The sequence below is a fragment of the Pseudomonas alkylphenolica genome (assembly GCF_016009175.1).
Lineage (GTDB): Bacteria > Pseudomonadota > Gammaproteobacteria > Pseudomonadales > Pseudomonadaceae > Aquipseudomonas > Aquipseudomonas alkylphenolica_B.
This window is the reverse complement of record NZ_JADUCM010000040.1, coordinates 1-42,211: the sequence shown is the minus strand read 5'-3', so window position 1 is coordinate 42,211 and position 42,211 is coordinate 1. Positions and strand designations below refer to the sequence as shown.

The following is a 42,211-nucleotide window of genomic DNA, read 5'->3' as shown; positions in this document are numbered from 1 at the left end:
AACTTGCCCTGGGCGGCCAGCTGCTCGGCCGGGATCATGTGGCTCATCATCAAAAAGCCGACGGTGTCCATGCCCAGCTCGCGGGCGTATTCGATGTGCTGCTTCGACACGTCGGCTTCGGTGCAATGCGTGGCCACGCGTACCACCCGCGCACCGGCGTTGTAGGCAGCCTTGAGGTCATGCACCGAGCCGATGCCGGGCAGCAGCAAGGTGGCGATCTGCGCATGCTCGATGACGTCGGCCACGGCCTCGATGTACTCAAGGTCGGTGTGTTTGCCAAAGCCGTAGTTGAAGCTCGAGCCCTGCAGGCCGTCGCCATGGGCGACTTCGATCGAATCGACCTTGGCCTTGTCCAGTGCGCGGGCAATGTCCTGCACGTTCTGGATCGAGTACTGGTGGCGAATGGCATGGCTGCCGTCGCGCAGGGTGACGTCGGAAATGTAGATTTTCTTACCGTTCATGGGCGAGCTCCTCAGCCGTTGAGCATCGACAGCGCCATGCGCTCGGCGGTGGCCAAGGCAGCGGAAGTCATGATGTCGAGGTTGCCGGCGTAGGCTGGCAGGTAATGGGCGGCGCCTTCGACTTCGAGGAACACCGAGGTCTTCAGACCGGAGAAGCGGCCGTGGCCGGGAATGTTCAACGGCGCATCCTCGGGGATCACGTCGAACTGCACCTTTTGCTTGAGGCGGTAGCCCGGCACATAGGCCTGCACGGCGGCGGCCATTTCCTCGATGGAGGCTTCGACCTTGGCCTGGTCGGCGGCTTCGGAGAGCACGAACACCGTGTCACGCATCATCAGCGGCGGCTCGGCCGGGTTCATGACGATGATCGCCTTGCCCTTGGCCGCGCCACCGATCACTTCGATGGCTTTGCTGGTGGTTTCGGTGAATTCGTCGATGTTGGCGCGGGTGCCGGGACCGGCGGATTTGCTCGCAATCGAGGCAATGATCTCGGCGTAATGCACCTTGGCCACGCGCGACACCGCCGCCACCATCGGGATGGTTGCCTGGCCGCCGCAGGTGACCATGTTGACGTTCAGCTGGCCGAGGTTCTGCTCCAGGTTGACCACCGGCACGCAGTACGGGCCGATGGCCGCCGGGGTCAGGTCGATCAGGCGGATACCCGGTTTGATCGAACGCAGGAACGCGTCGTTCTTGACGTGGGCGCCGGCGCTGGTGGCATCGAAGACGAAGTCGATGTCGGCAAACGCTGGCAGACGGGTCAGGCCTTCTACGCCTTCGTGGGTCGTGGCCACGCCCATCCGTGCAGCGCGCGCCAGGCCATCGGACGCCGGGTCGATACCCACCATCGCCGACATTTCCAGGTGCTGCGCGTTACGCAGGATCTTGATCATCAGGTCGGTGCCGATGTTGCCGGAGCCGATGATGGCGACTTTTAGTTTTTTCATGGTGTTTACCTTGTCTGCACGCACGTCGCCGATTACTCGACACTGAACTCGACTGCTACCTGGCCGATGCCTTCGATGTCGGCCTCGAAGCGATCACCCGCGGCCACAGCGGCCATCGGCCCCAACGCCCCGGTGAGAATCACATCGCCCGCCTTCAGCGGCTCGCGCAGGCGCGCCATGGTCCGCGCCAGCCATACGGCAGCATTGAGCGGGTGGCCCAGGCATTCGGCACCGCTGCCCGTGGAAACGACCTCGCCGTTACGGGTCATGCGCATGCTGGCGTTGCGCAGGTCCAGGCCGTCGATGCGACGGGCCGGGCCGCCGAGCACGTAGCAACCGCTGGAGGCGTTGTCGGCCACGGTGTCGACAAAACGGATGTTCCAGTTCTGTACGCGTGAGCCAACGATCTCCAGGGCCGGCATGACCCAGCCGGTTGCGCCCAGTACGTCGGCGAACGTGGTGTCGATGCCCGGCAGGTCGCGCGCCAGAACCAGGGCAATCTCCGCCTCGATCTTCGGTTGCAGCACGCGGTTGAACGGCACCACTTCGTTGTCGCCGTAGCACATGTCGGCAAACAGGGTGCCGAAATCCGGCTGGTCGACGCCGAGCTGGGCCTGCACCTTGGGGTTGGTCAGGCCGATCTTGCGCCCGACCACGCGACGGCCGCCCGCCACGGCATGGGCGACGTTGAGGCGCTGGATCGCATAGGCGGCCTCGTCGTTGTCTTCACCGATCAGCTCGCGCAGCGGTGCGATGGCCAATGCCGACACTTCAGCCTGGCGCAAGGCGGCTGCCAGCTGGTCGAGGGTCTGTTGAGAAATGCTCATTGTGTACCTCAAATAAAGTTCACACCGCTCAATGGGTGAGGAAGTCCAGCACCATGCGGTTGAAGGCGTCCGCGTGCTCCCACTGGGCCCAGTGGCCGCAACGGTTGAACACGTGCAGGTGGGCGTTGGGCAAGCCCGCCAACAGGCGCAGGCCGGCATCCATCGGCACAAAGCGGTCATCACGACCCCAGACGATCAGGGTCTGCGCGCTGATTTCGCCCAGGCGTGGGCTGAAGTCAGGGAACTGCTTGGGATTGGCCGCCAGGCTGGCAACGAAGTTGTCCAGGTGGTCGCGGCGCGCAAGCATGTTGTCCAGACGGGTCTGGTACAGGGCGTCGGTCAGGCTGCTGGCATCGAAGACGAAGACGGTCATCATCTTCTTCAGGTTGTCGATGGTCGGCTCGCGGTACAGGCCGTTGAGCAACTTGATGCCCTCGGGCGGCATCGGCGCAAACGGGCTCGCCCCGCCGGTACCGCCGCCCATCAACACCAGTTTGCCGACCCGCTGCGGGTTGGCCAGGGCAAAGGCTACAGCGCTGTGGCCGCCCATCGAGTTGCCGATCAGGTGCACACGGTCCAGGTCCAGCACATCCAGCAGGCCTTTGAGCGCGCGGGCGTTGAGGTCCGAACGCGAGCCGGTGCAGACGATCGGGTCGCTTTTGCTCCAGCCAGGGCAGTCCATCAGGATCACCCGGTAACCGGCATTGGTCAGCGGCTCGATGTTGCGGTTGAAGTTTGCCCAACCGCTGGCGCCAGGACCGGAGCCGTGCAGCATCACCACGGTTTCGGCGCCCTGGCCGATATCGTTGTAGTGCAGTTGCAGGTCGAGGTCGCCTTCGCTGATACGGGCGAAACGGCTGGTTGAAGCTTCGGTCGGTACGGCAGTGACAGTCGTCATGTCAGGCATCCTTCAACGGTGAGCATTCAGGGCGGGCCGCGAGCGCGCCAAACCCGGCGATCCACTCGGGGATCGGGCGGTAATAGCGGTCGCAGGCGTGATAGGGGCCGAACGCCGACAGCGCAGCGAACGCGGCGACCCAGGTTTTCACTTCATGGGTGGACTTGCCGGCCAGCCTCGACAGCTCGGCATTGCCCAGGCTGTCGAGGTCGCTGATACGGCCACTGGCCAAGGTGTCGAGGAACCCCTGGTCCCAGGCCGGGTTCAGCGGATGCAGAGAGCCCTGGTCTTCGACAAAACGCCGGGCCGCCTGAATGACGCGCTGCTGACGCGCCTCGCGCTCGTCGGCCGGCAGATCACGGCCACTGCCCATCAGGCGGTCGGCCATACGGGCATCGACATGGGCCAGTTCCGGCACCGGCGGCTGGTGCGACAGGCCACCAGAACCGATAAACAGCACGCGCTTGTTCAGGGTGCCGGCATAACGGCCGATGGCCTCGCCCAGCAAACGTGCGCGCCGGAAGCTCGGCAGCGGCACCGCCACCGAGTTGATGAACACCGGAATCACCGGGCACCGGTCAATTCCACCGAGCAGCAGTTCAAGTGGCTGGGCAAAACCATGGTCGACCTGCATGCAATACGACACAGCTGCGTCCACGCCGGCATCCAGCACCGCATCGGCGCAGCCTTCAGCCAGCGCCTTGGGCACATCAAACGGGCCTGCAGCGGTGTCGAAATCGCCAATGGCGTTCGCCGCCATACCGATGCAGAACGACGGCATCACGTCATAGAAAAAGCCGTTGTAGTGATCCGGTGCAAACAGGATCACCAGTTCCGGCGCAAACGCTTCGATCTGCGCCCGTGCACGGGCGACGACGCTATCGACCTCCTCCAGCACCGCGGGCGCCGGGTCGACGTAGCCCACTAACGGGGTATGGGACAGGCATTGCACCAAGGCACTCATCTCAAGCCACCTTGCTGGCAACGGGCTGGACGACCGGCATTGGCGTCGCGCGCAGTGCATGGGCCAGCGCATCACAGGCCTTGCCGAGCGTTTGCGGAATCGCCACTGCGGCGACAAAGCGATCCGGGCGCAACAGGGCGATGGAGAGCGGATACCGACCGAACCATTCCTTGAGCCGGCCGCTACGGTCGCCGACGCGTATCACGCCCTCGGCCACTTCCCGCTCGGCTTGCATTTGCACGTCTGGCAGCACTTGAATAAAGCGCGTACCCAGGCGACGCCAGAACGCCACTTGCTCGGCCGTCAGGCCCCAGGTCGGATCGCTGCCCCAGGCGATGATGGCGAAATTGCTGCCGATCACATCGTCGAGCAACACCTGTTGCCCTTCATCCGTCAGCACCTTGGGCTGGATGAACATGCGCCCGACCGGTGAGTTGGCGATTGTCGGTGCACTGGCCACCAATGCACCGCTGGTGTACTGCGGCATCGGCTTGAAACGCATTTCGAGGAAGTAGCGTTTGACCGGTGGCAGGTAGTTGAGCAGCCAGGAAATCCCGTCGCGCAAGATCCCCTGCCAACGCTTCGGCGGCGCCAGCACATGGCCGGCCATCACCGACAGGTTGATCATCGCCTTGGCGTGGTCGCGGCGTTCCTGCTCGTAGGTGTCGAGCAGGCCTTCACCGGCCAGGCCTTTGACCACCAGCGCGAGTTTCCAGGCCAGGTTGCTGGCATCGCGCATGCCGCTGTTGTACCCCTGCCCTTGCCACACCGGCATGATGTGCGCGGCGTCGCCGGCGAGCAGGATGCGTTGCTTGCGGAACTCGCCGGCCAGGCGGGCGTTGTGGGTGTAGACACGGCTGCGGATCAGCTCGACGTTGTCCGGGTCTGGCAACACTTTGGCCATCAGCTTGCGCATGTTCTCCGGTTTGCTCAGTTCAGCTTCGGTCTCGCCGGGCATCACCATGAACTCGAAGCGGCGTACGCCATGCGGCAGCGCGGCGGAGACATACGGACGTACAGGGTCGCAGCACATGTAGACATGCGGCGTGCCCAGCGGGTCATTGGCGATGTCGACGACTATCCACTGGTTGGGCGCAGTCTTGCCGTCGAAAGCGATGTCCAGGGTGCGGCGGATGTAGCTGTTGCCGCCGTCACAGGCCACCAGGTACCCGGCACGAATCGATTCGCGCACGCCGCCAGGGCCGTCCACGTAAAGGGTGACGCCCTCTGCATCCTGGCTGAATTCAGTCACGTCGCGGCTGAACAGCGTGCGCACATTGCCAAAACGCTGCAGGCCTTTGAACAGCACGGCATCGACCTGAGGCTGAATGAAGGCATTGCGCCGCGACCAGCCGAATTCATCGGTCATCGGCTGGATGTCGGCGAAGCAACGGCCCTTGGGGGTCAGAAAACGCATGGCGTGCCACGGCGTGGTATGCGGCAATACCTGATCAACCAGGCCCCGGGCCTGCACGGCCCGTAGCGACTCGTCGTCGATGCCGATGGCACGCGGGTAGTCGATCAACTGGTCGAGCTTCTCGACCACCAGGACGTCAATGCCGACCTGGCCGAGGTAGTTGGCAATCGACAGGCCGACCGGGCCGGCGCCGAGTACCACGACTTGAGCGGTGTAATCAGTGGTAGGAGATGGAGTCGTTTTCATTGTTTTCACCATTTGCAGCAGCGTCACGCCACCCGACCAGCCGAATTCAGGCAAGCCGGGGCCAACCCTCGGCGTTGAGTGCAACGCAGGGATGACAGCGATTCAAAAGTTGAGAGAGCGGTGTTCCTGCTCAGGCGTCGCAGGAATTACCAGGCATGCCGCTCAGGCGGAGCGTCGGGCATGCAGAGGGCGCAGGCATGGTTCATGGGAGGTCTCCCCGAAGGGTCGTCGTTATTGTTGGGCCTAGTATATGAACGGCGTTTCTTGCCCTACAATGAAAAACACTCCTGCTGTGCACTATGTGCACAGCATTGTTTTTAATGGTTTTTTTGGTGATTTATGAGCACTGGCAGCGAGTCTGAGTACAAAACCGTGCGGGGACTGACGCGCGGTTTGCAGCTGTTGAACACGCTGAATCGACTCAGTGGCGGCGCCACACCCACTCAGCTGGCCGAACTGACCGGCCTGCACCGCACCACCGTCCGGCGCCTGCTTGAAACGTTGCAGGACGAAGGCTATGTGCGCAGGAGTGAGTCCAATGACAGCTTTGGCTTGTGCCTAAAGGTGCGCGAGCTGAGCGAAGGCTTTCGTGACGACCTGTGGATCTCTGCCCTCGCCGCCCCGTTGCTGGCGGAGTTGCTGCAGGAGGTCGTGTGGCCCACCGACCTGTGCACCCTGGATGTCGACAGCATGGTGGTACGCGAATCGACCCACCGCTTCAGTCGCCTGTCGTTTCACCGTTCCATTGTCGGCCGGCGCCTGCCGATCCTGATGACCGCTACCGGCCTTGCCTATCTGGCCTTTTGCCCGGAGGCAGAGCGCGAACGGATCATCGAGTTGCTGGCCAGTCGCGACGATGAAGAAAGCCGCCTGGCACGCGACCCGGTGGCGCTGGACAACCTCCTGCGTAAAACCCGCCACCGTGGCTACGGCGAGAATTACGCGGCCTGGTTCCAGGAAGAAAAGATCGCCTCGATTGCCGTGCCGATCCGCGGCAGGCAGCAATTGCTCGGCTGCCTGAACCTGGTCTATGTGGCCAAGGCGATGACCATCGAGCAAGCCGTTGCCCGCTACCTGCCGGCGTTGCAACGCACCGCGCAACGTATCGAGCAGGAGGCCAATGAGCCTGCCGAAGTACTGCCTGAACTCCCGTAGATGGGGCTATTTCGCGGGTAAACCCGCTCCCACAGGGTCGGTGCAAGCCTCAACTGTGGGAGCGGGTTCACCCGCGAAAAACGATGACGCGGTACAACAGAAGACGCCTACCTCAATGGAACGGGAAGATATAGTTCATCCACGCCGCCATGCGCAGCAATATCTTGCGCATCACCCCGACGTGTTCGAAATGCTTGCTGTAGACCGCTGCCTGGCCATAAGCACCGCCTGGCATCTGGTCACGGTAGGGCTCAAAGGCCGGGTCGGTGATTTCGATAATCACCGGCACCCGCCCCGGTGGCGGCGATCCGGTGTAGCTGATCATGGTGCCGGACGGCTGCACCTGCCCTTCACCGATCGCCTCGATGACCGTTTTCACCTTGCCACTGAAGACCTTGCCGGGAATGCCGTCAAACGCCACTTCGGCGTCATCGCCGACGACCAGCCGCAGCAGGCTGTTCTGGCGCATCCACGCCGCAAAATACTGGCCTTCCTGGGGAATGAACACCATCGACGGCCGCAACGGCAGTCGCGTCGCCATCATCCCCGGACGCAGCGAAACGTGGGTCACGTAACCCTTGCTGGGTGCACGAACCACAGTGTTGTCCAGCTCGAACTGGGCATTGTCGATCTGCGCTTCCAGGTCATCAACGCGCGACATGGCTTGTTCCAGCTCGCGGCGTGTGCCGAAGTTGCGCTTGATCAGCTCGCTGATCCTCGACAGGTCGCCCCTGGCAGCCATCTGCTGGGCCTTGAGCGACTTCAGCTTGAACTCGAACGGTGCCGGGTCGATGCGAAACAGCACATCGCCCTTCTCCAGCATACGGTTGCCTTGAACCGGCACCTCGATGACTTTGCCGGTCACCACCGGGACCACCGGCACCGAGACAAAATAAGAACGCGCCACCTCTGAATAGGGATGGTTGTAGTTCATGGTGAAGATCAGCGCACCGATCAGGATCACGCCGCCCAATACGGCGGTCGGTACGGTCCATTTGTTCAGCGGGATGCGGAAAATCTTGAAGATGGCAACACAGATCGAGGCGTAGGTCAGGATCAGTAACAAGTCCATGGGTCAGATCCCTCCGCCCGCGTCGTGGTTGTTCCCGGGCCTGGACTGGCCGGCCTCCAGGTGCTCGATGCGGTGCTTGAGTTCCAGGATCTGGCGTTCCAGGTCCGCTACCGGGCTTTGCGGGCCACCGGTGCCGATGCCCCAGCCACGGTCCTCGCGGTAGAGCATCGCCCAGATCCACAGGAACGGCCACAAGGCGTGCAGGGTGAACAAGCTCACCCAGCCGGTGGCGTGGATCGCATCTTGATGGGGGTGGTTACGGTGTACCGCAATCTCATAGGGGATGTCGTGAAGTACGATGATGCCGTAGAACAAAACCAACCCGACAAAAATCAACACGCCTAACGCAAAGTAATCAAGCATGACCGCTCCGGCTTTCGAGGTGATGGCAATGGCTTGAGTTTAGACAAACCATGCGGACACACCGGGCGATTTCGCAGGCTTATGCGGCGCAACTTTTCTCGCTGCGGGTCTCAAGCAGTTGTACAAAACTCGACAGGCTCTGGGACACGGTTCCGCGCCGCCAGACCAGCCACGTATGCAGGTAGCGGAAGTCCTCGGACAACGGCCAGACGCTGACCGTGGCACACCCCGGCATGCTCTGCAGCATGCTGCGCGGCATCAGCGCAAGACCGGCGCCGGCGCTGACGCAGGCAAGCATGCCGTGGTAGGACTCCATCTCGTAGATCTTGCTCGGCACCGCTGCATCGGTACTGAACCAACGCTCGAAATGATGACGGTAGGAGCAGTTGGAACGGAACGCATAGATGTTCTCGCCATTCACGTCCCGGGCGCGGCTGACCGGCCTGTGGTTGAGGGGCGCAATCAGCACCATTTCCTCCTCGAACACCGGCACCCCGTCCAGGGTCGGGTGCAGCACCGGACCGTCGACAAACGCCGCCACCAGGCGTCCGGACAACACCCCTTCGATCATGGCGCCGGAGGGCCCGGTGGAGAGGTCCAGTTCGACCTTGCTGTACTGCTGGTTGTACGCCGCCAGCAGCGCCGGGATTCGCACGGCTGCCGTGCTTTCCAGCGAGCCCAGGGAAAACGGCCCCTGGGGCTCCTCGCCGGCCACTGTCATGCGCGCTTCCTCCACCAGTGCAAGGATGCGCCGGGTGTAATCCAGAAAGGTCCAACCGGCTGGCGACAGACGCAAACGGCTTTTCTCGCGGATGAACAACTCCACGCCCAGGTCGGTTTCCAGCTGCTTGATGCGCGTGGTCAGGTTCGACGGCACCCGGTGAATATGCTGGGCGGCCACACTGATGCTGCCGTGCTCGGCCACGGCTTTGAAGATTTCCAGCTGAACCAGATCCACACCATTCTCCAAACGTGAATGAAAGGCTCATTATTATTCAGTTTCCACAACATGCACAGCCCTCTACGCTGGCGTCATTCCACATGCCTTGCAGGACCGTGCCATGACTGCGTTTTCCAGCCACACCCATGCTGTATCGATCAACCCCGCCAACGGCGAAGCCATTGGTCACTACCCGTATGCCACCGAAGCGGAGCTGGATGCAGCCCTGGCACGGGCTGCAACCGGTTACGCCGCCTGGCGCCGTACGCCTGTCGACGCCCGCGCCAGCCTGATCCTTGGCCTGGCCAGCAAAATCCGCGACAACGCCGAAGCCATGGCGCACATGATCACCCTGGAAATGGGTAAACCCCTGCCCCAGGCCCGTGGTGAAGTCGAGAAATGCGCACAACTGTGCGAATGGTACGCAGCCCAGGGCCCAGGCATGCTCAGCGCCGAATCGACCCTGGTTGAAAACGGCAAGGCGCGTATCGAGTACCGCCCACTCGGCCCGATCCTTGCGGTGATGCCGTGGAACTTCCCGGTCTGGCAGGTACTGCGTGGCGCCGTACCGGCCTTGATCGCCGGCAACACTTACGTGCTCAAGCACGCCCCGAACGTCATGGGCAGCGCCTACCTGCTGCTCGACGTCATCAGGCAGGCCGGATTGCCTGAAGGTGTGTTCGAACTGATCAACGTCACCCCGGACGGTGTGTCCCAGGCGATCAAGGACCCGCGCATCGCCGCCGTGACCCTGACCGGTAGCGTGCGTGCCGGCATGGCCATCGGGGCTCAGGCCGGTGCGGCGCTGAAAAAATGCGTGCTGGAACTGGGCGGTTCCGACCCGTTCATCGTGCTCAACGACGCCAACCTCGACGAAGCGGTCAAGGCGGCAGTCGTTGGCCGTTTCGCCAACACCGGGCAAGTGTGCGCCGCCGCCAAGCGCCTGATCATCGAACAAGGTGTGGTCGAAGCTTTTACCGAGAAGTTCGTAGAAGCCACCCGCCAGCTGGTCATGGGTGACCCGCTGTCCGCCAAGACCTACCTGGGCCCAATGGCGCGCTTCGACCTGCGCGACGAGCTGGACGAGCAGGTCCAGGCGACCCTGGCCGAAGGCGCAACCCTGCTGTTGGGCGGGCGCAAGGCCGACGGTGCCGGTAACTTCTATGAGCCAACCGTGCTGGCCGATGTAACCGACCAGATGACCTCGTTCCGTCAGGAGCTGTTCGGCCCGGTCGCCTCGATCATCACCGCCCGTGATGCCCGCCACGCCCTGGAGCTGGCCAACGACAGCGAGTTCGGCCTGGCGTCGACTCTCTATACCCAGGACCTGGAACTGGCTGCGCAACTGACTGAAGAACTGGACACCGGCGGCGTGTTCATCAACGGCGTCTGCGCCTCCGACCCGCGCGTCACCTTTGGCGGCGTGAAGAAGAGTGGTTTTGGCCGCGAACTGTCGCACTTCGGCGTGCGCGAGTTCTGCAACGCCCAGACTGTGTGGCTGGATCGCCGCGGCTGAGTGACCGGCGGTAAGCTGGCGCCGGTGCAGGTTCCGGGAGCGTTGCAGGCAATGGGCTAAACTCAAGCTCGGGGGCTGGCAATGCAACGCGACCGGAGGTGCACCATGAGCCAGTACCAACGCCTGTTCCTGATGGTCGGCGCGCACACGCGCCACACCCCGGCACTGGAGCGCGCCGCTGCCCTGGCCCACGCTACCGGTGCCACCTTGCATATCTGCGCCATTGTCGAGGAGTTCGATACCCTCGGCCTGCTCAGCGGTGATGAACACCTGAACGAGAACCGCGTTGAGGACAATCGCCAATGGCTGGCCGACGAGGCCATGCTGCTGCATGAAAATGGCATCCGGGTCAGCACCGAGGTGATCCTCACCCGTGATGTGGTGCAGGCCGCCCTGGAACAAGTGGCCGATATCGAGCCGGACCTGCTGATCAAGGATGTACAGCACGAACCCACCTACAAACGCCTGCTGTTCACGCCGGTGGACTGGCAACTGCTGCGCGAGTGCCCCTGCCCGGTACACCTGGTCAGTGCCGTGCACTGCCCATTGCCACGCGTTGTGGTAGCGGCGGTTGACCCGACTCATCCCGACCATCCGCACAACGACCTCAACGAACGGGTCATCCAGGCGGCCAGTGAGCTGGCTCAACAGTGCAACGCCGAACTGCACCTGCTGCACGTCTGCGACAGCGCCCACACCCATATGGCTGATTTTGGCGCCGGCACGGTGACCATGCCGGGGTTTGGCGGTGACGTGCGCAAGTCGATCCACAAGGTCTTCGAACACCTTGCCGAACGCCATGCCGTGCCGCCAGAGCGCCAGCACTTTCTCTCGGCGCCGATCACCCGCAGCATTGCCGACTTTGTCGCCCACAGCCGCACGGACGTGCTGGTGATGGGCAACCACCCGCGCAAATTGCTCGAACGCCTGATGGGCAGCACCACGGAACACGTGCTCGACCACACCTTGTGCAATGTGTTGGCGGTCAAGGCGGTGGCCTGATGCTCAGTCGTATTCCGCTTCCGCATGCTCGCCGAGCAAACGCCGTTGCCGCGGCGTGGCGGCGGCGAGCACGGCCGGGTTGAACTGCCAGTACAGGTACGGCGAGAACTTCTGCGCGATCATGCGGCGGCCATAGTGCACCTGCAGCATTGAACGGGTGCGGTCTACGCTGCGATTGTCGCTGCCGCCATGCCAGAGTTCGCTGCGAAACATCAAGGCATCTCCGGCTCGACAGAGAATGCTCTGCGCAGCCTGCCCCTGCCACTGCTGCTCCCCCGCCGCCGGCCGACGCCCTGCCCGGTGGCTACCGGGCAGCACCTGGGTCGGACACAACTCACTGTCGATGTCGTCCAGGTAGAACTGCACCGTACAGATCTGCATCGGCAGCTCGAAGTCAGCGTCGGCCAACCAGGCCTGCGGCAGCTCCATCGCCAGGTAATCCAGGTGCAATGCCATGCCCTGGTAGCCAGGGTGGCTGCGCCAGGCCGTCTGGCCAATGATGTGACAGTCATCACCCAGCGCCGCTTCTGCCAGCTCGATAACCCCGGGCAGGTCCAGATAAGCCAGCCACAAGGGGTCGCGGTTGAACACACACTTGTAGTGTTCCAATAGTCCGTTGTAATCCCAATGCTGAGGCGTGAGCGTGCTGATCGCTGCCTTCAGTTGCTCAACCTGGCCGGGCTCGAGCACCCCGGGCAAGAGCAGAAAGCCGTCACGGTGCAAGGCGCTCAGGCCCAGGCTCAGCAGTGCATGCGCTTCCATGGCCGGCCTATTCGCGCCAATGTAGGTTGACCTCGACCGGCTGGGTGCCGTCGATCACCACCTTCTGTCGTTGTTGCTCACCATTGAGGTTGGCCAGTACCTGGTAATGGCCGTTGGGCAACTTGGCATAGAGCATCGGGCCGACGTCTTGCAGGGTCAGCACAGGCTGCCCGGTGGCGGATTCGACACGCACTTCGGCGCCGCTCTGGTACTTGTTGTCCGCACCTGATGACAGGGTGATGTGCAGGTTGTAGCCACGGGTCTGTTGCATCGCCCGCGACTCGTCGATGCCGATGCCGCCTTGCAGGTAACTGATGCCGTTCTGCTCACCGGATTGCAGTTTAACCGCGGACATGTCGACAGGTTCTTCTTCAGTCAGTGGCTGCGCCGCCCACGCCGGCGTCACACTGAACACGGCCAACACCAGGGCCAGACCACGCAGAACACGGTTCGGATAGCTGTTCATGGCTTGTCTCCAGCATGGATCCAGCCCCTATTATCCGCCCATCCTTCCAGCCAGGCGGCGGGGCTGACACGCGGCTCAGCCCTGACGCAGCCAGTCGATGAAGCGGGCAAACAGTTCGGACTGGGAGTTGATCTCAAGCTTGAGGTAAAGGTTTTTGCGGTGCATGCGTACGGTTTCGGGCGAAATCTTGAGCTCGGCGGCCGTGGACTTGACCGAGTGCCCGCGCAGGATCATGTGCGCCACCTCGCGCTCGCGGTCGGTCAATACCTGGCTGCCAAAGCTTTCGAACGCCGCCTGGATGCTGTTGAGCCCTGACTCGGCGCTGCCGGGCGCAAGCCCGTGGCGGGCGTATCGGGCCAACAGGTCGCGCACCATCGGCTCGACCGCACGCAGCAGATTGACCTGCTCGGTGCTCAGTCGCGTGCCGCTGCAGCCCTGGAACAGGCTCAGAGAGAGTTTGCGGGCATCGCCGATATCGGCGATGAAATAGCTGTCTTCGCTACAGCCGGTGCCCAGGTAATAGGTTTTGTAGTAGTCACTGTCGAAGAAATTGTCTGGCGCGATGTCTTCGAGGTGGTAAAAGCCTTGGGCCAAGCCGTTTTCCACCGCCAGGCAGAAAGGGTCAAGCAGATAACCCGCTGCAAAATAGCGGTTGAGCACCGCATCGCGGTGCTGCTCGGGAATACCTTGCTGATACAACAGCTGCGGCGCCTGCCCCCGGCACTCCAGGCTGATCATCATCGACTCGACCGCCACCAGTTCGCTGATGGCCGCAGCCAGGTGCACCAGGGCATCTGGCGCTTCGACATGCGCGCAGGCTGCCTGCAATGCCGCATGCCAGCGCTGCAGGGCGTTGAAAGACAAGGTGATCGGGGTGTCCAGGGAGGTTTGGGTCATGCCCGGCAGTCTAACGGTTGCTGCACATGACCGCACCTTCGCGTCTAGAAATTCGTGTGTATCTTGAGGTCCGCAGGTCGAGTATGGCCTTCCCCCTCAAACTTGAACCTCAATACAGTCCTTCCCGGCTTCTGCTTAAGCAAAACTTTGCCGGATCTGTGATCGCTGATCGATATTGGCCCACACCAACGGTGTATCGCGCAGGTTTTGCCGCGGGCGTTGCTTTAGAGAAAACCAAATGCGGTTGTAATGACTGGCAGAGGGCGTAATCGAAAACTTTCTGGAGGGGCAGCCCAGCGATATATCAACTGATAAGTCTACTAGTTGAGAGCCAGAGTGTGCAGGCGCAAAATCAAACCTCAATCCAATCGCTACAGGTTCCAAAAAATGTCTAACGACTTCCCTCTTGAATTCCGTGTAACCATACATCCAACTTCTACTTCGATACCCGTCAAAAACCCACATGCATTGTTCACCAAATACAAGGCAGGCGACATAATCAAAAAAAATGAAAGCGGAGCAACACACGATTTAGAAGTAATCAACAAGGAAGTCCTTTACCGCTGGGGCTCCACTCAAGAACGCTATCTGTTTGACATGGGCGTCAAACAATTAGATCAACCCTGCCATGTTGATGAAAAGTCTTTCAATGCACCCGCCGACAACCATCTTAATGCACATTTAAAATATTCAATTGTGGATGAGGAAGACCGTGCACTAGACTTCCCCATTCCTGATATTCAAGCCATTCAGCGCATGCTTGAAAAAGGCGATAAAATCTACACAACCACCGAGAAACTTCAAATCACATCAACAATCATCAAGCATGAAGAAGTTCACACTTCAGGACCAGGCGGTTCCCTGAACATTCTGCTAAAAACTTTCGTCGACGTAAATAAAACACCTAAGCCTTAACGCAATTAATAGCGTTTTGCCGCCGCACGACTGACTTTTCAAGCGTCAATCGCAGCAAGAACCAGGGTTTTGCCCTGGTTCTTGCGCGCCGCGACACCCCGTCTTTACATAACCGAACTGGCGTTCAAAGCGATTATAGGCGGCAGTACCTTCGACATGATGTTCGAACGTTGCCTAGTAATCGTAGCGATCCACGGCCCGGCGCCGCTCGTTGTCGTCGCGCATATCGTAGTTGGCGGTGGTCTGGATGTTGGTGTGGTGCGCCAGCTTCTGGGCAATCGACAGGTCGTGCTCTTCAATTACTCGGGTAATGAACGAGCGACGAAAATCGTGGGGCATGATTTTCACCCCGACCTGGGTGCCGCGCTGACGGGCGATGTAATAGATCGCATGCTTGGTGATGCGCTCCCGGGTGATGTGGCTGCCGCGCCGGATACGGTTGAACAGGAAGTCATCGTCGGCCTGGCCTTCGGGCAGGTGCTCACGGCGAAAGGCCAGCCAGGCATTGAGCTTTTCAAACGCCCAGGTCGGTGCGTACTTGATCAGTTGCTTGTTGCCCTTGCCCAGCACCTGCAGGCTGCGCTCGTTGAAGTCGACCTGGGCCAGGTCGAGGTTGACCGACTCGGACTTGCGCATGCCGGTGCCATACAGCAAGGCAATCACCGCAGCATCGCGCAGGCCCTGCGGCCGCGGGTCGGCGGCACAGGCGTCCATCAGTTCACGGATCAGGCTGCGCTTGAGGTTTCGCCCGCTGGGCAGGCGCGAACCTTGCGTGGGTTTCACGGTGCGGATGCGCAGCAACTGTTCCTGATCGATCAGACCCAGGCGCCAGGCTTCGTTCATCACCCCACGCACAGCGTTGACGTACAACGACGAGGTATTGGGTGCGTAACCATCGGCCCGCAACGCCGCCACCAGCGCAGTGACATGGCCCGGTTCAAGCTGGTGCCAGGGCACATCGCTGATGTCGCAATCCTCAAAGCCCAAGCGGTCGGCGGCGTCCTGGAGGATGTACTTCATGGTCAGCTGACTGGAAGGCGCCAGGCGGGCGAGGTATTGCAGCAAGGGGTTGTGCAGTGAATCGGGCAAAGCGGTAATCCTGTAAAGCTGGACAGAGGTCAAAATGACCCTATATGCGTCATTATGACTCGAATCGTTTCAGGTCAAAATGACCTGAATCATGACCATGGCCTTGATTGGCAAGCCATTTATACCTGGCATGGTTCGTGATGGTACCTCATCAGTCCCATTGGAATCGATTGAGGGCAATATCATGGCCACCTCGTTCAATCGCACACAACACAAGGAAAACGCCTATGTTCCGGATTGAGCAATTGCCTGTCTGGCGCCTTGGCTTTCGTCCCTTCTTTCTTGCCGGCGGGGCTTTTGCCCTGTTGGCGGTATTGCTCTGGGCCTTGTGGTTGGCTGGCGCCGTGCACCTGCAACCGACAGGCGGCATGCTGGCCTGGCACCGCCATGAAATGCTCTACGGCTTCGGCGCAGCGATCATTGCCGGGTTTCTGCTAACGGCGGTACAGAACTGGAGCGGCCTGTCCGGGATCAAGGGCTGGCCGCTGCTGGCACTGGCAGTGATCTGGCTGCTTGGCCGCCTGGCCTGGTTCAGCGCCCTGCCCTTGCCCGCACTGGTGCTGCTGCAGGCCGCCTTTATGCCGTTGGTGGCGATTACGCTGGCAAAACCTATCATTGCCCGCCGATTGAAAAACAACTACCCGATCATTGTCATGACCCTGCTGCTCGGTGCCTGCCAGTGGCTGACGCTCGCCGGTCTGCTACAAGGCGATGAACTGCTGCAGCGCCGCGGCGCGCTCGCCGGTTTGTGGCTGATGGGCGCGTTCCTGACGGTGATCGGCGGACGCGTCATTCCCTTTTTCACCCAACGTGGTTTGGGGCTCGCCGCCCAAGCGCCGGCCAGACCCTGGCTTGAACGCCTGACGCTGCTCAGTAGCCTGGCCGTCGCCCTGCTCACCGCCGCCGGACTGAGCGATTCATCCAGCCGTGCAATGGCCGGCGTTTTCGTGCTGTTAACCGCGCTGCACGGCCTGCGCCTGTGGCGATGGTTTACCCCCCGTGTCGCCAGCGTACCGTTGCTGTGGTCGCTGCACCTGGCCTACCTGTGGTTGTTGCTGGCAAGTCTGGGCATGGCTGCCTGGCACCTGGGCGTACCGCTCAACCCCAGCCTGCCCAGCCATGCCCTGAGCGTCGGCGCCATGAGTGCAATGATCGTAGCGATGATGGCGCGGGTCAGCCTCGGCCACACCGGGCGCCCCTTGCAGGTACCCGCCTGCATCGTCGCATCGTTCGTGCTGGTGCAACTGGCGGCGCTGCTGCGAATTGGCCTGGTGCCGTTCAGCCACTGGGGGTTGAGCCTTTCGGCGCTGTGCTGGGTGCTGGCATTTGCCTTGTTCCTCTGGCACTACGCCCCGATCCTCCTGCGCGCGCGAGTAGATGGGCAACCCGGTTGAGGCCCACCCCGGACCAATGGGCTACAGTTGCCGGAGTGCTTCTGCCCCTGAGGTTCCATGGCTTTCCATCGACTGACCCGCAGCCACCCGCGCCTGAGTATCGCCGCAGTCATCGGCCTGGTCTGCGGCGCGCTGATCCCCGCGCACGACTGGGTCGAGCATGTGCTGATTGGCTGGAACACCGGTGTCTGGCTGTATCTGTTGCTGATTCTGTGGCTGACCGTGAGTGCAGGCCCGGATAAAGTCCGCAGAGTAGCCAGTATCGAAGATGAGAATGCCGGCCTGGTGCTGTTCACGGTGAGCATCGCGGCCATCGCCAGCCTCGCGGCGGTCACCCTGCAACTGGCTGCAGGCGGTAAACTGGCGGGCGGGCCAACTGCCCTGCAATACGCGTTTACCGGGTTAACCGTTGCCGGTTCCTGGTTGTTGATCGGTGCGATTTTCAGCCTGCACTACGCCCACCTGTTTTATACCGCCCAGGCGCACACCCCCGTGCTGCGTTTTCCCGATGGCGAACGCCACCCCGATTACTGGGACTTTCACTACTTCTCCTACACCTTGAGCGTGGCCGTGCAAACCTCGGACGTCGGCGTCGCCGGGCGGTCAATGCGCCGGGTGGTACTTGCCCACTCACTGGTAGGGTTTGTCTTCAATACCGCGATCCTGGGTTTTACCATCAACATGGCGGCTGCGCTGATCAACTGAAGGGCGCTGCTCAAGCACTGTGCCAAGCGCGTTGTCCAGGGCGCCGTTGGTCCGATACCCCGACCGCAAGCTTCCTGGCCGACTGCCGGTAGAAATGGCAGAACGCCCAAGGGACTCGCGGGCTATCGTCCCGTGCAAACGTTTGCCGTTTCATCCCGTGCCTTCATACGCGCAACCGCTGATCGAGACCTGCGTCAAAGTATCGAAAAACTGTCATCAACACACCCGGACAATGGCGTTTGCGGTGCTATGGTTAGGACGTTCGCACAAGGGACAAGCCGCTGTACCGCACCCGATCCGTTCACCTTGCTGTTCACCCCTGTATGGAGGCCGGAATGAACAAACTGACGTTTCTCAACGCCTGCCAGGTGATGCGCTGGCATTTTCATCCGCTGGGCTTTGAAGCCAGCATGGATGCCCCGCGCAGTATGGTCGCGCGCCTGTTTGACCGGGCCACCGGTGAAACCCTGCTGGCCATTGCCGGCATCCCTTGCGCCGCGGTCATGCCCGCCGCCGATGTCGAGCGCATCATTGAGGCCGTCGAGGCCGAGCTCGACACCTTCGAGCCTTCCTGCAACCTGCGCGCGGCCGGCTGACCCTAGCTGACCGCCATGGACTGGCGCGCGCGTTCGATATCGACGATAAACCGCTCGGCCGGCAGCGGCTGGCCGAGCAGATAGCCCTGCAACGAATCGCAGCCCAGCCGGGTCAGGAAGTTCTGCTGGCGGTCGGTCTCCACCCCTTCGGCAACAATTCGCAAGCCCAATGCCTGGCCCAGCGCGACAATCGCCGAGACAATCGCGGCGTCGTCGCTGTCCTGCTCCAGGTCACGGACAAAGCCCCGGTCGATTTTCAGCTCGTTGGCCGGCAGGCGCTTGAGGTACATCAAGCTCGAATAGCCGGTGCCGAAGTCGTCGATGGACAGGTCCACGCCCATGTCCGACAGCCGTTGCAGCACCGCCAGACTGGCGTCGGCGTCGTGCATCGCGGTGGTTTCGGTGATTTCCAGGGTCAGGTTGTTGGCCGGCAGTTGATGACGCGCCAGCACCTTGGCGACGCTCTCCACCAGCCCGCTGTGACAGAACTGGATGGCCGAGAGGTTGACCGCAATCCGCCAGTCGCTGTAGCCCTCGTCGATCCACGCGCGCATCTGCCGGCAGGCTTCGTCCAGCACCCACTCGCCGATCGGGATGATCAAGCCGGTCTTCTCGGCCAGCGAGATAAAGCGGTCCGGCAGTAACAGGCCATGCTGCGGATGCTCCCAGCGCAGCAAGGCTTCGGCACCGATCGGGCGCACGTTCTGCGCATCGAACTTGGGTTGATAGAAAAGGCGGAACTGCTGCAGTTCGAGTGCCATGCGCAAGTCCTGCAGCAGCTGCAGCTGCAGGCGGGCGTTACTGTTCATCGACACGTCAAAGAAGCTGTAGCCATTTTTGCCCGCACTCTTGGCGTGGTACATCGCGGCATCGGCATTGCGCAGCAGCTCCAGCTGGTCCGTGCCGTTGCCGGGGTACAGCACGATACCGATGCTCGCGGAAATCTGCAGGTTCTGCTCTGCCACACGGAACGGGCGCGAAATCAGGTTGACCTGCTTGGCCGCGACGCCCAGGGCATCGTCCGGCTCCTGCAGCTCCACCAGCAATACGAACTCGTCGCCACCGATGCGCGCCAGGGTGTCCTGGCTGTGCAAGTGGCCGCGCAGCCGCTGGGCGACGTCCTTGAGCAGCATGTCGCCCATGTGGTGACCGAACGCGTCGTTGACCGGTTTAAAGCCGTCCAGGTCAATGAACATCAGGGCAAAGCAGCCGCCCTGCGAGTTGACCTTGCAGATGGCCTGATCGATACGGTCAGCCAGCAACGTACGGTTGGGCAGGCTGGTCAGGGTGTCGTGCAGCGCCAGCTGGGTGAGTTCCTGGTTGGCACGGGTCAGCGACTGCGCGAGTTCCGCAGTGCGCGCCTCCAGCCGGGCATCCAGTACCGAGGTCAGCAGGGCCACGGCCAGCACCGCCAAGGTGGTGATCAGCACCAGGTAGTCCAGGCCATTACCGCTCAGGCCGGTGCTCAGTGCGCCACAGAAACTGCCCTCGGGGAAGTTGGCTGCCGCCATCCCGGTGTAATGCATGCCGACAATCGCCACCCCCATCAGGACGGCGGCGCCACCACGGATCTGCCGCACATAGAGGGTTTGCTTGCGCAGCCGGAAGGCGATCCACAGTGCGGCGGCAGACGCCCCCACTGCGATCAGCAGCGACAGGATGAACAGCAGAGGGTCGTAGTCGATACCGGGCTGCATCAGCAACGCCGCCATGCCGGTGTAGTGCATGCTGCTGATACCGGCGCCCATGATCAGCGCGCCGAGCCCCAACTGGCTCCAGGGCAAGGTCGGCTGGCTGACCAGCCACAAGGCAAAGCCCGAAGACAGTGCTGCAATCAGCAACGACAACAAGGTCAATGTCAGGTCATAGCCCAGCTCGATCGGCAGGCTGAAGGCGAGCATGCCGATAAAGTGCATCGACCAGATGCCAAAGCCCATGGCCCCCGCGCCACCGGTGATCCACAGGTACACCGCCCGCCCCTTGGCGGTGGCAATACGCCCGGCCATGTCGAGCGCGGTATAGGAGGCAAGGATGGCCACACACAGGGAAATCAGCACCAGCGAGGAGGAGTAACTACCAGTCAACATAAGGCCTTCCACAACCTTTGAAACCGGGCACCCGCGAGGCCCGGGAAAAGCCGATGATTGTACTCAACCTTTGGCGAAACGCACGGGGTTTTCGATGGCATTTCAGTATCGCGATATTGATTGACGACAAACGGTATAAATATAAATAGCTTTTAACATCAGTAAGTTATGAACGTTTCTTAATGTGACTAGAAAAGAAAAATGGCGTAATGCAATTATTTCCTCACATTACGCCACTCAACTTTAGGTTTTCGTTATAACCACATGTTTTATAACATTTATTTTTTTGCAGCCTCTGCATAAGCCGACTGTGCATCCCAACCGCCACCCAGCGCCGCAATCAGCTGCACACTGGCCACCAAGCGTCCCTGCAACAACGTCAGCACACTGCGCTCGTTGCTCAGGGCGGTCGTCTGCACGTTGACCACGTCCAGGTAGCCGATCAACCCGGCCTTGTACTGGTTGGTGGTCAGGCGCAGTGACTCGCGTGCGGCTTCCAGTGCCTCACGGCGAATCTGGTCTTCGTCTTCGTACACGTCGAGCTGCACCAGGTAGTTTTCCACTTCCTTGAAGCCGTCGAGTACGGTCTGTCGGTACTGCGCCACGGTCTGGTCGTAGACCGCTTCGGTGCGGTCCACCTCGGCTGAGCGCTGCCCGCCATCGAACAGGGTCATGGCCAGTTGCGGGCCCACCGACCAGAAGCGGTTGGGCAGGCTGATCCAGTCGTTGAAGCTACTGCTGCTGTAGCCGCCACTCATGCTCAGGGTCAGGTCAGGAAAGTAAGCCGCCTTGGCCACGCCAATGCTGGCGTTGGCCGACATGACTTTGCGCTCGGCCGAGGCGATGTCCGGGCGGCGCTCCAGCAATTGCGCCGGCAGCGCCCCCGGGATCTGCGGCAAAGCCGGAATGCTCGTGCTGTCCGCCAGGGCGAAGTCCGCCGGGGCCTTGCCGAGCAACACCGCAATGGCGTTCTCCAGTTGTGCACGCTGCCAGATCAGGTCGACCAAGTCGGCCTGGGTACTTTTCAGCTGGGTTTGCGCCTGCGCCACTGCATCCTTGCCGGAGACCCCGGCACGGTACTGGTTTTCGGTCATGGTCAGTGAACGCTGGTAGGTCTGCACTGTGGCTTCCAGCAAGCGCTTGTTCTCGTCCATCACCCGTAACTGCAGGTAGTTCTGCACCAGCTCCGACTGCAGGCTCAGGCGAATCGCCGCCAGGTCCGCAAGGCTTGCCTGGGCACTCGCCTCGTTGGCGGTCAGGCCTTCACGCAACTTGCCCCAGAGATCAGCTTCCCAGCTGACGCCCAGGGTGGTGCTGTAGGTATCGCGAATACCGCTGCTGTTGTTGCTCAGGCTCGAACTGGAGCTGCCGGTGCCCTGGCTGGAGCGGGTCTTGCCCGCGCGCAGGTCGATGCTGGGGAACAGTGCACCACGGGCGCTGCGCACCAGAGCCTGGGCCTGGCGGTATTGGGCTTCGGACTGGGCGACGGTCTGGTTGCTGGCGTTGAGCTCCTCGACCAGGCCATTGAGCTGCGCATCGCCATACAGCTCCCACCAGGCACCCCGCGCGAGGGCGTCCGACGGGTTGGCCTGGGTCCAGCCTTCGGCGTGCTTGAACACCGCCGGCGTGGGCGCCTGTGGACGATGATAGTCCGGGCTCAGGGTGCAGGCGCTGAGCATTGCCAGGCACAGGCTCGAGGCCAGCAGGCGCGAGCCGCGGGCGCCGAGCATCTGCTGCAGGGTGCGGTCGGAGAAAAGCGGACGTCGAGTCATAGCGGGGTTTCCAAAGCAGCGTCGGTGCGCACGCCGCGCCAATGGTTGAAGCGATGGCGCAGGCGGTCCAGATAGAGGTAGACCACCGGGGTGGTGTAAAGCGTAAGGACCTGGCTGAAAACCAGGCCGCCAATAATGGTCAGGCCCAGCGGCTGACGCATTTCGGCGCCCTCGGCACTGCTGATGAGCAGCGGCAAGGCACCGAGAATGGCCGCCAGGGTAGTCATCAGGATCGGTCGCAGACGCAGCAGGCACGCCCGACGGATCGATTGCTCCGGGCTCAGTTGTTCATGGCGCTCCAGTTGCAGCGCCAGGTCGATCATCATAATGGCGTTCTTTTTCACCACGCCAATCAGCAAGAACAGGCCCAGCAGCGAAATCAGGCTGAACTCGCTGCCCACTAAGTACAAGGTGAGCAAGGCCCCTACCCCGGCCGATGGCAAGGTCGACAGGATGGTCAGCGGGTGGATGTAGCTCTCGTAGAGGATCCCCAGCACCAGGTACACCGCAAGCAGGGCACCGAGAATCATCCACGGCTGACCTTTCTGGCTTTCGGTAAAGGCGTTGCCGGTACCGCCAAGCTTGGCGATCACATCCTCGGGCAAACCGACCTTGGCCACCGCCCGCTCCACCGCGGCCATGGCCTGGTCCTGGCTGTAGCCTTCGGCGATGTCGAAGTTGATGTTCTCGGAGGCAAACTGGCCTTCGTGGCTGACCCGGTCGTCTGCCAGGCTGTTCTCGTAGTGGGCAATGGTCGACAGCGGAACCCGGGCGCCATCCGCGGTGATCACCTGCACCTGCTCCAGGCTGCGAGGGTCCTGGGCGTACTTGGGATTGATCTCCATGACCACCTGGTACTGGTTCAGGCTGTCATAGATGGTCGAGATCTGCCGCTGGCTGTAGGCGTTGTTGAGCACGGCGGTAACCATGCTCATGTCGATGCCCAGGCGCTTGGCCTGCTCGCGGTCGACCACCAGCGTCACTTGCTGGGTACCGCCGCCGTCGCGGGCGTCGATCGCGGTCAGCTCCGGCAAGGTCTTGAACGCCGCGACCACTTTCGGGTACCACTCGCGCAACGCCGACAGCTCACTGCTTTGCAGGCTGTAGAGGAACTGCGAGGTGCTCTGATCGCGGCCGCCACCGAACTGCAGGTCCTGGTCGGCCATCAGGAACAGCCGCCCACCGGGCACCTTGGGCATCTCTTTGCGCAGGCGCTCGATGATTTTCTGCGCCGACATCTTGCGTTCACTGATGGGTTTGAGGCGCACCAGCACCATGGCGTTGTTGGTGCCGCTGTTGCCGCCGATAAAGCCGGCAACGCTCTCGACAGCCGGGTCCTTGAGCAGGGCCTGGCGATAGATCTCCATTTTGGGCTGCATCACCTGGAACGACAGGCCATCGTCACCGCGGACAAAGCCCATCAGTTGCCCGGTGTCCTGTTGCGGCAGAAAGGTCTTGGGTACCACCACATACAGGGCAATATTGACGCCGATGGTCACCAGCAACGTGATCAGCGTCAGAAGGCGATGCCTCAGTACCCAGTCCAGGCTGCGCCCATAGGCATTCATCATGCGCAGGTTGAGCTGCTCGCTCCAGCGCTGCAGGCGGGTCTGGCCTTCGTGCGACTGGGGCTTGAGCCAGCGCGCGCAGAGCATCGGCGTGAGCGTCAGCGAGACCACCAGCGAGACGATGATCGCCACTGCCAGGGTGATGGAGAACTCGCGGAACAACGACCCGACAATGCCCCCCATGAACAGGATCGAGACAAACACCACCACCAGCGACAGGTTCATCGACAACAGGGTGAAGCCCACTTCCTTGGAACCCAGGTAGGCTGCACGCATCGGCGGCACACCTTCATCGATATGCCGGGAGATGTTCTCGAGCACGACGATGGCATCGTCCACCACCAGGCCGGTGGCGAGAATCAACGCCATCAACGACAGGTTGTTCAACGAAAAGCCGCACAGGTACATGGCAGCGAAAGTGCCCACCAGCGACACCGGCACCGCCAGGGTCGGAATCAGCGAGGCGCGCAGGTTGCCCAAAAACAGGAACACCACCAGTACCACCAGCACCACGGCGATGACCAGGGTGTGCTCGGCTTCCTTGAGTGTCGCCTTGATCACTGGCGAGCGGTCCATGGCTACGTCCAGCTTGACGCTGGCGGGCATCAGCGATTCAAGCGCAGGCAGCTGCTCCTTGATCTTGTCCACGGTCTCGATGATGTTGGCGCCGGTCTGGCGGTTGATCACCAGCAGTACCGCCTGGTCATTGTTGAAAAAGCCGCTGTTGTAGCGGTTCTCGACACCATCGGTGACCTTGGCCACATGGCTCAGGCGCAGCACCGCACCGTCCTGGTAGCGGATCACCAGCGGCTCGTAGTCCTTGGCCTTTTCCAGCTGGTCGTTGGCCTGCACCTGCCAGTTGCGCTGGCCATCCTCGATAAAGCCCTTGGGCCGGCGCTGGTTGGCGTTGGCGATCGTCGCACGCACATCGTCCAGGGCAACGCCGTACTGGTTGAGCAACTGCGGTTCGAGTTCGATGCGCACGGCGGGCAGCGAACTGCCGCCGATCTGCACTTCCCCTACCCCCGGCACCTGCGACAGGCTTTGCGACAGAATGGTCGATGCCAGGTCGTAGAGCTGGCCCTTTTCCAGCACACTGGAAGTCAGCGCCAGCACCATGATCGGCGCCTGCGAGGGGTTGAACTTCTTGTAGGTGGGCATGCTGCGCATGCCACTGGGCAACAGGTTGCGCGAGGCGTTGATGGCCGCCTGCACTTCACGGGCCGCAGCGTCGATGTCGCGGCCCTGGTCAAAGCCGAGAATCACCCGGGTCGAGCCCTGGCTGGAGCTGCTGGTCAAGGTGGTAACGCCGGCGATGGCGCCCATTGAGCGCTCAAGGGGCGTGGCCACCGTCGACGCCATGACTTCAGGGCTGGCCCCGGCCAGGTTGGCCTGGACCACGATCACCGGAAACTCGATCTGCGGCAGCGGTGCCACCGGCAACAGGCCGAAGCTGACGCCACCCAGCAGCATGATCGCCAGGCTCAGGAGCATGGTCGCTACCGGGCGGCGGATAAAAGGTGCGGAGAGGTTCATGGCTTTTCCAGCACCACAGCGTCAGCCTGTGGGCGCATGCGCCGCGCCAGCCGGTCAAAGTACAGGTAGATGACCGGCGTGGTGAACAGCGTCAGTACCTGGCTTACCAGCAACCCGCCGACCATCACCAGGCCCAGTGGCTGGCGCAACTCGGCACCGGAACCGCTGGCCAGCATCAGCGGGATGGCACCGAACAAGGCCGCCAGCGTGGTCATCAGGATCGGCCGGAAGCGCAGCAGCGCCGCCTGGTAGATCGCCGCCTCCGGGGCCATGCCCTGGTTGCGCTCCGCCTCGAGAGCGAAGTCGATCATCATGATCGCGTTCTTCTTGACGATACCGATCAGCAGGATGATGCCGATGATGGCGATCATGCCGAGGTCATTACCGGACAGGATCAGTGCCAGCAATGCCCCGACCGCCGCCGACGGCAGGGTCGAGAGGATGGTCACCGGGTGAATGTAGCTCTCGTAGAGCACACCGAGCACGATGTACATGGTCACCACGGCGGCCAGAATCAGCAACAAGGTGCTCGACAACGAAGCCTGGAAGGCTTCGGCCGCCCCCTGGAAGCGAGTCTGCACGCCGACCGGCATGCCGATTTCCGCCTGCACCTGTTCAATGGCCTTGACCGCATCACCGAGCGCCACGCCCTTGCCCAGGTTGAACGACATCATCACCGCCGGAAACTGGCCGATATGGGCAATCGCCAGTTGCGCCTGGCGCTGTTCGATACGGGCCAGGCTCGACAGCCGCACCTGCCCGCCATCCACAGCCTTGACGTGGATCTGCTCAAGCACCTGCGGCCCCAGGGTTGCCGCGGCTTCGGCCTGCAGCACCACCCGGTACTGGCTGGCCTGGGTGTAGATGGTCGAGATCTGCCGCTGGCCAAAGGCGTCATACAGCGCGTTGGTAATTTCGGAGACGTTGATGCCCAGACGGCTGGCAGCATCGCGGTCGATCACCAGAAACACCTGCAGGCCTTTGTCCTGCAGGTCGCTGGCGACATCGGTAAGCTCCGGACGTTGCTGCAGGGCATCCACCAGCTTGCCGCTCCACAGCGCCAACAGGTCGGCATCCGGCGATGACAGGCTGAACTGGTACTGGGTGCGGCTGACCCGGTCTTCGATGCTCAGGTCCTGCACCGGCTGCATGAACAGACGGATACCGACCAGTTTGTCGACTTGCGGCTGCAACCGCGCAATCACTTGCGCGGCGGTGTCGTCACGCTCGCCGTGGGGCTTGAGGTTGATCAGCAGGCGGCCGCTGTTGAGCGTGGCGTTGTCGCCGTCGACGCCGATGTACGACGACAGGCTCTCCACCGCCGGGTCTTCAAGAATCACCGCACTGAGCTGTTGCTGGCGCTCGCTCATGGCGGCAAACGACACCGACTGCGGCGCTTCGGAGATCCCCTGGATCACCCCGGTGTCTTGCGCCGGGAAGAAGCCCTTGGGCACTACCAGGTACAACAGCACGGTCAGCCCCAGGGTCGCCACAGCCACCAGCAGGGTCAACGGCTGGTGCTTGAGCACCCACTGCAGGCCGCGGCCATAGCCAGCGATCATCCAGTCGATCCAGGCGCCGCTGGCACGGTAGAACCGCCCCTGTTCGTGTTCGGCGGGCTCACGTTTGAGCAGCCGCGCGCACATCATCGGTGTCAACGTCAGGGACACTACCAGGGAAATCAGGATCGCCACCGCCAGGGTAATGGCGAACTCGCGGAACAAGCGACCGACCACATCGGCCATGAACAACAGCGGGATCAGTACGGCAATCAGCGAGAAGGTCAGCGAGATCAGGGTGAAACCGATCTGCCGGGCGCCCTTGAGCGCTGCCTGCATCGGGGTTTCGCCCTCTTCGATGTGGCGGGAAATGTTCTCGAGCATGACGATGGCGTCGTCCACCACGAAACCGGTGGCGATGGTCAGGGCCATCAGCGTCAGGTTGTTGATCGAGAAGCCGGCCAGGTACATCACCGCAAACGTACCGATCAACGACAGCGGCACCGCCACCGACGGAATGATGGTGGCGCTGAAGCGGCGCAGGAACACGAAGGTGACCATCACCACCAGGGCGATGGCCAGCAGCAGTTCGTTGCGGACATCCTTGACCGAGGCACGGATGGTCTGGGTACGGTCCGTAAGAACGCTGACATCGAGGCCGGCCGGCAGGTTGTCGGTGACCGAAGGCAGCATCGCCTTGATGCGGTCGACCACTTCAATCACGTTCGCCCCGGGCTGGCGCTGGATGTTCAGCAACACGGCCTGATTCTGGTTGGCCCAGGCCGCCAGGCGCTCGTTCTCGGCACCGTCGACGATCTCGGCAACATCTTTGAGGCGCAGCGGCGCGCCGTTGTTGTAAGCCAGAATCAGGTTGGCGTATTCCTCCGGCGAACGCAGCTGGTCGTTGGCATCGAGCATCGACACCCGGGTCGGACCGTCGAAGTTGCCCTTCGGCTGGTTGACGTTCGACGCGCCGATCAGGGTACGAACATCCGAGAGGTTCAGGCCTGCTGCCGCCAGTGCATCGGGGTTGACCTTGATCCGTACCGCCTGGCGCTGACCGCCGGCAATGCTGACCATGCCGACGCCGCTGATCTGGGCGATTTTCTGCGCCACCCGGGTATCGACCAGGTCGTTGAGTTTGGGCAACGGCATGGTTTTCGACGAAATCGCCAAGGTCAGCACCGGGGTATCCGCCGGGTTGACCTTGTTGTACACCGGCGGCGCCGGCAAGTCGCTTGGCAGCAGGTTGCTGGCGGCGTTGATCGCCGCCTGCACCTGTTGCTCGGCAACGTCCATGTTCATGTCGAGGCTGAAGCGCAGGGTCAGTACCGAGGCGCCACCGGAACTGGTCGAGGCCATCTGGGTAAGGCCCGGCATCTGCCCGAACTGGCGCTCCAGCGGCGCGGTAACGGCGCTGGTCATCACTTGCGGGCTGGCGCCCGGGTACAGGGTCATGACCCGGATGGTCGGGTAATCGACCTGGGGCAAGGCCGCCACCGGCAGCAAGGTGTAAGCGATGAGGCCGGCGAGAACGATGGCCAGCATGCTCAGCGTGGTCGCTACCGGACGGAGAATGAACAGCCGCGAGAGGTTCATGCGCGCGCCTTGTCCTTACGACCCGGGGCGGCGGAGGCATCCTTGTTGTCCTGGCCCTGCAGGTGCTGGCCAGGGGTTGCCGGCACTTGCGAGCTGTCATTGACCACTTCGACCTCACTGCCGTCGCGCAAACGGTCGGTACCTTCCAGCACCACCCGCTCGCCCTTGGCCAGGCCTTCGACGACCACCGTGTGACCACCGTCGCTGGCGCCCAGGGTCAGTTTGCGGATGCGCACCTTGTTGTCACCTTCCATGACATAGACAAACGAGCCATCGGTACCAAACTGGATCGCCGCCGACGGCGCCAGCACCACATCCTTCAGGGTGTCGGCGAGCAGGCGCACATTGACGAACTGGTTGGGGAACAGCGCTTCGTCCTGGTTTTCAAAGTAGGCCTTGAACTTCAGGGTGCCGGTGGTGGTGTCGATCTGGTTGTCGAGGCTGCGCAGAACGCCGACCGCCTGCTGTTTGAGATCACCGCGATCCCAGGCTTCGACCGGCAGCTTCGCGCCACTGCGGTAGCGCGCCAACACGGTATTGAGCTGGGTTTCGGGCAAAGTAAAGGCCACGGTGATCGGTTGGGTCTGGGTGATCACCACCAGCGCCGTGGTGTCGTTGGCCGCCACCAGGTTGCCGACGTCGAGCTGACGCAGGCCCAGGCGGCCGCTGATAGGGGCGCGAATGCGGGTGAAATCGAGGTTCAGCTTGGCATCGCCAACGGCGGCCTGGTTGGTTTTGATGGTGCCCTGGAACTGGCCGACCAGCGCCACCTGGGTGTCCAGTGTCTGCTTGGCGATGCTGTCTTCGGCGTACAGGCCTTTATAACGCTCGAGGTCGATCTGGGCGTTTTTCAGCTGGGCCTGGTTTTGCGCCAGGGTACCCTCGGCCTGTTGCAGGGCGATCTGGTAGGTACGCGGGTCGATCTCGGCGAGCAGGTCACCGCTCTTGACCCGCTGCCCTTCCTGGAAGTTGACCTTGACCAGTTCACCGGCAACGCGGCTGCGCACATTCACCGTGTTGGTCGCCGTTACCGTGCCCAGCGCCTTGAGGTAGACCGGGAAGTCGCCCACGGTCGCAGGTTCGACGCGCACCGGCACCGGCCCGGCAAAGGCCCCAAAGCCCGGTCGCCCGCCTTTGCCGGCAGGTGCACCGGCCGCCTTGTGCGCCGCCGGAGACGGCCACAGCCACCAGCACAGGCCGGCAACCAGCAGCAGGATCAGCAGGCCGAAAAGCCAGCGACGAGGGGAACGGGAACGAGAAAGCATCGGTTGATCGACCATTGGACTGGAAAGAATTCTTTTGAGGAGGCTGAACGATAAGCACTGGCGAGAAAATAGCAAAGCGGCTTTACCGGCAATTTACCTTGAGCTTACGTTGCTAAGACAATGAAGCATAAATAAAAACGGCCTGGACAAGGTCCAGGCCGCAACAAATGCTTACAGCATGCGAGACACGCTCGCGATCACATTACTTCAGAACAGCCAGCGCTGCATCGTAGTTCGGCTCGTCAGCGATTTCGCCAACCAGCTCGCTGTGCAGCACGGTGTCGTTTTCGTCCAGAACAACCACGGCGCGCGCAGTCAGGCCAGCCAGTGGGCCGTCAGCGATGGCAACACCGTAGTTCTCGATGAATTCACGGCCGCGCAAGGTCGACAGGTTCTGGACGTTTTCCAGGCCTTCGGCGCCGCAGAAACGGGCTTGTGCAAACGGCAGGTCGGCGGAGATGCACAGCACGACGGTGTTGTTCAGCTCGGCAGCTTTCTTGTTGAACGTGCGAACCGAAGTGGCGCACGTCGGGGTATCGACGCTTGGGAAGATGTTGAGGACTTTGCGCTTGCCGGCCAGGCTGGCCAGGGTTACATCAGCAAGACCTGCACCGACCAGGGAAAACGCAGGGGCCTTGGCGCCAACTTTTGGCAGATCGCCCTTGACCTGAACCGGGTTGCCTTTGAGAGTCACTTGAGCCATGAGCTGATTCCTTATGCGTGGATTGAGTAAGGGACCAGAGTTAATCATGAAAGTGCCCGGCTACCTATGGGGGCGCACAAATTGTTTTATTGCCAGACAATTTTTGTGGACAATCCAGGCGCTCAAAAGCTGACAATCCAGCTTTTGAGCGCCCGCACACGGTCAGCTGAGCAGCGAATAGACCAGCGCAGAGATCGCCACCAGGCCAACGGCAACCACGAACACGTTGGACATCTGCCCGCTGTATTTGCGCATTGCCGGCACCTTGCGGATGGCATACATCGGCATCAGGAACAGAATCGCCGCGATCACCGGGCCACCGAGGGTCTCGATCATGCCCAGGATGCTCGGGTTGAGGGTGGCGACGATCCAGCAGATTATCAGCATGAAGGCAGCGGTCATGCGGTCCAGGGTCTTGGCCGCCGGACGCTTGCCGGTTTTCACGATCAGGCCTTTCAGGCCTTCGCTGGCGCCGATGTAGTGCCCCAGGAACGACTTGGCAATGGCAATGAAGGCAATCAGCGGCGCAGCAAAGGCGATGGTCGGGTTGCTGAAGTGGTTGGCCAGGTACGACAGGATCGACAGGTTCTGTGCCTTGGCTTCGGCCAGTTGCGCCGGGGTCAGGGTCAGCACGCAGCTGAACACGAAGAACATCACCATGGCGACCATCAGCAGGTGCGCGCGGCAGAGGATCTGCCCGCTGCGCTCATCGGCATGCACGCCGTACTGACGCTTCTGGTCAACGGCAAACGCCGAGATGATCGGCGAATGGTTGAAGGAGAACACCATCACCGGGATCGCCAGCCACAGGGTGTGCAGGAACGCCGAGCCCGATGGCAGCTCGGCGGCGGTGGTGAGGATGCCACCGCTCCAGTGCGGAATCAGGAACACCGCGAGGAACGCCAGGGCAACGATAAACGGATACACCAGCAGGCTCATGACCTTGACCGTGGCCTGTTCACCACAGCGCACGATTGCCAGCAGGCCGAGGATCAGCACAAAGGACAGCACCGCCCGTGGGGGCGGCTGAATGTGCAGCTGGTGCTCCATGAAGCTGCCGACCGTGTTGGTCAGGGCCACGCTGTAGATCAGCAGGATCGGGAAGATGGCGAAGAAGTACAGCAAGGTGATCAAGGCACCGGCGCGGATGCCGAAGTGCTCTTCGACCACGTCGGTGATGTCCGCCCCTTCACGCCCGGAGAGGACGAAACGGGTCAGGCCGCGGTGGGCGTAATAGGTCATCGGGAAGGCCAGCAACGCCAGGATCAGCAAGGGCCAGAAGCCACCCAGGCCGGCGTTGATGGGCAAAAACAGAGTACCGGCTCCGATTGCCGTGCCGAACAGGCCCAGCATCCAGGTGGTGTCCTGACGGGACCAGCTGCCTAGTGCGACTGGGGTCGAATCGAAGCGTTGTTCAACGCTTGGGGCCTGCTCATTCATCCGGGTGCAACTCCACTCGCAAGACTGCAACAGGGCTGAGAGTGGCGACCCAGAGGCATCACCGCCCCTCAACCATACAAAGAGGGGCGCGATTGTGCGCGCATTGGTTGCACTTGAGAAGCCCCGCCCGACGGAGCGGTTGCACCTTTTACATTGTAATCACTGTAGGAGCGAGGCTTGCCCGCGAAGAACGATGGCGCAGTACAGCAGACATACTGCAGCGCCCGGCTCGCCGGCAAGCCTGGCTCCTACGGGTGTGATTACGCAGCGGTTTGCACGGCCGCGATGGCTTGGGCCACTTGCTGCAGGTTGTCAGGGCGCAGGCCCGACATGCACACCCGGCCGCTGTCGATCAGGTACACGCCGAACTCGTCACGCAGGCGACGCACCTGCTCGACGCTCAAACCGGTGTAGCTGAACATGCCGCGCTGGCTCAGGAAGAACTGGAAGTCCTTGCCCGGCAGCAATACAGCCAAAGCGTCGACCAGGCCCTGACGCATTTCCAGAATGCGCAGGCGCATCTGTTCCACTTCCGCCGCCCACTGGGCGTTGAGCACCGGGTCACCCAGTACACCGGCCACCAGCTGGGCACCGAATGCCGGTGGGCTGGAGTAGTTGCGACGGACAGTGGCCTTGAGCTGGCCGAGCACGCTTTGCGCGGTGTCGGCGTCGTCGCAGACTACCGACAGGCCGCCTACGCGCTCGCCATACAGCGAGAAAATTTTCGAGAACGAGTTGCTCACCAGGCACGGCACGCCGGCACGGGCGGCTTCGCGGATGGCGTAGGCGTCTTCGACCAGGCCTTCGCCGAAGCCCTGGTAGGCGATGTCGAGGAACGGAATCAGGTTGCGCGCCTTGACCACCTCGATCACCTGCTGCCACTGCGCCTGGTTCAGGTCGACACCGGTCGGGTTGTGGCAGCACGGGTGCAGCAGCACGATGCTGTTGGCCGGCAGGCCCTGCAAGGTCGCGAGCATGCCGTCGAAGTCGAGGCCACGGGTGTTCGGGTCGAAGTATGGGTAGGTGTGCACCTTGAAACCCGCGCCTTCGAAAATTGCCCGGTGGTTGTCCCAGGTCGGGTTGCTGACCCACACCTGCGAGTCGGGGAAGTAGCGCTTGAGGAAGTCGGCACCGACTTTCAGTGCACCGGAGCCGCCAACGGTTTGCACGGTGGCCACACGGCCGCCCTGCACAGCGGGATGATCGGAACCGAACAGCAGCGCCTGGATCGCCTGGCGGTAGCTGCCCAGGCCTTCCATTGGCAGGTACAGGGAAGCTTCATGCGGCTGGCCGGCGATGCGTCGCTCGGCTTCGCCAACGGCTGCCAGCTGTGGCACTACGCCTGCGGCATCGTAATACAGGCCGATACTCAGGTTGACCTTGTTGGCGCGCGGATCGGCCTTGAAGGTCTCCATCAGGGAGAGAATCGGATCGCCGGCATAGGCATCGACATGTTTGAACACAGCGTGCAGCTCCTTGGGTCTGGGCAAATCGTAAAGGACTGTGGCGAGGATACCTGTAGCCGCGCCGAAGCAAAATGACCTTGGCTGCAACTTGTCTGTGCATCCATGCACGCCCTGCCCGACTTACTGCGCCAACGCCTGCAATTGCTCCAGCTCTTCAACCGTCAGACTGACCCCGTTACGCAACGATGCTTCACGTTCGCGGTAGCGCCGCTCACCGGGCATGCGGGTCAGGCCTACAGCCTGCATCTGGCGCACCAGTTCATGGCTGCGCTCGGCAAAGTGGTTGCCCTGCGACCTGGACGGGTCGATAACGATAAGCAACTGTCCGGTCCACGGCGTTTTCGCCCCCGGATGTTGCGACCAGTCGAACTCGAATGAAAAGTTGCCACCGGTCAGCGCGGCCGCCAGCAATTCCACCATCATCGACAAGGCCGAGCCCTTGTGCCCGCCGAACGGCAGCAAGGCACCGCCTTCGAGGATTTTCTGTGGGTCGCAGGTCGGTTGCCCCTGGCTGTCGACACCCATCCCTTCCGGGAGCATCTGGCCCTTGCGCGCAGCAATCTGCACGTCGCCGTGGGCAATGGCGCTGGTGGCCATGTCGAACACAATCGGGTCGCTGTCGGCACAGGGCGCGGCAAACGCAATCGGGTTAGTGCCAAACAGCGGCTTGCGCGCGCCATGCGGCACCACGCAGGTCATGCTGTTAACCACACTCAGCGCAACCAGGCCTTCGTCGGCGAACGGCTCGACATCGGGCCACAATGCCGCGAAATGGTGTGAATTGTGGATCGCCAGCACCGCGATCCCGGCGCTGCGCACCTTGTCCACCAGCAACCCGCGGGCCGCGGCCAAGGCCGGCTGGGCGAAACCGCCTTTGGCGTCGACACGCACATAGCCGCTGGCGACATCCTCCACTTCCGGCACCGCCTGGCCATCAACCCAGCCGCTGGCCAGGGTCGACACATAGCCTGGGATGCGAAATACGCCATGGCTGTGGGCACCGTCGCGCTGGGCGCTGGCGCAGTTGAACGCCAGTGAGCGGGCCACCGCTTCACTGGTGCCATGTTTGACGAAAATGCGCTGCAACAAGGCCTGCAGGTCGGCGAAAGGTATGTGCGCGACAGCAGTGTCGGGGCGTGCGGACATCTGAAGCTCCCTTATTGGATTTGGAGTGGGCGACAGCGATGAGCAATGGCGAAACTTTCCTCTTGTGACAGCAAACTGTCAAATATTGACTTGATGACAGAAAACATTCATTTTCTGTTTCAATGTGCAACCGCCTTCGAGAATGACCGTGAGCCAACCGATCAAGCAACGTCTGGAAAACAGCCTGCACAACGCAGCGGCGTCCGGGCGCAAGATCGCCAGCTACATGCTCGCCAACCTCACCGACCTGCCGTTTGAAACATCGGCCAGCCTGGCGGCGAAAATTGGCGTCAGCGAGTCCAGTGTCGGCCGGTTTTGCCGGGCGCTGGGCTACGAGCACCTCAAGGCACTCAAACATGATCTCAAAGACGACCTCGGCGATGGCCCGTGGCTGGTCGGTGACCGGCTGCAAGAATTTCGCCAGCAGCACGGCAAAGACGCCGCCGGTCTGGCACGCAGCCTGGAACAGGAAGTCGGGGCACTGGTGCGGGTTTACGAATACAGCCGCACCCCCGCCTGGCAGGTCGTCAGCCTGCGCCTGGCCCAGCGTCGCAAAGTCTTTGTTGCCGGTTTTCAGACCGAGCGCGGCGTCGCCCTGTGCATGACCCACTTGCTGCAATACCTGCGCGACGGCGTGCAGGTGGTCGACGGCAGTGCCGGGCATTTCGGCGACGTGTTGCTCAGCGACCCGGCCGACTGCGCCCTGGTGGTGTTCGAGGCACGCCGCTATTCACGCCATGCCCTGACCCTGTGCCGCAAGGCACGCGAAGCGGGCATAGCCGTCACCCTGGTGACCGATACCTTTTGTGACTGGGCTGATGCCAACGCCGATGAAGTGTTCCGCATCCCCACTGAATTCAATCTGTTTTGGGAGTCGACCGCGACCATGCTGTCGTGGGTACACCTGATGGTCAACGAGGTCTGCAAGAAGCTCGGACCGGATGTTGAAAAACGCTTGGAAGCAACTGCCGCTCTACACAATGAATTCGTTGGCTACACGTCAGCGAGCAAACAATAGCAAGAGTGCAAACAACAGATCGAGGTGTGACATGAAACCCGTTATCCGCTTTGCAGGTGCGTGCGCCCTGCTGCTCGCCGGTGCAACCCTGGCCCAGGCCGAAACCCTGAAGATCGCCACCGAAGGCGCTTACCCGCCGTTCAACTACGTTGACTCGGATAACCAGCTGCATGGCTTTGACGTCGACATCAGCAAGGCGCTGTGCGAGCAGATGAAAGTCGAGTGCACCCTGGTGGCCCAGGACTGGGAAGGCATCATTCCGGCGTTGATGGCGAAGAAATACGACGCGGTGGTGGCCTCGATGATCAACACCGAAGAGCGTCGCAAAAAGATCGCCTTCACCAACCACTACTACAAGACGCCGCTGTCGGTCGCCGTGCCCAAGGACAGCAAGATCACCGACGCGCAAACCGACTTCAAAGGCTACACCGTCGGCGCGCAGGCCTCCTCCACCCAGGCCATCTACGCCGAAGACGTCTACGGCAAGGCCGGTGCCGACGTCAAACTCTACCCTACCCTCGATGAAGCCAACGCCGACCTCGCTGCCGGGCGCCTGGATGGCGTGATTGCCGACAAATTTCCGCTGACCGAATGGCTGGGCAAGGCCGGCAAGGACTGCTGCCATATCCTCGGCGACGTCAATGGCACCAAGGCAGATGCCTCGATTGCCGTACGCAAGGAAGACGAAGCCCTGCGCGAGCGCCTGAACAAGGCCCTGGACGAAATCGTCGCCAACGGCACCTACCAGAAAATCGCCAGTCGCTACTTCGACTTCGATATCTACCAGTAAACCCGGCCCAGGCCACTTGTAGCAGCTGGTCTTGCCAGCGATGCAGACACCGCGGATTGACTGACACCGCGTCGATGCCATCGCCGGCAAGACCGGCTCCTACAGGGGTGGTTGTCTGTCTCGCGAGAGGGTTTGAGCATGCTCGAACAACTGTCACTGCTTTCTTTCGCCAGCGGCGGCTGGGGCCAGGCCCTGCTCGCCGGTGCCCTGGTAACCATTTCGCTGGCCCTCGCCTGCCTGCCCATCGGCTTGCCGCTGGGCCTCGGGGTGGCGTTGATGGCGCGCTCGCGCAAGCGTTTTCCGCGCGCCGTGGCGACCGTATTTTCCACGGTGTTCCGTGGCCTGCCTGAGCTGCTGACGCTGCTGATCATCTACTACGGCTGCCAGATCGCCGCGCAAAAGATCCTCGCTGCCATGGGCTATGAAGGTGAGGTGATGATCAACACCTTCCTCGCCGCCATGGTTGCCTTCAGCCTGGTGTTCGCGGCGTTTTCCAGCGAGATCTGGCTGGGCGCCTTCAAAACGGTGGCCAAGGGTCAATACGAGGCTTCCCAGGCCCTGGGCCTGAGTAAAGCCACCACGTTTCGCAAGGTGATCTTCCCGCAACTGGTGCGCATTGCCATGCCTGGGCTATCGAACAACTGGCTTTCGCTGCTCAAGGACACTTCGCTGGTGTCGACCATTTCGCTGGTCGACCTGATGCGCCAGACCAACCTGGCCGTGAGCGTGACCAAGGAGCCGATGTTCTTCTATGGCGTGGCCTGCCTGGGCTACCTGCTGTTCTCCGCCCTGTCGGGCCGGGTTGTTGTGTTTATCGAGCAGTATTTCAGTCGCCACCTGCGGAGTGCCCGGACATGAGCTTCGATCAACTGCTGGCGCTGGTGCTTGATCCCGACTTGCTGGAACGCTACGGCCCGCGCTTTATCGACGGGCTGCTGGTAACCGGCAAGCTGGTGGCCATCTCGTTTACCCTCGGCGCCCTGCTCGGCATGCTGCTGGCGCTGGCGCGGCTGTCCAACAACCTGCTGTTGCAGCGACTGAGTGCCGGCTACATCTACTTCTTCCGCGGCTCACCGCTGCTGGCGCAGCTGTTCTTGCTGTATTACGGCCTGGGCTCGCTCAAAGGCTTCTGGCAGGACGTGGGGTTGTGGTGGTTCTTTCGCGAAGCCTGGTACTGCACCCTGCTCGCCTTCGTCCTCAACACTGCGGCTTACCAGGCGGAGATCTTTCGTGGCGCACTGCTGGCCGTTGCCCCTGGCCAGTACGAGGCCGCCAAGGCCTTGAGCCTGAAACGCTCGACCACGTTCTTCAAGGTGATCCTGCCGCAATCGATGATCGTCGCCATCGGCCCGCTGGGCAATGAACTGATCCTGATGATCAAGGCCAGCGCGATTGCTTCGCTGGTGACCATCTACGACCTGATGGGCGTAACCAAGCTGGCGTTCTCGCGCAGCTTCGACTTCCAGATCTACCTGTGGGCCGCCGTGCTGTACCTGCTGATCGTCGAGATTGTGCGCCGCAGCCTCAAACACATAGAAGCCCGCCTGGGCCGCCACCTGCACTGATTGCCTGTTTGTGAGGACCGTTCCAATGCACTGTCAAACCATCGTTCTGGGCGCCGGCATCGTCGGTGTCAGCACGGCCCTTCACCTGCAGGCCCGTGGCCGCAAAGTCATCCTCATCGACCGGGATGAACCGGGCAGCGGCACCAGCCATGGCAACGCCGGGTTGATCGAGCGTTCCAGCGTGATCCCCTATGCCTTCCCTCGCGAGCTGTCGAGCCTGCTGCGTTACGGGCTCAATCGCCAGTCCGACGTGCGCTACAGCCCGGTTCATCTGCCCAGGATCGCCCCGTGGCTGTTCAAGTACTGGCAGAACTCCTCGCCTGCCGGCCTCAGCGTCGCCACCCGCGCCATGCTGCCGCTGGTGCAACGCTGTGTCGAAGAACATGACGCCCTGGTTGATGCCGCCGGGCTGGGCGAGCTGATCAAGGCCAATGGCTGGATCGAGGTGTTTCGCAACGAGTCGGCGTTCAGCAAGGCCCAGGCCGATGCCCACGCGCTCAAGCCTTATGGTCTGAGCTACGAGATTCTCGACCGCCAGCAGGTGCATGCGCGCGAGGGCAACCTCAGCGACAACGTGGTCGGTGGCATTCACTGGCTCGACCCCAAGACCGTCACCAACCCCGGCGGCCTGACCCGCGGCTACGCAGCATTGTTTGTCAAACGCGGTGGCCAGTTCATTCATGGTGACGCACGCACCCTGCGCCAGATCGACAGCGAGTGGCAGGTCGACAGCCGTCAGGGCCCGATCACTGCCCCCGAGGTCGTCATTGCCCTTGGCCCGCAGGCCGGCGACGTGTTCAAAGCGCTGGGTTACCGGATTCCGCTGGAAATCAAGCGCGGCTATCACATGCACTACCAGGGCAGCGCCGGTGCCGAACTCAAGCACTCGATCTGCGATGCCCAGGGCGGTTATGTGCTGGCCCCCATGGCCCAGGGCATCCGCCTGACCACCGGGATTGAATTCGCCGCCAGCGGCGATGCCATCAACGAGATCCAGCTCAAGCGCTGCGAAGCCCTGGCGCGCAAGATCTTCCCACTAGGCCAGCGCCTCGATGCCAAACCCTGGCTGGGGCGCCGCCCGTGCCTGCCGGACATGCGCCCGGTGATCGGTCCGGCTGCGCAGCACAAGGGCTTGTGGTTCAACTTCGGCCACGCCCACCACGGCCTCACCCTGGGCCCGGTCAGCGGCCGCCTGCTGGCGGAAATGATGACCGGCGAAACGCCTTTCACCGACCCTGCGCCCTACAGCGCGGCACGCTTCAATTGATAGCGGGAGAATAACAACATGACCGCCTCACTGAGCCTTGCAACCCCTGCCCCTGTTGCGCCGCCTGACGCGCGCAAAGTTGTCATCAACATTGAGGGCCTGAACAAACACTACGGTGCGTATCACGTACTGCGCGATATCAACCTGAACGTGCGCGAAGGCGAACGCATTGTGCTGTGCGGGCCTTCGGGCTCGGGCAAGTCCACCCTGATCCGCTGCATCAACCGGTTGGAAATTGCCGAAAAAGGCCATATCCGCGTCAACGACACCGACCTTGCGCAAACCACCCGCCAGGCCGGCGAGGTACGCAGCGAAATCGGCATGGTGTTCCAGCACTTCAACCTGTTTCCGCACATGAGCGTGCTGGACAACTGCACTTTGGCACCGATGAGCGTGCGCGGCCTGTCGCGTAAAGACGCCGAAGAGCGGGCACGGTTTTATCTGAACAAAGTGGGCATTGAAAGCCAGGCCAACAAATACCCCAGCCAGCTGTCCGGCGGCCAGCAGCAGCGGGTGGCCATTGCCCGTGCGCTGTGCATGAAGCCGAAGATCATGCTGTTTGACGAGCCAACCTCGGCCCTGGACCCGGAGATGGTCGCTGAAGTGCTCGATGTGCTGGTGAAACTCGCCGATACCGGCATGACCATGCTGTGCGTCACCCACGAAATGGGTTTTGCCCGTCAGGTGGCCGAGCGGGTGCTGTTTCTTGATGGTGGCCAGATCATCGAGGACGCCCACCCCGAGGCATTCTTCAACCACCCGCAAACTGCGCGGGCCCAGGGTTTCCTCGCGCAGATCCTGCACTGAGAGCAGAAGCACCGAAAGCGCAGGGTTGGCGGCCGCTTTGCGCCCGATCGCAGGCTAACGCCAGCTCCCACAGGTGCCATGCATAGGCACACACCTGCACTGTGGGAGTGGGCGTTAGCCCGCGATCTGCCGCAAAGCGGCAGCAATATTGGCCTGCAAGACCAAAACAAACGTCTACTGCGGATGCATCTTTGACTTGATCAGGCCGATGATGAAGGTCAACACCGCGCCGCCGGCACCACCGCCAATGATGCTGCTGATCAACGCCGCCAGGTCGACCCCGCCACCGGCAGCCGCTGCGGCACCCGGCTGGCCGGTGATGGCCGCAACCACCTGCCCGAGTATGACCCCGCCGATCCCGCCGACGATCGAATTCAGGCCCGGGCCCATGCTTTGCTTACTCATGCCCACCGCATTGCCGCCCACCACGCCGGCAATGATCTGAACCACCAGACTGACAATATCCATGTGCTGCACCCTCTGTAGCGTTGAGTGAGGACGACTCACATCCGGTAACTACGAAGGCTCGACCGAGGATCAGAGGCGTCTCGACCCGGTCAACGACAGCAGGCTGTTGCCGATCCGGAAAGTATAGGCCGGTAAGTGAAGATAACCGTCAAATATAATTGACCGGCAAAATCGATGACATCAGCGGTTACAAAGGGCTGCGCGCCCATAATTGCAGCGAAGCAATGACAAGCTTCGCCCGCGCAATCTGAAGTCGTTTGACATATTAAACGGCTCTGGCAAGCTGTATAGCAGGTTTCGACCGGAAATACGGCCCTCTGCGCCTCTCCGGCAGTGCTCGAAACCTCAGGTAGCGCAAAGGTTTCAGCCGCGCGCCTGCACAATAATGACAGGCCGCGCCTGTCCCAAGGTGACATATGCCCAACAGCAACATTGGCAATAAGAAACAGACCCTCCGTAAACCTGTAGTCCTGATGACCATGGGCGCCCAAGAGCGCAAAGGCCACGACTACCAGGTCATGACCCACAAATACATCCTGCCGCTGGTTGAACACGCCGGTTGCGTACCTGTCCTGGTACCGACCTGCTGCGGTGTCGAAGACATGGAAACCTACCTGGACATGGCAGATGGCGTTTATCTGACCGGTGCAGGCAGCAACATCGACCCGGCCCTGTACGGCCAGGAAAACGAAACCCCAGGCAAAGGCCAGGACCGCAACCGCGACCTGTTCGACATGCCGCTGGTCAAAGCCGCCATCGCCCGTGGCCTGCCTATCTTCGGCATCTGCCGTGGCATGCAGGAAATCAACGTGGCCCTGGGTGGTGACATCTACCAGAAGGTCTATGCAGAAGCCGGCTTCAACGATCACCGGGAAAACCCGGAAGATCCGGTCGACGTGCAGTACAGCGCTGTTCACGGCGTGCGCCTGGAACAAGGCAGCTGGTTGCACAAGCTGCTGAAGACCGACGAAATCCGCGTCAACTCGCTGCATGGCCAGGGCCTGAAAAACCTCGGCAAAGGCATCGAGCCGCTGGCTTACGCTGAAGATGGCCTGGTTGAGGCGATCCATGCCCCAAGCCTGTCGCCGTTCCTGTTTGCCGTGCAATGGCACCCGGAGTGGCAAGCCGCGAAGAACCCGGATTCGGTAAAAATGTTTGAAGCCTTCGGTGAGGCCTGCCGCAAGCAGGTGGCCAAGGCACAAGGCGTAAAGCCACTTAGCTCTGCCGCCTGATACAGCCTATTGCGGGGTGAACATGCCGCCTCAGGTCCTGCGTTGACCTGTGGTAGCGGTTCACCCCGCTTTTTGTTTGTGGCTGAGGCTGAGGCTGTGAGCTTATCCGTTTCCTGTGGCGCAGCTACTGGCCCCTTCCGCCCTTACGGCGGCCTACTTTTTTCTTGGAAAAAGTAGGCATGGTTCTGTCCCGTGACAACGGACGCCAAGAAGCGATACTTAATTCGCTAACTTGGAGGTTGCCATGTACCCACCTAACCGCCGTAGCTATACCGATGAGTTCAAAGCCCAAGCTGTTGCATTGGCTGAGACGGTTGGCAGGACCGAAGCCGCTCGTCAGCTTGAGATGTC

General features: G+C 61.8%; 36 protein-coding genes and 1 pseudogene. 14 read left to right on the top strand and 23 right to left on the bottom strand.

What is annotated here, in order from left to right:
• From I5S59_RS23800 to I5S59_RS23775, 6 genes and pseudogenes are all read right to left on the bottom strand, one after another.
• Positions 1–461: pseudogene (locus I5S59_RS23800) on the bottom strand (4-hydroxy-2-oxovalerate aldolase); the annotation flags it as partial.
• Positions 462–472: 11 nt separating this feature from the next.
• Positions 473–1,408: an acetaldehyde dehydrogenase (acetylating) gene (locus I5S59_RS23795; RefSeq protein ID WP_197878749.1), complete on the bottom strand. Its 936-nt coding sequence runs from the start codon at positions 1,406–1,408 to the stop codon at positions 473–475.
• A gap of 32 nt (positions 1,409–1,440) precedes the next feature.
• A complete protein-coding gene (gene mhpD / locus I5S59_RS23790; RefSeq protein ID WP_197878748.1) occupies positions 1,441–2,235 on the bottom strand; it encodes a 2-keto-4-pentenoate hydratase in 795 nt (264 codons plus the stop codon).
• Between the two features lie 28 nt (positions 2,236–2,263).
• Entirely contained in the window at positions 2,264–3,133 is an 870-nt protein-coding gene (locus I5S59_RS23785) for an alpha/beta fold hydrolase (protein ID WP_197878747.1), read from the bottom strand.
• Position 3,134: 1 nt separating this feature from the next.
• Complete coding sequence (mhpB, locus tag I5S59_RS23780; RefSeq protein WP_197878746.1) at positions 3,135–4,097, bottom strand: 3-carboxyethylcatechol 2,3-dioxygenase; 963 nt, start codon at positions 4,095–4,097, stop codon at positions 3,135–3,137.
• A 1-nt stretch (position 4,098) separates the two neighbouring features.
• Positions 4,099–5,760, bottom strand: coding sequence for a bifunctional 3-(3-hydroxy-phenyl)propionate/3-hydroxycinnamic acid hydroxylase (locus I5S59_RS23775; protein ID WP_197878745.1), 1,662 nt, complete (start codon positions 5,758–5,760; stop codon positions 4,099–4,101).
• A 339-nt stretch (positions 5,761–6,099) separates the two neighbouring features.
• Between I5S59_RS23775 and I5S59_RS23770 the strand changes: the two genes are divergently transcribed.
• A complete protein-coding gene (locus I5S59_RS23770; protein WP_197878744.1) occupies positions 6,100–6,915 on the top strand; it encodes a DNA-binding transcriptional regulator in 816 nt (271 codons plus the stop codon).
• A 112-nt stretch (positions 6,916–7,027) separates the two neighbouring features.
• Here the strand turns inward: I5S59_RS23770 and I5S59_RS23765 are convergent, their stop codons facing one another.
• The 3 genes from I5S59_RS23765 to ptrR all read right to left on the bottom strand — a co-directional run bounded on the left by I5S59_RS23765 (position 7,028) and on the right by ptrR (position 9,308).
• Positions 7,028–7,987, bottom strand: a complete 960-nt coding sequence (locus I5S59_RS23765) for an HlyD family secretion protein (RefSeq protein ID WP_197878743.1) — start codon at positions 7,985–7,987, stop codon at positions 7,028–7,030.
• A 3-nt stretch (positions 7,988–7,990) separates the two neighbouring features.
• Positions 7,991–8,350: a DUF3302 domain-containing protein gene (locus tag I5S59_RS23760; RefSeq protein WP_197878742.1), complete on the bottom strand. Its 360-nt coding sequence runs from the start codon at positions 8,348–8,350 to the stop codon at positions 7,991–7,993.
• Positions 8,351–8,429: 79 nt separating this feature from the next.
• A complete protein-coding gene (gene ptrR / locus I5S59_RS23755) occupies positions 8,430–9,308 on the bottom strand; it encodes a putrescine utilization regulator PtrR (protein ID WP_197878741.1) in 879 nt (292 codons plus the stop codon).
• Between the two features lie 103 nt (positions 9,309–9,411).
• On the opposite strand from ptrR, the gene I5S59_RS23750 reads away from it, so the two are divergent.
• Both I5S59_RS23750 and I5S59_RS23745 read left to right on the top strand, forming a co-directional pair.
• A complete protein-coding gene (locus tag I5S59_RS23750) occupies positions 9,412–10,806 on the top strand; it encodes an aldehyde dehydrogenase family protein (protein WP_197878740.1) in 1,395 nt (464 codons plus the stop codon).
• A 105-nt stretch (positions 10,807–10,911) separates the two neighbouring features.
• On the top strand, positions 10,912–11,808 hold the full coding sequence (locus I5S59_RS23745) for a universal stress protein (protein ID WP_197878739.1): 897 nt from the start codon (positions 10,912–10,914) through the stop codon (positions 11,806–11,808).
• A gap of 3 nt (positions 11,809–11,811) precedes the next feature.
• Here I5S59_RS23745 and I5S59_RS23740 read toward each other — a convergent pair whose 3' ends face one another.
• From I5S59_RS23740 to I5S59_RS23730, 3 genes are all read right to left on the bottom strand, one after another.
• Complete coding sequence (locus tag I5S59_RS23740) at positions 11,812–12,570, bottom strand: phytanoyl-CoA dioxygenase family protein (RefSeq protein ID WP_197878738.1); 759 nt, start codon at positions 12,568–12,570, stop codon at positions 11,812–11,814.
• 7 nt (positions 12,571–12,577) lie between these two features.
• Positions 12,578–13,036, bottom strand: a complete 459-nt coding sequence (locus I5S59_RS23735) for a carboxypeptidase regulatory-like domain-containing protein (RefSeq protein WP_197878737.1) — start codon at positions 13,034–13,036, stop codon at positions 12,578–12,580.
• A 75-nt stretch (positions 13,037–13,111) separates the two neighbouring features.
• Positions 13,112–13,933, bottom strand: coding sequence for a helix-turn-helix domain-containing protein (locus tag I5S59_RS23730; RefSeq protein ID WP_197878736.1), 822 nt, complete (start codon positions 13,931–13,933; stop codon positions 13,112–13,114).
• 387 nt (positions 13,934–14,320) lie between these two features.
• Between I5S59_RS23730 and I5S59_RS23725 the strand changes: the two genes are divergently transcribed.
• Positions 14,321–14,848 carry a hypothetical protein gene (locus tag I5S59_RS23725; RefSeq protein WP_197878735.1) on the top strand — a complete coding sequence of 176 codons (528 nt, stop codon included), beginning with the start codon at positions 14,321–14,323 and terminating at the stop codon, positions 14,846–14,848.
• A 174-nt stretch (positions 14,849–15,022) separates the two neighbouring features.
• Here I5S59_RS23725 and I5S59_RS23720 read toward each other — a convergent pair whose 3' ends face one another.
• Positions 15,023–15,868: a site-specific integrase gene (locus I5S59_RS23720; protein ID WP_420066473.1), complete on the bottom strand. Its 846-nt coding sequence runs from the start codon at positions 15,866–15,868 to the stop codon at positions 15,023–15,025.
• A 296-nt stretch (positions 15,869–16,164) separates the two neighbouring features.
• Here I5S59_RS23720 and I5S59_RS23715 point away from each other — a divergent pair, with 296 nt between their 5' ends.
• From I5S59_RS23715 to I5S59_RS23705, 3 genes are all read left to right on the top strand, one after another.
• Complete coding sequence (locus I5S59_RS23715; RefSeq protein WP_197878733.1) at positions 16,165–17,331, top strand: NnrS family protein; 1,167 nt, start codon at positions 16,165–16,167, stop codon at positions 17,329–17,331.
• 57 nt (positions 17,332–17,388) lie between these two features.
• Positions 17,389–18,036: a DUF1345 domain-containing protein gene (locus tag I5S59_RS23710; RefSeq protein WP_197878732.1), complete on the top strand. Its 648-nt coding sequence runs from the start codon at positions 17,389–17,391 to the stop codon at positions 18,034–18,036.
• A 335-nt stretch (positions 18,037–18,371) separates the two neighbouring features.
• Positions 18,372–18,632 (top strand): DUF1652 domain-containing protein, encoded by a 261-nt coding sequence (locus tag I5S59_RS23705; RefSeq protein ID WP_197878731.1) that lies wholly within the window; start codon positions 18,372–18,374, stop codon positions 18,630–18,632.
• A 2-nt stretch (positions 18,633–18,634) separates the two neighbouring features.
• On the opposite strand, the gene I5S59_RS23700 is transcribed toward I5S59_RS23705, so the two are convergent.
• The 9 genes from I5S59_RS23700 to I5S59_RS23660 form a co-directional block, all read right to left on the bottom strand.
• Positions 18,635–20,719 (bottom strand): putative bifunctional diguanylate cyclase/phosphodiesterase, encoded by a 2,085-nt coding sequence (locus I5S59_RS23700; protein ID WP_197878730.1) that lies wholly within the window; start codon positions 20,717–20,719, stop codon positions 18,635–18,637.
• Between the two features lie 278 nt (positions 20,720–20,997).
• Positions 20,998–22,491: an efflux transporter outer membrane subunit gene (locus I5S59_RS23695; protein WP_197878729.1), complete on the bottom strand. Its 1,494-nt coding sequence runs from the start codon at positions 22,489–22,491 to the stop codon at positions 20,998–21,000.
• Positions 22,488–25,595 (bottom strand): efflux RND transporter permease subunit, encoded by a 3,108-nt coding sequence (locus tag I5S59_RS23690; RefSeq protein ID WP_197878728.1) that lies wholly within the window; start codon positions 25,593–25,595, stop codon positions 22,488–22,490. Before I5S59_RS23690 ends, I5S59_RS23695 begins: the two co-directional genes overlap by 4 nt.
• A complete protein-coding gene (locus tag I5S59_RS23685; protein ID WP_197878727.1) occupies positions 25,592–28,693 on the bottom strand; it encodes an MdtB/MuxB family multidrug efflux RND transporter permease subunit in 3,102 nt (1,033 codons plus the stop codon). The genes I5S59_RS23690 and I5S59_RS23685 overlap by 4 nt, the downstream gene beginning before the upstream one ends.
• A complete protein-coding gene (locus tag I5S59_RS23680) occupies positions 28,690–29,973 on the bottom strand; it encodes an MdtA/MuxA family multidrug efflux RND transporter periplasmic adaptor subunit (RefSeq protein ID WP_197878726.1) in 1,284 nt (427 codons plus the stop codon). The genes I5S59_RS23685 and I5S59_RS23680 overlap by 4 nt, the downstream gene beginning before the upstream one ends.
• Positions 29,974–30,160: 187 nt before the next feature.
• Positions 30,161–30,661, bottom strand: coding sequence for a thiol peroxidase (gene tpx / locus I5S59_RS23675; RefSeq protein ID WP_197878725.1), 501 nt, complete (start codon positions 30,659–30,661; stop codon positions 30,161–30,163).
• Positions 30,662–30,823: 162 nt separating this feature from the next.
• Positions 30,824–32,101, bottom strand: a complete 1,278-nt coding sequence (locus tag I5S59_RS23670; protein WP_197878724.1) for a serine/threonine transporter — start codon at positions 32,099–32,101, stop codon at positions 30,824–30,826.
• Between the two features lie 260 nt (positions 32,102–32,361).
• On the bottom strand, positions 32,362–33,564 hold the full coding sequence (locus I5S59_RS23665; RefSeq protein ID WP_197878723.1) for an aromatic amino acid transaminase: 1,203 nt from the start codon (positions 33,562–33,564) through the stop codon (positions 32,362–32,364).
• Positions 33,565–33,687: 123 nt separating this feature from the next.
• On the bottom strand, positions 33,688–34,713 hold the full coding sequence (locus I5S59_RS23660; protein ID WP_197878722.1) for an Ldh family oxidoreductase: 1,026 nt from the start codon (positions 34,711–34,713) through the stop codon (positions 33,688–33,690).
• Positions 34,714–34,861: 148 nt separating this feature from the next.
• On the opposite strand from I5S59_RS23660, the gene I5S59_RS23655 reads away from it, so the two are divergent.
• The 6 genes from I5S59_RS23655 to I5S59_RS23630 all read left to right on the top strand — a co-directional run bounded on the left by I5S59_RS23655 (position 34,862) and on the right by I5S59_RS23630 (position 40,160).
• Positions 34,862–35,731 (top strand): MurR/RpiR family transcriptional regulator, encoded by an 870-nt coding sequence (locus I5S59_RS23655; RefSeq protein ID WP_197878721.1) that lies wholly within the window; start codon positions 34,862–34,864, stop codon positions 35,729–35,731.
• A gap of 31 nt (positions 35,732–35,762) precedes the next feature.
• Positions 35,763–36,521, top strand: coding sequence for a transporter substrate-binding domain-containing protein (locus I5S59_RS23650; protein ID WP_128326461.1), 759 nt, complete (start codon positions 35,763–35,765; stop codon positions 36,519–36,521).
• 138 nt (positions 36,522–36,659) lie between these two features.
• Positions 36,660–37,379 carry an ABC transporter permease gene (locus I5S59_RS23645; protein WP_197878720.1) on the top strand — a complete coding sequence of 240 codons (720 nt, stop codon included), beginning with the start codon at positions 36,660–36,662 and terminating at the stop codon, positions 37,377–37,379.
• Positions 37,376–38,086: an ABC transporter permease gene (locus tag I5S59_RS23640; RefSeq protein WP_128326459.1), complete on the top strand. Its 711-nt coding sequence runs from the start codon at positions 37,376–37,378 to the stop codon at positions 38,084–38,086. The genes I5S59_RS23645 and I5S59_RS23640 overlap by 4 nt, the downstream gene beginning before the upstream one ends.
• 25 nt (positions 38,087–38,111) lie before the next feature.
• Positions 38,112–39,353, top strand: a complete 1,242-nt coding sequence (locus I5S59_RS23635) for an NAD(P)/FAD-dependent oxidoreductase (protein ID WP_197878719.1) — start codon at positions 38,112–38,114, stop codon at positions 39,351–39,353.
• A gap of 18 nt (positions 39,354–39,371) precedes the next feature.
• Complete coding sequence (locus I5S59_RS23630) at positions 39,372–40,160, top strand: amino acid ABC transporter ATP-binding protein (protein WP_197878718.1); 789 nt, start codon at positions 39,372–39,374, stop codon at positions 40,158–40,160.
• 174 nt (positions 40,161–40,334) lie between these two features.
• Here I5S59_RS23630 and I5S59_RS23625 read toward each other — a convergent pair whose 3' ends face one another.
• Positions 40,335–40,628: a hypothetical protein gene (locus I5S59_RS23625; protein ID WP_197878717.1), complete on the bottom strand. Its 294-nt coding sequence runs from the start codon at positions 40,626–40,628 to the stop codon at positions 40,335–40,337.
• Between the two features lie 416 nt (positions 40,629–41,044).
• On the opposite strand from I5S59_RS23625, the gene I5S59_RS23620 reads away from it, so the two are divergent.
• Positions 41,045–41,860: a gamma-glutamyl-gamma-aminobutyrate hydrolase family protein gene (locus I5S59_RS23620; RefSeq protein ID WP_197878716.1), complete on the top strand. Its 816-nt coding sequence runs from the start codon at positions 41,045–41,047 to the stop codon at positions 41,858–41,860.
• Positions 41,861–42,211 lie beyond the last annotated feature (351 nt).

What these genes read in the sequence shown, in the direction of transcription:
- I5S59_RS23760 (WP_197878742.1), bottom strand. Translation starts at nt 8,350, where the DNA reads ATGCTTGATTACTTTGCGTTAGGCGTGTTGATTTTTGTCGGGTTGGTT.
- mhpB (WP_197878746.1), bottom strand. Translation starts at nt 4,097, where the DNA reads ATGAGTGCCTTGGTGCAATGCCTGTCCCATACCCCGTTAGTGGGCTAC.
- I5S59_RS23770 (WP_197878744.1), top strand. Translation starts at nt 6,100, where the DNA reads ATGAGCACTGGCAGCGAGTCTGAGTACAAAACCGTGCGGGGACTGACG.
- I5S59_RS23640 (WP_128326459.1), top strand. Translation starts at nt 37,376, where the DNA reads ATGAGCTTCGATCAACTGCTGGCGCTGGTGCTTGATCCCGACTTGCTG.
- I5S59_RS23705 (WP_197878731.1), top strand. Translation starts at nt 18,372, where the DNA reads ATGAACAAACTGACGTTTCTCAACGCCTGCCAGGTGATGCGCTGGCAT.
- I5S59_RS23765 (WP_197878743.1), bottom strand. Translation starts at nt 7,987, where the DNA reads ATGGACTTGTTACTGATCCTGACCTACGCCTCGATCTGTGTTGCCATC.
- I5S59_RS23680 (WP_197878726.1), bottom strand. Translation starts at nt 29,973, where the DNA reads ATGGTCGATCAACCGATGCTTTCTCGTTCCCGTTCCCCTCGTCGCTGG.
- I5S59_RS23660 (WP_197878722.1), bottom strand. Translation starts at nt 34,713, where the DNA reads ATGTCCGCACGCCCCGACACTGCTGTCGCGCACATACCTTTCGCCGAC.
- I5S59_RS23745 (WP_197878739.1), top strand. Translation starts at nt 10,912, where the DNA reads ATGAGCCAGTACCAACGCCTGTTCCTGATGGTCGGCGCGCACACGCGC.
- I5S59_RS23715 (WP_197878733.1), top strand. Translation starts at nt 16,165, where the DNA reads ATGTTCCGGATTGAGCAATTGCCTGTCTGGCGCCTTGGCTTTCGTCCC.
- I5S59_RS23720 (WP_420066473.1), bottom strand. Translation starts at nt 15,868, where the DNA reads ATGAAGTACATCCTCCAGGACGCCGCCGACCGCTTGGGCTTTGAGGAT.
- I5S59_RS23785 (WP_197878747.1), bottom strand. Translation starts at nt 3,133, where the DNA reads ATGACGACTGTCACTGCCGTACCGACCGAAGCTTCAACCAGCCGTTTC.
- I5S59_RS23695 (WP_197878729.1), bottom strand. Translation starts at nt 22,491, where the DNA reads ATGACTCGACGTCCGCTTTTCTCCGACCGCACCCTGCAGCAGATGCTC.
- I5S59_RS23625 (WP_197878717.1), bottom strand. Translation starts at nt 40,628, where the DNA reads ATGGATATTGTCAGTCTGGTGGTTCAGATCATTGCCGGCGTGGTGGGC.
- I5S59_RS23710 (WP_197878732.1), top strand. Translation starts at nt 17,389, where the DNA reads ATGGCTTTCCATCGACTGACCCGCAGCCACCCGCGCCTGAGTATCGCC.
- I5S59_RS23650 (WP_128326461.1), top strand. Translation starts at nt 35,763, where the DNA reads ATGAAACCCGTTATCCGCTTTGCAGGTGCGTGCGCCCTGCTGCTCGCC.
- I5S59_RS23725 (WP_197878735.1), top strand. Translation starts at nt 14,321, where the DNA reads ATGTCTAACGACTTCCCTCTTGAATTCCGTGTAACCATACATCCAACT.
- I5S59_RS23690 (WP_197878728.1), bottom strand. Translation starts at nt 25,595, where the DNA reads ATGAACCTCTCCGCACCTTTTATCCGCCGCCCGGTAGCGACCATGCTC.
- I5S59_RS23670 (WP_197878724.1), bottom strand. Translation starts at nt 32,101, where the DNA reads ATGAATGAGCAGGCCCCAAGCGTTGAACAACGCTTCGATTCGACCCCA.
- mhpD (WP_197878748.1), bottom strand. Translation starts at nt 2,235, where the DNA reads ATGAGCATTTCTCAACAGACCCTCGACCAGCTGGCAGCCGCCTTGCGC.
- I5S59_RS23775 (WP_197878745.1), bottom strand. Translation starts at nt 5,760, where the DNA reads ATGAAAACGACTCCATCTCCTACCACTGATTACACCGCTCAAGTCGTG.
- tpx (WP_197878725.1), bottom strand. Translation starts at nt 30,661, where the DNA reads ATGGCTCAAGTGACTCTCAAAGGCAACCCGGTTCAGGTCAAGGGCGAT.
- I5S59_RS23620 (WP_197878716.1), top strand. Translation starts at nt 41,045, where the DNA reads ATGCCCAACAGCAACATTGGCAATAAGAAACAGACCCTCCGTAAACCT.
- I5S59_RS23750 (WP_197878740.1), top strand. Translation starts at nt 9,412, where the DNA reads ATGACTGCGTTTTCCAGCCACACCCATGCTGTATCGATCAACCCCGCC.
- I5S59_RS23730 (WP_197878736.1), bottom strand. Translation starts at nt 13,933, where the DNA reads ATGACCCAAACCTCCCTGGACACCCCGATCACCTTGTCTTTCAACGCC.
- I5S59_RS23700 (WP_197878730.1), bottom strand. Translation starts at nt 20,719, where the DNA reads ATGTTGACTGGTAGTTACTCCTCCTCGCTGGTGCTGATTTCCCTGTGT.
- I5S59_RS23635 (WP_197878719.1), top strand. Translation starts at nt 38,112, where the DNA reads ATGCACTGTCAAACCATCGTTCTGGGCGCCGGCATCGTCGGTGTCAGC.
- I5S59_RS23685 (WP_197878727.1), bottom strand. Translation starts at nt 28,693, where the DNA reads ATGAACCTCTCGCGGCTGTTCATTCTCCGTCCGGTAGCGACCACGCTG.
- I5S59_RS23645 (WP_197878720.1), top strand. Translation starts at nt 36,660, where the DNA reads ATGCTCGAACAACTGTCACTGCTTTCTTTCGCCAGCGGCGGCTGGGGC.
- I5S59_RS23735 (WP_197878737.1), bottom strand. Translation starts at nt 13,036, where the DNA reads ATGAACAGCTATCCGAACCGTGTTCTGCGTGGTCTGGCCCTGGTGTTG.
- I5S59_RS23740 (WP_197878738.1), bottom strand. Translation starts at nt 12,570, where the DNA reads ATGGAAGCGCATGCACTGCTGAGCCTGGGCCTGAGCGCCTTGCACCGT.
- I5S59_RS23630 (WP_197878718.1), top strand. Translation starts at nt 39,372, where the DNA reads ATGACCGCCTCACTGAGCCTTGCAACCCCTGCCCCTGTTGCGCCGCCT.
- I5S59_RS23795 (WP_197878749.1), bottom strand. Translation starts at nt 1,408, where the DNA reads ATGAAAAAACTAAAAGTCGCCATCATCGGCTCCGGCAACATCGGCACC.